Origin of the sequence: Mesotoga sp. Brook.08.YT.4.2.5.2., from assembly GCF_003351125.1 — a bacterium.
Classification (GTDB): Bacteria; Thermotogota; Thermotogae; order Petrotogales; family Kosmotogaceae; genus Mesotoga.
Genome location: NZ_JPGZ01000040.1, coordinates 1 through 57671 on the forward strand (window position 1 = coordinate 1; position 57671 = coordinate 57671).

The window sequence follows — 57671 nt, forward strand, 5'->3', positions numbered from 1 at the left end:
GCACTAAGGGTATACCGAAATAAGGATACGATCGAGAAGTCTTTTGATGACTTGAAGAATCAGCTGGACATGAAACGCCTGCGCATTCACAGTGCTGCTTCTATGGATGGCAGACTCTTTGTTCAGTTCATTGCCTTGATCCTTATGAGTGCTTTGAGAAAGAAAATGCGTGATACAAAACTCATAGAGAAATACACCGTCCGAGAACTCCTTCTCGAGATGGAAACATTAACTCTGGTACGATATTCAGGCAAGTACGGTCATATCCTTACCGAGATTACCAAACCACAACGTGAAATACTCCAGAGTCTGAAGATTCAACCAAAGTCATAGGTATAATTTGTCCGGGAAATTAGGAGAACAAAGGAACGAGATGATCGAACAATAAAGAAGATATGTGGTCAATGATGAGCTCTTTCTCATATCGATAGTTGGCTTCATCGATTGATTTCACATTCCTTCCACTTATTGATTTCTATAATTGTTTTAGTTTCATATGGAGGTGACAAGAATGAAAAAGATACTAGTTGTTTCGGTATTGGTGTTGATCTTCGGGGTCGTCGCTACTGCAGCTCCAAATTTCGGAAACAGAGTAGATAAAGATATTCTGAAACTGCAGCGCCAGATTCAGATAGCAAATGTGCTAAACGCAGTTGAACTTTCTCCTGAGCAGCTTCAGGAGATTTACGATCTTGCGAAATCCACTCGCGAGGAACTCGAAGGCCTCAAAGAGAGGATTACTAATACTCTTGAGAGCACTCTCGAGGAGGCAATTTCAGGTGAAATTGCTCCTCTTCCAGAAAGAGAAGCTTTTGCGACTAGAACGCAATCCATAATGGAGAATTATCTAGCCGGTCTGAAATCAATAATTACTATCGAGCAAGGTGAAAATCTTGCCGCGTACTTGCAGCAACGGGTAGCTTCGAACCGCATAGGCACAAGCAGAGTAAATGAAATGAGAGAAAGAATTGAAGAGAAGCTTCCCGATGTAGCGGAACAGATGAGACATCGTCTGGAGAATCTCCCGCCCGAAGCTCAGAAGCGATTGAAGAATCTTGATGTTCAGGAAAGAATGAAAGTTGTCAAAGAGCAAGTTTCTGAAAGAATTACCGACAGGAGACCTGAGACACTGCAGAATAATTTGCAGAACAGAATCACACCTCAAAGATTGGCCATGATTCTACTATCTGACGAGGCACTTGAAGTAATGGAGAAGATGTTAGCCAAGTAGTTGTCTTCGAAAACCGCTTACTTAAGCCGGAGAGTGAACTTGACTCCGGCTTCTTGCTTTCTTGCAAATGAATGAGAAGGATAACAGCAGTTGGGCTCCAGTAACACTTACAGTAGTCGGGTTCATTGCGATTAAGGCCGGCGTAGTGATTACTAGTTATCGGAGGCGAACATATTTGTAGTGAGACTACCGGCTCTTTGTAAACACCATAGCGCTCGTCAAGTATGCGAGGCCCTTCTGTCTGTTAAGAGTGAACGAAGAAAAGGTATCGACCTCAAGCAAGAGATATTCTTCGGCTTGGACTATCATTGCAGTTCAATAATGTCAAGCTAATGAGTCTTCCCGTAATGATCCCTCTGTTCCTGAAATGCATCAGTTGTACTGTTTTGTCTTTGGAAGTAGGCGAACCATCTGATTTCGGTTCTGTTATTCGTCCGACCATAGGAGCTGGTCAACTGATTGCGATGAATTTCACCTTGTCTCTTCGCGAAAGTCTTTTCTTGCTTCAGAATACTCAAGTCATAGTTGTTGACAACAACATTTCTCTCGGTAAAGATGGAATTCGTTTTCTTAGATAATCCCCTGCAAATAAACCTAACGAAACGCAGGCAGCTATAGTACGTCTGAAGTATTCAATGGTTGAGGTAATAAAATATGATTAATAACTTGTCTGGTGAGTAGACAACAAATCAAGTTGAGGTAGGTCAATTGGCTATGAAAGCAAGAAGACGAACCGCGACAGATGTAGTAAACAAGCTCAAGAAAATGATAGTCCTCGAGGATCTAGAGAGACTTCCAGGGGAACTCGAACTTACTGAACGATTGGGCGTAAGTCGAACCGTTGTGCGTGAAGCGCTCAGGGTTCTCGAATATGAAGGCATAACCAGAACCGTTCACGGAAGCGGAACTTTTGTTCTAAAGAGAACGAAGTTAAGAATTCAGTTCAATGTCAATTTTGAGATTGAGACAGACAGCGCAAGAGATATATTTGACTTGATAGAAGTCCGAAGCACTTTAGAGAAATCTGCGATAGCTCTCGCAATATCCAATTCAAGTCAGAGTGATATTGAAGAGTTTTCTCGCTGTATGGAAAAACTTCTAGAGGCTATAAGAGACAAGCATGACCTCGCAAATACAGACGCTGCCTTCCACAAGAAGATATTTGAGATCTCTCACAATCGATTCCTCAAGGAGGTTTTCGACGTGGTCTTTGATGGACTTGAGATCTTGTGGAAGTCGCCACTTGGATTGGATACTTTCGGAGATGCCGGACTGCCTCTTCATGAGGACCTCTATGAGGCAATAGCATCCAGAGACGTTAAGGGCGCACTGAGAGTCTACGATCAGATCATCGAGATTGACAAGAAGGACATAGTTGACCTAACTGGTTATGGTCGGGAACTGCTTCATAACTGCCAGGGAGTTGATAGGAGTGACTCATATGAAGATTGATGTACTGAAGATTCTTGAAAGAGATGACAAATGGTACTTAGGAGGGGGGAACAGGCTCCTATGGGCTCCTCCATTTCCGTTGTTTCTCGATAGTCCGGGAGCATGGGATTTTCTGAGTTACTTTGACATGAGAATTGATCCAGGTTATGCGATCAGCACAATGAAGAATGGAATCCCAATCGATTTCAGGTGCGTAGACAGGACATGGAACCCGGCGGTTCTTAAGAGCAGGTTTTCGGCTGAGAATATTGAGTTGATCGAAGAGAAAGCTTTGCTAGAAGAGGACTTTCTTCTCTCAAAAGTAACGCTCAAGAACATGGGCGAGGAACCGATCGAGTTGGATGTTGTGGTTTGGACAGCCCAGCAGTGCTCTGAGAGTGATCTAGAGACAGATATAACGCATGCAGAACCTGCGAAAAACGGAATTCTCTTCGGAAAGAAACTCATCAAACCAAACAGAAGACCAATCGAGTCAGAGGTGATGTTAGCACTTGAAGCCATGGAGAACTACAACATTACCTTTTCGGAGAGAACGGCCAACATCCCGAATTTCAGATTGACTCCATTCTACGAGAAACTTAGCAAGAAAGGGCTCTTGGCCGGAATCGTCAATAATGGCATTAACAGAAACGGACTACTCTACATGGGCGTTCACAGAAGAATCACTATCGATCCGATGGACGAGTCTGTATTTGTCTGTGGTCTTGGTGCCGCGCAAAGTGGAGAAGAGGTTATTGAGAGAGGAGAAAGGCTGCTCAGTATAGATCCTGTTAAAAAGAGCACGGAAACCTGGGAACGGTATTTTGCATCGTTGCCTCAGTTTCGCGTTAGTGATCCATTCATGCAGACATATTACTACTACAGGTGGTATGGACTAAAACTGTTCACAAGCGAGGTTAGCGAGTCATTTATGAAGCATCCGGCAATTGCCGAAGGCCTCGACTACTTCAGAGCACTGATCACTTACAGCGCACAATGCCATATCCTGGAAACTCGCTGGTCCAACAGTCCGAGTATTGGTCAAGGGAGTCTGCTGAACTTCTTGGAGAATCAGAAAGAAGATGGGGCGTTCGTAGGTCATATCTATGTTAACCAGATTCAGGAGAACGGTTTCTACCACGCCGACTGGGGGAGGGCGATTCGGGATCTACATAGTGTTCACCCAGATATTGATTTCATAAGCAGGATTTATGAACCACTAAAGAAGTATCTAGCCTACTTCGATTCATCTAGAGATCAGGAGAACTCCGGACTCTATGATGTAGTCGATCAGTTCGAGACAGGACAGGAGTTTATGAGCAGATACACTGCCGTTGATCCAATGTCTGATAGGTACGGCTGGACAAATAATATAAGGCTTAAAGGCGTAGATGCAACAGTCTATGTATACAACCTCAAGAAGGCGCTCTCCTGGATGGCGGGAATTCTCGGTCTTGATGAAGAAAGCAGCCGTTTCAAATTGAGCGCCGAGAAGACGAAGAAGGCCGTTCTTGAAACAATGTGGGATCCGGATTACGAAATCTTCTCAGATGTCAATCCAGCCAATTTCAAGAGAACGGGAGTGAAGGCAGCAGTATGCTTCTATCCCTATCTAACGGATATCGTAGATGAGTCTCACATTCCTGGTCTCAAGAAGCATCTGCTCAATCCAGCAGAGTTCTGGACCGAGTTCCCAGTACCAGCAACAAGTCTAGATGATCACTCCTTCAGTCAATGGGCCGAATGGAAAGGCAAAAGACACAACTGCCCCTGGAACGGAAGAGTATGGCCAATGACAAACAGCCATATCGTAGACGTTCTAGGAATATGTGCAAGAAGATTCAAAGACCCACTCCTTCGCGAAAAGACTGTTGAGATTATCGAGAAGTTCATCAAAATGATGTTCTTTGACGGTGATCCAAGAAGACCGAATTGCTTTGAACACTATAACCCTTTCAACGGAAGGCCGAGTATCTACAGAGGTGTCGATGATTACCAGCATTCATGGGTAATCGATCTTCTGATCAGATACGTTGTAGGCATTGATATCTCTGAGAATGGAATCGAATTTGATCCATTTCCCTTCGACCTTGATTTCGAGATCGATAATCTGGAGGTTGCAGGAAGGCAAGTTAGAGTTGTTTCGAATAATGGCGCGGTTGAAGTTCAGCTTGGCGGGAAAACAACTGTAATCAATTAATCACCCGCATTCTAGCGGACAGGTAATCAAAATGGAGGTGGGAGTATGCAAAAGGTAAGATATCTGAAGGGTTCTCTTGTGATTGCTCTGATTTTGCTTTCTTCACTTGTACTGGGAGCAACCAAGCTCAGAGTCACGACCTGGGCAGGCGCTGAAGAAGCAGCTCTTGACGAAGCAATCATTGCCGAATTCATGAGGCTGAATCCGGAGTATGAGGTAGTCTACGAACCGGTTCCAGGCGACTATTACCAGAAAATCCTGACCGACATCGGAGCGGGAACTCCACCCGATGTCATTCTGCTTGATGCCGAGATGATTCCTGCATTTGTCGAAGGCAACTACTTGACAGACATCAATCCTTTCATCAGCAGGCTGAGCAGAGAAGGTGCAAGCGGCACCAACTTGGACGAGTATTTCCCAGTACTTGTCGACATCTTCAGATCGGGTAGGAGTCTGTACGCCCTTCCAAAGGACACGAGCCCAATTGGTATATTCTACAACAAGAAGGTCTTTGATGAACTTGGCGTGCCTTATCCTCCTCAAGATGGCTGGACAATGGAGGAATTTGCAGAGACCGCTCGTCTCTTGAGCAAGGACACTACTGGTGATGGAAAGAACGACGTTTGGGGCTTCGCTTTCCCGTCATGGGTCGGTGTTGTTGTACCACTCCTTTGGGCAGGCGGCGGAGAGGTCTTCAGCCCGGACTTCACTCAGACATCTGGTTATCTCAACAGCGATCTGAACGTGAATAATTACGGCTTCTTCATCGACCTCCTCTCAAAGGGATATGCACCTTCTCCTCAAGAGGCTAGCTCTTTGGGCGGAACTTCTGCACTCTTCTATACAGGGAAAGTGGGGATGGTAATCACAGGTAGATGGTTCAACGTGTCAATCAGAGGTCAGATTGCCAAGGGGGCTGACCTGGTTGTTGGAGCTGCACCAATACCTTACGCAAGTCCTGAAAGCAAAGCAACCGTAACCTACGCTTCCGGTTGGGCGGTCCCTGTCAACGCTCCCGACAAAGCAGGCGCAACAAAGCTTGCTGCATTTCTCTCAAGCGAATTTGCTCAAACAAAACGTTGTTTAGAAGGCGGACTGGCAATATCTGCAATAAAGAACATCGCAGAGCTACAGGCAGCTCAGGACGAACTCGACGCAGCTTTCATCAAGATGCTTGATTTTGCAAGAGTCCCGGTTGGTTCTCAGACGAAATACTATAGACCGCAGTTCGAAGACACATGGGCAGAGGCATTTGACAGGATGAACGTAGGTGGAGAGACCGTCAAGCAGGCAATGGATTGGGCTGCAACAACAATGGACACGTATATCGAAAAGGGTGAAAACTGATTTCTTCATCTGAGGGGCAGTCTGCACTGCCCCTCGTTTTCCGGGAGGGATGGCTTTGAGGCACTACAAGATCATTGTCGGGTTACTGGTGTTTGTTGGCCTTCTGATGATATCGGCATTTGCCATTTTGGGTTTCTATGCCAGAAATGGCCTCAATGACTTCTTGGTTGAGAGTGAGGCTTCTTTGCTAAGAAGCTTCAAACTCAACTACCAAAACCTGACGGCCTACATCGACCTGGAGATGGATCCTTTGATTGAGAGGCCAGAATTAGTCACTGCCGTACTCGAGAGTTTTTCAGATGACATTGTCTTTGCTGGCTTGTTCGATTACTCAGGCAACCTGATTGATGACTTTGGTTATTTTGCGCCGGATAGTCTATCTTCCTCCCTGTTTTTCGAAAATCTTACCTTTTCGATTGGATATCCGAAGACTGAGCTCGTCGTTTATGGTGATGAAACATACATTCAGACTGGGATACGCCTACTTGACGACAATATCCTTCTGGTTGTTCTCGACAGATTTGACGATCTTCTCGACAAAGCAAGTGAAACGTATGAAAGAGATTTCGTCGTTTACTTCGGTGACGAAAATGATTTCGCTGTTCCCAGAGATTCGCCCAGAATAGAAGACGACTTGATTCGTAGTCTCTTCAGAAAAACGATAAATAGCCAAAGACCAGAATCTGCGGAGATCTCATTTGAAGGAAGCAAAGCGTTGATAAACGCAATTGCGGTCTATGATTCCGACAACTGGGATGTAATTGGATTCTTCTCAACTCTCACAACCGATGCGGATTGGGAAGACAAATACACCTCTTTGTCGCTTTTTCTGTGGATCTCTGCTCTTGCTTCATTCGTTTTTGCCGTTTTCGTCTTGCTCTCATTCTACAAGAAGGCAGCATCCCACGCCGCTCTGAATAAGCGTACTCGTATGATATTTGGGCTGACAGCATATCTGCCTGCGATCGTACTGATCGCTTCATTCGCCTTCTTTGTCTTTGGTGAAGCTCTTGGAGAGATTAGCGAAGGCGTTGGGTTGAAGAGAGCAAAGGCCTGGTTCAATGATGTTGAACATTTAGTATTGAAGGGGGACCAAGGATTCTTCGTTGATTTCGTTGACACATCGAGACGAAGTACGGGAGCAAACTTCATTGTCCAGCACGAAGGCGAAGTGGTCGCCTCTAATCTGACTGCCAGAAGAATCTCGAATCTCGAGATAGTCACATCTTCTCAAGTAAATGGAATAGAAACCGGTTCTGCGAAAGTCAATGATGTGATTCACACATATGCAAGCCGGAATATTGGGGGATACGATTTCACTGTGTTGTTCGAGGAGACTCTTAGAGAAAACTCTATCTTGTCTATTCAGTTCTTCTCCATAGGGGCAATTCTAGTACTTCTGGTAATGGTAATAGTAAGCGTCTTTATAGTGACAAACATTGAGTCTCACAAACTTATAACACGAACTTTCATTGGTTATGGTTTTCTACTGCCGGCTCTTGTCCACCTTGTCTGGTGGGCGGTCGGTCCTATGGGTTTTGCGCTGTTCCTCGCGTTCAGAAGATGGAGTATCGTTGATGCAGCTAAGCCGTTTGTTGGACTCGAGAACTTCATTGAGCTTTTCGGAGATCTGAAGTTCTGGAATGCAATGAAGAATACGGCAGTTTATTCGATTTACGTTCCAATAGGGATGTTCATTTCTCTCCTCCTGGCAATTGCCGTAAACAAGCTGGGGAAGCTATCTATTGTCTTGAGAGTTCTCTACTATCTTCCCGTTGTAACTGCAGGGGTCGCAACTACAATCGTGTGGCGCTGGATTTTCAATCGAGACTTCGGGGTCCTGAATTTCATTCTTGGCCTTGTCGGAATAAAGCCAATAGCCTGGCTTGAATCACCTCAGTTCGCACTGATATCAATGATGATAATCGGTATTTGGTCTGCTATTGGCAGTCAACTACTCATATTCCTGGCTGGGCTCCAGGGCATTCCGAAGGACTTCTATGACGCGGCTGCAGTTGATGGAGCGAGCAAATCAAGAATTTTTTGGAAGATAACGCTCCCACTGCTCAAACCGACGAGTCTCTTCGTTCTTGTCACCAGCGTCATTGGGTCATTCCAGGTCTTCACTCCAATTTATGTCTTGACCCAGGGAGGACCTCTTAGGTCAACAGATGTCGTCTTCTATCATATCTGGCAGTCTGCCTGGGTGGATATGAGAATGGGGTACGCCGCAGCACAATCGTGGATCTTGTTCCTGTTGCTGGCCGCACTGACTCTGGTGGAGTTCAAGCTCTTTGGCAAAGAGAGCTGGCAGGCTTACTTCTAGAGAGGAGATGATGAGATGAATAACAGGTTCTTCTCGATTTTCGTCAAAGTAGTAATTATGGCTTTGCTAATTCTTCTCGGACTATCCACACTACTTCCTTATATTCTCATGATCTCTTTCTCATTCATGGCAGAGTTTGAAATGTACAGACTTCCACCAAAGCTGATCCCGGATGTTCTTCGTTGGGAGAACTACGTGGAAATGTGGCAATCGCAACCATGGGGAAGATATATCTTCAACACTTTATTCATAACAATTGCAGTGCTTATTGGCCAGATAATCCTGGTAGCGATGGGCGGTTACGCTCTCTCTCGCTTACACTTCCCGGGTCGAGATTTCATGTTTAAACTATTCATTACTTTCATGCTTCTCCCTGGAGTTGTTACTCTCATTCCGGGATTCATCATCCTGCACTCGATGAACTGGGTTGATACCTATTGGGCGATGATAGTTCCAGCGCTTGGAAATATCTGGGGAATGTTCCTCATGAGACAGTATATGCTTAGCCTTCCAAGCAGCATAGAAGATGCCGCGAGAATAGATGGAGCGTCTTCCTGGCAGATATTCTGGAAAGTAATCATGCCTCTTTGCAAACCGGTGATTGCAACAGTTGGGACCTTCACTTTTCTTTCACAGTGGAGATCTTTCTTCTGGCCATTGATAGTTACGAGAAGCAAAGAGATGCGAGTTATTGAAGTCGGCGTAGCGATGTTCTCCTCTCAATACGTAACAAACTACCCTGCACAGATGGCCGCTGCAGCTCTTTCGTCTATTCCGATGATATTGGTCTATATTTTCGCCCAGAAATGGATCGTTCAGGGAATAAGACTTACATCGGGCTACGACAAGTAGCCAGTCGCTGGCAGAATAGAAGAAAGGGGTGATCAACTTGTCATTCTTTGGTGACATATGTGAGATCAAAAACGAATGCTCACGATCGATTTCTGCGGAGAATCCCGACGGAAGTGTTTCCGGAGGAGCTCTTGAACGTCCTGAAGGGAAGGGGCCTGCAAGAAAGCTGGGACAGGGGTGGAAAGTCAGACCTTGTATCGAGCTTCCAGCAACGGGAAGAGTCGAACTGGCAAGAATTGAGGGACCCGGTACTATAAGGCACATCTGGATAACCGTTGACAGTAACGCATACAGAAGCTGCCTGATAAGGTTCTACTGGGATGGGGAACAATCTCCTTCAGTTGAAGCTCCGCTAGGAGACTTCTTTGGTTGTACTCACGGATTGAGATACAATATTAACTCGCTTCCTGTGGCGGTAAATCCATCGGGCGGATTCAACTGCTACTGGCCGATGCCTTTCGAAAACTGTGCGAGAATTGAAGTCGAGAACCTCTCTCCAAAGCCTTTTCAAAACTTCTTCTATCAGATTGACTACTCACTGGGGAGTATACCTGAATCAGCCGCATACTTCCATGCAGAATGGAGAAGATCGATGACCACTCGAGAGTGTCCGGAACACGTAATCCTGGACTGTGTTAGCGGCATAGGTCATTATGTGGGCACGGTTGCCTCCTGGACTCAGTTCTCAAATGGCTGGTGGGGAGAGGGAGAAGTCAAGTTCTTCATTGACGGTGAAGAAGACCCAAGTATCTGTACAACGGGAACCGAAGATTACTTTGGAGGTGCATGGTGTTTTGGTGAGTCCTTCTCCGCTCCTTTCTGCGGTTACCCCCTATGGAAAAGAGATGAGGGACAGGTTCCCAGGCACGGCCTCTATCGCTGGCATATTCCTGATCCCATACGGTTCAACAACTCAATCAGAGTAACAGTGCAAGCGCTTGGCTGGTATCCCGACGGGGCATTCCAGCCCTTGACGGACGATATTGCCACAGTAGCTTACTGGTATCAAAGGGAGCCTCACTTGGACTTTTCAAAGAGATATTCTCAGGATGAACTGTGGTCGAGGTAAGAAACTGCAGATGATCTGTGTCATTGAAGAGAAAGGGAACCACCTCGCTGAGATTATTCAGAAAGCTGGATACCAAACCAGTGCGAGAGTTGATTGCGATAAGAATGAACTGATAATACTGAACAACATCGTACCGGATCTGAAATCTCTATTGCCCTCAATAGGCGCCAAACCCATAATTCTGATAGGAAAGGCCGTCAGAATGATTGAAACGCTTGGGGTAGAGGATGCCGGCACTATTGAAGAGCGAAGAGTGTTTATGGACAGCTCCCCGTGGGACAAAAGGGGATTTCAATGCTATAAGAACCACCCTCTATTTGAAGGATTGTTTGGAGGCTTCTACAGCATCCATCTCAACGGCCTTGAAAAGATACCGAATGTCTTCTACTATCTTGGCAGTAGAGCAAAGGTAGTGGCCGTTGAGAAAAGATATATAAGCTATATTAGGGAGAGAAAACTGATTTGGCTTCATGATATTGGAGGCTTTCCAGTTCTCTCTATAGGAGGCTATCTTTCATTTGAGGAACCCGATAATCCGTATAATGCCGAAGCACGAAGGTTCATCGAGAACAGCATCCTCTGGATGCTTTCTCCTAACAGACAAGGCAAATACTGGATAGAATCGGACTCGGTATTTGTTCAGACTTCAGAGACTTCAGATCAAAGACTTCCATCAGTCTTGTCAGTGACTAACTGGCCAGTTCCGTCTATGGAAATCGAAAACGCAAGAGGTTACATCAATTCCACAGGCCGACGTATTCTTGCAAATCTCTCTGTCCATAGAATTGAAGAAGTGTGGGTGCATCCCTTCCGAATCTTTAGATCCATGGAGTTCTCTATAGATGGAGAACACTTGTCAGAAGCGCTCAATAGGGTTCTCTACACACCCGAAAGAGTCGTATATAAGCTTTGCTGCGGAGAGATAACTGTCTTCTGTAGTCTAGAGAACCCCTATCTGTTCTTGCAGTTCGATTTCTACGACTACATAGAACACAGCATTGATATTCGTATCGAATCTGATCTCAGGATAATGTGGCCAATGGATGATGCTTTCAACGGAGAAAAACGGTTCACCAAACTTGATAACGGGTTCATTCTTAAGACCGAGGACGGCCAGATCAAGAGTCTGTTCATCTTCTCGAGTCCATCATCACTATCTCTGGATAGGATTGACAAAGAGATCTCAGTGACGATTGGTAGCAAAGTGACAGGAACGGCCGTGCTCTCGGTGATCTCATGTATCGAAGACGAAGAGCTCCCGAAGCAAATCGATATGCAAGATGAGATAATCAAGGCCAACGAATTCTACCTGAAGTACCTCGAGAAGGGGCGGATCATAACAGATGACTCAAGACTCAATGAGGCTCTTGACATGGCAAGAATTGGAGCAATCAAGTTCAGAGTGACCGTACCGAATCTTGGAACTGGCCTTGTAGCTGGATATGCTTCAAGTAGACCGGGCTGGTTCAGTGCGAGGCCCGGCTACGCCTGGTACTTCGGCCGAGACAGCCTCTGGTGCTCACTGGCATTTCTCGACAGTGGAGACTTCACCACCGTCAAAGAGAATCTAGAACTTCTAATGAAATTCCAGAGAATCGATGGAAAGATCTATCATGAACTCACTACCAGCAATGTTGTTCACTATGACGCTGCCGACTCCACTCCCCTCTATCTTTACGCGATGTATAGGTACTGCTTGCAGAGCGGCGACATAGAATTCGCAAGGAAAAACTGGGGCAGAATAGAGAAAGCTCTAGACTACTGCTCAGAAACCGATTCAGATGGTGACGGTCTTATTGAAAACACTATTGCTGGCCACGGCTGGGTCGAAGGGGGAAAACTGTACGGCGCAAAGGCCTCATTCTATTTGAACTGCATATGGATTGCAGCTCTCAGGGGCATAGAAATGCTTTCCAGTTATCTTGGAGAGGAAAGGGTTAAGTCTCATTTGTCAAATCTACAAGAACGATGCTTGATTGGCCTCGAAAAACTATACGATCCTGAGACGGGTTTTGTCCTGGGAATAGATGAAGCGGGAAAGCAAATGAAATTCAGAACGATTATGTCTTCAATGGGTTTGATCTTCAACTGTGTGCCTCACGAAAGAATCTCCGCCCAGATCGAAGATCTGGCTAGTGATGACTTTTCCACCGACTGGGGGGTAAGAATAATAGGGAAGAGCTCAGGGATATTCAATCCCAAAGGCTATCATGAGGGAAGCGTCTGGCCTCTATTTACCGGTTGGGCTGCTTTGGCTCAGTTCAGACTTGGGGCGGATCTTGACGCTCACAATCACATGCTTGCCAATCTATACACAAATAAGGACTTCTCATCAGGGTATATCCCGGAAGTTCTACACGGAAATACCTATGAACTCTCCGGGATATGTCCTCATCAGGCGTGGTCTGAAACGATGGGATTTCAACCCTTCTACGAAGGTGTGCTTGGCTTCGCTCCAAACATGATCGAGGGTATCATTGACTTTCAGCCCTCAATACCGTTGAACCTCAGGAGAGTGGAAGCTCCCTGTCTAGCGTTGGGGAGCAACTGTCTGGCATTGTCATATGAATGTACGACACTGATTAGTGACTGGATAGAAGTGACACAGCACTTTAGAATACATATGGAGAAGGAATTCTCTGTACGTTTCACACCGTGGATACCCAAACAATCAAGTGATGTTGGGATTTCTGTCAACAACGAACCGCTTCCCGTAAGAACCGTCGACGGAATCACATCAAAGAGAGTTGAACTTGACACAAGTATATCGGGAAAGAAGCTGGACATTTTTATTACTTATACAGCCCCGTTCTTGATCTTTCCAGTTGAACCACAGCTCACCAAAGGCAAAAAGAGTTCACAACCCAGGATAATATCAATTAGGAGAATATCGGAATCTGACTACTGGCAGCTGATTGTTAGATCGCCGGGAAAGATTACTTCCATTCCCATTATGGCATCCAGGAAAATTGAAGCCGAGAACGCCAATATTGTGGGCAACGAACTCATCGTGAAGGGTAATAAGAGCAATTCATACAAAACGGTGACTGTTCTTCTTAAGGCTCATTCACGAAATGCTTAGACAGTATCGCGAAAAGGCGACAACTGTAGATTCACCTCTGCTGAGGAAGAGAAGTCTGATAGTATGTAGTTGTGGCGTTGACGAGAAATCGACTATTTGTTGAAGTCTGCAGTGTTTTCGCTTCAATGAATTCCCCACTAGATTCTCTTTTGGCGCATAGCCAGATGCAATTTGTTTGATCATTAGTTCTGAGATCTACTCGACAAGACGTTCTCGAATAGATGAACTCACTTATTTGGCTTTGTTGTGCTCAGCATTTGGCCTGTGAAGTGAAGAGGGGCACTTCATGAGTTGGCACCTGCCTCCTTCTGCAATTTCGACCTATCTCAGCACCAGCGCTTCATGGAGGTGGAAACACAATGAAACTCAAACTGTTTTTCTTTGCTCTTTTCCTATCAATTGTACTGTTCTTGACGCCCTCATGCATATTCAGGAGTAATCAACCACCTGGTTTCATCGATAGCTGTCAGTCCTTTCGTCAGATCTTATCTCGACTCTGGCCCTAATAATGTGCCGCTTACAAGAGACAACCGTATAATTAGCTATGCATCTGAATTATAGCTTACCACAATGATGCCGATAACGACCGTTCCGAAAATCAGGGTCTTTCACGACAGATCAGGAAGTGCCAGTTCAGTTGACCTGAGTCTTGGAGAGAATATCTGCAACTCAATGCGTCTAAACGCGAAAATGAGCACAAGAAATAACTCTGGACTATTTGGAAAAAACTGCGAGTCCCAATTTCAGGACCTGTTCTAGGAAATCGCGCGATGTATGTTTGGAACCTGAGGATACTCCAATAGTCTTCGGCCTCAAAGTCATCTAGTCTGAGTTTCTATTGCTCTCGACCACTTTCAAGGCGCCGATCGGCGAATCTCTGCATTGCCCTGGAAAGAAACTCTGAAAGGCCGTCACCGAACTTATCTATGTTCACTTTGAACCGCTCATCTATCACGTACATCTGTACCAAGGCGGCAACCGACTCAATGGTGTAGTAATGTTCAAAGCTTTCGTTGAACGTATTATACATCTTCTCGATTGCTTCCTGGGCGCGCGGGCTAAATCGGGATCTTCGTCCCTAATCTCCGCTAGCCCTCTAAATAGCTCATCTAGTGTCTTCTCCATGTCATTCCTCTCCCGATCGCTCTTCGATGCGATAAAATCGTTGCTTCTTCCGACTGTCTCGTCACCCCAAAGTTGTCTAGCTTCTTCTTCATATGGGTTGTAAGAGAAATCAAATCCTTTGAACTTCTCTCTTTGACTCATCGAATCTTCCCCTCTCATAGTTTTGAGCGTCCTTTCAAGAGTGTTGAGCAAAGCTTCAATTCTCTCTTTCTCAAGAATCAAGTTCTTCTTCTGAAGTTCTAAGGCCTTCTCTCTATCGAACCTTGGATTGCTAGAAGCTTCTCGATCCTCTCCAGAGAAAAGCAACACTGTTTGAAAAAGAGAATCTGCTGAAGTTTATCTAGATCTCCTTCGGAATACTCCCTGTATCCATTTGCCAAATTGCGCTTGGGACTTAGAAGTCCTATCTTGTCATTGTGCTGAAGCGCCCGAACGGAGAGACCGGTGAGCTCTGCAACTCCCTTCACATTCATGTGATCCTTCCAACATTCATCAAATATTATTACGATGCGTTACAGTCAAGGGCGCATCTTCTGATCAGTGTAGAACGATGTAAGCTCAGCCAGAGCGAATGCTTCCCCTATCTCATTCGAGTCAAACCACACAGTTATGGACATCACTTGTATCACTTTCAGGGGGTAAAGCCAAAGCAATTAACAGTTGATTACTCCGATCTGTTACTTGCCCAAACAATTTCGTCCAATATACAGTCAGATAAGTGGGAGAATCTATGTCCCGTTTTCTGTATCTTATACAGGTATAATTTGATTGGCATAAAGTGATGTGAAAACAGACCATTCATAGAGCTCATAATCGTACTTGGTATGACCACTTCCATTTGCAACACCAAGTAGTTCACATGGGGGATTCGAAGATGGATCTTAAGAAGTTACTTACCCTGCTGTCTGTGGTTGTGTTCTTGTTCGCTTTCTTAGGCGCAGGATCGACTCCGGCAACGAACAACTGCGACGAAGCAAGGGAAATCGCACGACAGGCGTATATTTTCGCTTATCCAATGCTTGAGAATTTCCGAACAATGACTCTGCAGGCCGTGATACCAGATGCCTTCAACCGGTTCAAGCATAGCAAAGGTTTGCTTGGGCCTGAATTCAGAGAGATTGTCCGCCCGAACAACGATACAGTGTTCTCGGCTGCATGGCTTGATTTGAGAGCTGAACCAATCATAATTCAGATACCTGCTATTTGCGAAAGATACTACTCCTTACAGTTTGTCGACATGTATACTCACAACTTCGCATATGCAGGAACGAGAACCACCGGTTGCGGGGCAAGGACTTTCTTGATCACCGGTCCGAAGTCATTAGTAGAAGTTCCCGAGAGCATTGATGAAGTATTCACCAGCGAAGGAAACTTTGTCTTGTGTCTAGCAAGGATTTCAATAAACCCAGAGATATCCGGTGAGCTTGATGCGATACGCAAAATTCAAAAAAGCTTTCTAATCCAGCCCCTGAGTTCCTTTCTTGGTTATGAAGCCCCTAAATCTGTAAGAACAGACACTTTTCCGGTCTTCAGACAGGAACGAGCCGAGTCGGCCGGTTTTATCTACTATCTGAACTTCCTTCTAGGCCAGCTAGAAATTCATCCATCTGAGAAAGCCTTGATCGAAAGATTCAGCCTTATTGGAATCGGACCGAATCTTCCGTTTGACGAAGCAGATCTTAATTCCGAAATACGGGCTGCAATTGAGCAAGGGATTGAAGATGCCATGGAAGTTATTCTCAGACCGGGTGAACTGCTGGGAACTACTAAGAATGGCTGGAGTCTCACAAAGCGAGTCTTCGGTAATCGAAACCAGATGCAGGGTAAGTATGAGATTCGAGCTTCGGCCGCTTACATGGGTCTCTATGGGAGCGATCTTGAGGAAACCTACTATACAATAAGTTATGCAGATGCCGATGGAGAATCTTATGATGGCTCAGGGTACAATTACCTGATCCATTTTGAAAGCAACGAAATTCCACCCGTTGGACCGGGTGGATTCTGGTCCATCACAATCTACGATGAAGACCAGTTCATGGTGCCTAATCCAATTAACAGATACTCAATAGGCGATCGGTCGAGATTGTCATACAACGATGACGAGTCTCTTGACATCTATATACAACACGACTCGCCTGGCGTTGATCTCGAAAGCAACTGGCTCCCCGCGCCCAATGGACCTTTTTCTTTGTCCTTGAGAATGTACCTGCCTTCACCAAGAGCCCTTGATCCTCTATACTGTCCTCCTGGAGTAATAAAGTCAGAATATAGGGAATGAATGCCAGCCCGACTATCATAATTAGCTTTTGCTATTAAGTGAGCCAATCGCTGAGTTGAGACCGTACAAACGCAGTAATGATTTTTCGGAGCGTTAAACTAAATAGAATTTTACGTGCTATCATTAATCAGTATGCTTCTAACATCTTATGTAGCGTTTTCAAAGCCCCGGGGCGAGTCAATTGGATAGAGCTGGACTTTGCATAGGCTCAAGCACTATTTCCTGGTATGATGGTCAAACTCCCAGAAGGCTTTTGCATGAAGGAAATCCACTAAGAGTACTCAAAAGCTTTCTTCCGGAAATCCTTGAAAGAGGAGTAGTCGTAGTAACTGGAAAGAAAGGAAGAAGGCTGTTGAATCTTCCGCAAATCCCCGAAGTTGAAGCCACTGAATTTGCCTACAAAGAACTGAAAAGCAAGTACGGAGATCATGAGGCAATTGTGAGCGTGGGCGGAGAGAATTTCACGCTGTATAAGCTAAACGATAAGGGAAACATCACAGCCGTCTTCACAGGAAGCAAATGCGCTTCAGGAACTGGAGAGTTCTTTCTCCAGCAACTAAAGCGAATGGATGTCGAACTGGATACAGCAAACGCAGTGGAAACAAACGAGATTTACGAGCTTTCTTCCAGGTGTACCGTGTTTTGCAAGAGCGATTGTACTCATGCTCTTAACAAGGGAACACCTAAAGAATCGGTTCTCAATGGTCTTGGAAAGGTCATGTCCGACAAGATCGGTGAGCTCATGCACAGGGCTGGTGTAAAGAAGATACTTCTAGTTGGTGGAGTAACAAAAAACCGGCTTGTGCTGAATCACTTGAAAGAAATCGCGGAAATTACCATACCTGATGAGGCTCTCTTCTTTGAGGCCTTCGGCGCTTATCTACATGCCAGTGCTCTCGAAGAAATCGAGATAGATAAAGAGACTGTCTTCAAGGAAGGTATAATGACTTTCCCCAAGAATGAGCCCCTTTCAAAGTTTGTAGACATGGTCGATTTCAAGGAGATGCCTTTCGAGACAGCTGAAGACGGTGATTCTTGCATTCTCGGTATAGACGTTGGTTCAACTACAACCAAGGCGGTTGTTATGAGAACCAAGGACAATACCATTCTTGCTAGTTCATATCTCAGGACTATGGGAGATCCAATAAAAGCTACACGCCAGTGTCTTGAAGAGATTCGTGCTTCGCTCGATGTTCCTGTCGAAATAATTGGTCTCGGGGTTACAGGTTCTGGAAGAAAGATAGTTGGCCTTTTCTGCGAGACGAGTGCCGTTTACAATGAGATCATGGCTCACGCAAGGGCTGCCTCATTCTTTGATAGAGAAGTCGACACGATATTTGAGATTGGCGGCCAGGATGCCAAATACACTTTCTTATCCAATGGCGTTGCCCTGGATTATGCAATGAACGAAGCCTGTTCTGCTGGTACAGGCTCATTTCTCGAAGAATCCGCAAAGGAATCTCTGAACATAGATTACAGAGAGATTGGAGACTATGCGCTTAAAGGGCAATCTCCACCAAACTTCAGCGATCAGTGTGCGGCCTTTATCAGCAGCGATATAAAGACTGCGATCAACGAAGGCATCTCCAGAGAAGATATCTGCGCCGGCCTGGTTTACTCTATCTGTCTGAACTACACAAACAGAGTGAAAGCTATGAGACCGGTTGGGAAAAAGGTCTTTATGCAGGGAGGAGTATGTCTCAATCGTGCTGTCCCCGTGGCAATGGCGGCAGTTACTGGAAAGGAGATAATCGTCCCACCTCATCCCGGACTCATGGGCGCATTTGGTGTATCACTCATGGTTAAGGAAAAGCTTGAACAAGGCCAATTGGAAGAAGAACGCTTTGAGCTGGTTGACTTGATCTCAAGAGAAGTGCGCTATCTCAATACCTTCATTTGTGACGGTGGAGCAGAAAAATGCGACAGAAAGTGTCCGATCCGCATAATTGAAGTTGGAGGGAAGAAGTTTCCCTTCGGCGGTGCTTGCAACAAGTATGAAAATGTTCGTCTTAACCTTCCAATAAACAGAAACGAATACATATATACTACCGAAAGAGAGAAGATAGTCTTTGAACGGTCAGACGAAAAGGGCATCGAGACTATAGGAATCAGCAAGTCTCTCTCTATGAATACTCTCTTCCCTCTCTTCTCAAATTTCTTCAGAAGTCTAGGGTTTAAAATCGTCGTACCGGAAAAGTCCGACCCCAGAGGCTGGGATAGAAAGAAATCGGAATTCTGTTTTCCAGTCGAACTGTCACATGGTTATATGTATGATCTTTTGGAGATGAATCCCGACTATTTCTTCATTCCAGCAGTCAAGGGTTTAGAGGTTGCGAACTCCGTTGAAAACTCGGTGTTCTGCCCATTTGTGCAGAGCGAACCGGACTGGCTAATGGGGAGTTTTGAGGAGCTCGGGTCGAAAAGAATTTTGACAGATTTCTTCGATTTTTCGCAGGGCTTCGAAAAAGAGAAAGAGAAGTTCGTCTTACTTGCGAAGTCACTGGGAAGGAACCGCGAAGAAGCTTTGACCGCTTTTTCCAATGGAGTAAAATCCTACGAAGATAGCGTTATAAGGATAAAGGAGATCGGGAACAGGTTTCTTGAAAACGTCGCGAGATCGGATTTCGGTGTCGTGATCTTCGGCCGATCATACAATGCCTTTTCCAGTGACGCCAACATGGGAATCCCGGAAAAACTTGCTTCACGCGGAATTCCTGTAGTGACTTTTGACGCTCTCCCTTACGAAAACGAAAGGTCACATGAGAAGATGTACTGGGCATGGGGTGAGATGAACCTAAAGGCGGCCAGATATGTAAAAAATAATCCAAAGCTCTTCGCACTCTACATAACCAACTTCAGCTGCGGACCTGACTCATTTTTGATCTCCTTCTTTAGAGACATTATGGGGAAAAAGCCATCCTTGATTCTGGAACTGGATAGTCATACATCGGATGCCGGAGTGGAGACCAGGATCGAAGCCTTCGCCGATGTAGTTAGAAGCTCCATAGAAAGGAACGCGGAGCCAGTAGAAAGCAAACGGGCGAAGAGACCGAAACTGATAACGAATAACGGGACATTCAGCATAGAGCTGCAGGACGGAAGACACATTCCCATTACAGATCCTTCGGTCAAAGTAATCGTCCCTACCATGGGCGAGTTTGCAGCTCAGCTCATGGCTGCTGCCTTCGAAAAGGTCGGAATCAACACTCACGTTCTCCCGAGACCGACAGAATTAGAGTTTCAGCTGGGAAAATCCAACTCATTATCCAAGGAATGTTTGCCTTTTCACCTGACTCTAGGAAGCCTTATTCGCTACCTTGAGGAAAACAAGGACGACAAAAGCATAATAATGTACTTCATGCCTGATACTCGCGGCCCCTGCCGATTTGGTCAGTACAGTACTTACATAGATCTTTGGCTGGACAAGAACAATGCGAGCAATGTTCTACTGTTCTCCCTCAATTCTGAGAACGGTTATGCGGGCATGGGCCTTCAAACTAAACTGAGAATATGGACAAGCATGATCATGGCTGACGAGTTCTGTAATGTTGAAAATGCCCTTCTTACGCTAGCCTCAAATAGAGACGAGGCTATCGAAGCATCCAGAGAAGCTCGCGAGATTCTTCGTGAGAGCTTGAGACGCGATTCATATGGTGAAGTAATCAGAAAATTGGAGACAATCTGCGAGAAGATCTCAAGGATCCCTCTAAAGAGCGATTTCGAAACGACACCAAAAGTTCTGCTTTCAGGGGAGATATACGTTAGAAACGACGAGTTCTCCAGAAAATCACTCGAGTTGTTCTTTGCAGATAATGGAATAATTATGCATGCTTCACCAATTGAAGAGTGGATCTACTATCTGGACTACATATTGCTGAAGAAATATGTACCAACAGAGCTTGGACCGTTGAAGAGAGGGTTGAAACATGTTGAAATTGTTGTAAAGCGATCTATAGAAAAGCGAGTCAAAAAAGTCCTCGAAAAAAGTGGGCTTTACAGAGCGCACTTAGTTGATATTGAAGGTATGGTAGATGTCTCAAAGGACTTTCTGAACCCCAAGCTTACAGGAGAAGCAGTCCTCACTCTAGGAGCCGTCTTGTTCGAATCGATAGACAGATATGACGGAGTCATTTCTATAGGCCCATTTGGATGTATGCCGACCAGGATTGCAGAAGCCATTGCAGAAAGAGGACTAGATCACCAAAGGAGAAACTCGAACAAGCTCAAAAGAGAGGTCTTTGATCTTGCCGGCAATATCCCGACACTCTTCTTTGAGTCTGACGGAAACCCATTCACTCCGACCGTCGAAAGCAGACTTGAATCCTTCGTGGTTCAAGTGAAGAGGGTGAAATCGTTATTGCTTCGACTGAGGGAAGAAAAAGCCTTAGCCCCAGATTAGACAGAGGATTCTTGGAGCAAGCAACTGCGATAAACGAAGACCTGTGAAGTACACAGAATCCGGCTCCCAAAATCCTTTCAAAGATCAGGGTAGCTCTCAGTGAAGACTTGTTTTCAGAAACAGTCATGGTAAATAGGTGGCGTTTCTCAGCGTTTATCTGTGGATTTGATCCAAACTATGTCGATTTTCCGAGTTCCACCTCCTTTTGTATTCTATCTATAACGAACAGAACGTGAAGTAAGTACAGAAGCACAGCTCCATTAGCCGCCAAGACCACGCCAATAACCAATCCCGGCAAGAGATGAGAAATCAGCATTGATAATCCAAATGTGATTGCAAGAACATTAAGAGTGAGCTGGGCGACGGTCAGCTTAACAAGTATACCGGGTATCTTACTGCCTCCTCCACCCGTTCCGCTCGCCTGCCGACCAAGGAACTTGCCTATTGAAATCGCCCCTCCCAAAATATTCAGGACACCGACAAGCAGGGTGAGCGGATAGACCAAGATCTCCGGGATAATGCACGATACAGTTCCAAGGGATGCAAATAAAAACCCGATCAAGATCACAGGCAGCGATCTTGGAAAGACTCCTATCGGGGTGCTTCCCGAGGCAATCATCTGGATAGCGAAAATCATCATCAGCAAACCAAGCTGGGCACTTCCCGAAAAAGGCAGAAGTCCGAGATTTACCGGAATCAACAGAACACCAAGAATTATCATGAAGACACTTGTGAATAGAATCATTGCCCTGTCAATTGGGAGTTCTACTTCTTTGTCTTTCCTTTTCTGTTCTTGTGGGTAAGTGCTGTATATCTTTCTCAGAACAAAAGAAAGATATACAATGGCGGCTCCATAGATCAGAACCAAGATCGCCGTCATCTGAACACTTAGAAGACTCTGGTTCCACAGGAGTATCGATATGAGAATCGATGAAACGTATGCCACCGTACATCCGGCTATCAAATGTCGGAAGATCCCCCCATATTCGGACCATGCTCTGAGCTTATCCTTTGACAGAACCATCTGAACAAGCAGAAAAGCTCCTCCGGGGCCAAAGAAAAGGAATAGCAGAAGCCTGGGAATATCGTTGAAGGCATCTGGAATGAAACAAGTTATCGTTCCAATTCCACCAATGATAATTCCTGCAGCCACGACGAGCTTTGATCGTTTCAAGTCACCAAAGGGCGTTTTCCCCATTGAAATTATCTGCAGCGAGAACATCACCAACAGAAGACCGTAAAGACCATTCTCATAGTAGGGTAGGCCGCCTGTAGCAACAGGGAAGAGCAGCATGCCAGTAATAAGAAGAATGAGCCCGGCTATCATCAATATTACAACTTCCAGAGAAAGCTCCGATTCGCTAAATACTTTTGTCAGTTTCATGGGCATTCATTCCAATCAATAGTAGGTTCCTTTGGTTCTGTAGTTCTCAAGGCGTTCTGCGGCCATATCAAACGCGAGCTTGTCGAACTTCTCTCGGTCTGTTCTGTAGGCCAGTTCGGCATCTCGGATGCTCTGCGGGAAGACAATCAGCAAATCTCCCTCTTCCATCTTCTCAAATATGTAGTTCACCGCGTCTTCAACGGACACTGAATCCGGCGGGGGAGTCAGCTCGCCAAATATAGCCGTACGCACATTTCCCGGGCATACAACACTGAATTTAAGACCCTCGTAAGAGAGCTCGTAATAAAGGCTTTCCGTCATGGTTTTCACTGCGCTCTTTGTACTTGCATACAGTGCTTGATATGGAAGCGGAACCAACCCTGCTATAGAAGCTGTGTTTACAATATGGCCGGATTTTTGCTCTCTCATGATCGGTATGGCATGGTAGGTCCCGTAGATCACTCCCCAGAGATTGATATCCACAACCTTTTTCCAGATTTCGAAAGTCACCATCTCGGTCGGGATTGTCATTCCGATCCCTGCGTTGTTGAAGACGAAGTCAAGATGTCCTGCATTCTTCTTGGCAGACATGATTAGCTTCTCAACCTGATCTTCCTTTGTGACGTCAGTAAGAAAAGGTACAGCTTCACCGGCGTATTTCGAATTCAATCTCTTAGCTTCTCTATCGAGATTGTCCTGATTAACGTCGGCCATAAAAACAGTCGTTGCCCCCCTGGAAAGCATCTCTTCGGTCATACCAAGCCCTATTCCTGAAGCCGCTCCGGTAACCACAGCCACTTTCTTCTCAAAGTATCCGTTCATTTCCTCCTCCTCCTCTCATATCCTATGGAAGTATCCTGGAATCGCCAACATTCAACTTAATTATTCCTTTTGCCATTGCCGCGGATGTAACCTTTTTGATCGGCAAAGCCTTCAGTGACCTTATGATTCTTGACTGCAATGGGTGCTGCTCATATGTTAGGCCGATCCATTCGACCGTGCCGGTACCATTCCACATCTGTTTGTAAACGGCCTCCTGAGGATAGAGAGTTGCATGACTCAAGGTAGCTCCGCCCTTTCCGAGATTAGGCAAATACCTCCACCCAAAGAGATTGATCTTAGGATTCTTGTTCAACTCCGCCAAATCTTCTTCACTTACCTCATCGCCTCTCTGGAGGTCTATTTTCAGGAATGTAAACTGCTCGTAGCTGGCCGCCACAAACCAATGATTTTCCAGATGGCGCTCAGACGAGATATCTGCGAACACCTTCGGTACTCCGTCCTCTTCACGGCCCCCGATTATCGGGCAGGTCTTGTTCTCCCATACGACAAGCGCATAGACTCCTTCGAGACCATCTGAGTTTCCCACATACTTTACAGGTGCCGTTACCTGAATTAGCCTGTATTCTCCCCCAATCATCCAGTCTACATCCCGGCAATTGGTGTACTGAACGGTAACGATAGGTTCTTTGAGCTCGAAATCTTCAGGGATGTGGTTCAGTAGAGCTTCTTCGTCCGTCTCATACTCCACCGTAATAACGGTATTGTCTCCGTAGACAACCCTTACCGGGTAGAAAGGATCGCCACCAAAGTGCACAGGCATCTTGTAGATAAAGTCATGGTTGAAAACGAATTTCCCTTTTTTCCCAGACACTTCATTTCCTCCTCTCTGCATCATGATGATTTAATTGGGGATTTTGATTAACGCCAAATCCTCCAGACTCGTAAAACTTTGTGTATGATTCTTGCAACTCTGCTTCCTTATTGATGTTTGAATGAATCTATAATCATCCAAAAAAGTCGGTAAGTCTCTTGAAGAAGTCAGGATGAATGAAGACTGTACGAGAAACCCGGCCTCTACTTCAAGATTATTAGAACACAAACCCTCATGAACTTCCAAGTAAAAATGAATCAGCAAGAACAGAAGGAATAAGCTTCATTTCTGCGCAGTATTTCCGTAAACTCTGTCGCCATACTCAACGCTGGGCTTGATTCTAGAGATGATCTCTTCCAAGTTCTATTCTTCTGAATTGACCTGGCCTGCAATTCTCTTATCGGTACGGCTTGGTTTATGTTATCCTGGAGCTCTTACTATTCAGAAACTGTCGAAAGACGCTCTTCAAAAGCATCCAATCCCTGTATAATTGGAATAAATTCTCGCTTCTGAGGAGATTCCGTAACCGACTTGCCAAAAGGCATGATGCTCTTGACGCGGAGTGGATAGAGAATGGCTAAACGCTTTCTAATTGTACTCTTGACAATCTCGATTGTTTTTCTTGCATCCGGATGCCTCTTTTTTGGACTACCCAACTTAAATGGCAGCTGGGATGTCATCATAATTTATTCCGGCGGGGCTTCTGAAACCGCAACTTTTCATATCGAGCAACACATAGTATACAACTACAGGGGAAGTTTCTGTCTTGATTCATCTTGCAGAGAACTTTTCGGAATGATCTCAAACGATCGCGAAGTACATATAAACACCTGGACTTCTGAAAGAAGAATAGATTTCGCTGGATCGGTAACCAAGGACACGATGTCGGGAACGTTCACGATTTTCGATCTGGACGAAGGAACCTGGGAGGCGACGAAACGTTAGTTCGTGACCTCTCCGATAATCCGAGAATCTTTCAGATTTATCAGTTGTAACTTGCTGAGAGTTAGGATCTAGATCCCTTGCATAGGCTGTAGAAGATTGTGTTCATTCAGGTAAGACAGAATAGATATTCTCTACAGGCGCAAAGGATCAGATTACAATAGATCATCGGATTCATCAAACACTATCTCTTGAAAGCACGTTTTTGGAGGGCGGAATGACAACAATATATCTAATGCGGCATGGACAGAGTAAGGCAAATGTAGAGGGGATATTTGCAAATGGCGATAATGGTTTTCCCCTAACCGATGAGGGAAGGATACAGGCGAAAATGGCCGCGCGCTATTTGAAGCTTAGGAACATTCGCAAGATCTACACCTCACCGATTCTGAGAGCAAGGGAGACCTCACGCATAGTCTCATCTGATCTTGAAATCGAACCTCAACTACTTGATGAGATCCGTGAATTTCACGTTGGCGAACTTGAGGGCCAGCTCATTCAGGGAGAAGCAGAAAGAGCGTTTCTTGAACTTGTAAGAAGTTGGATTGATGGCAAGATAGATAAGAGAATCCCCAACGGAGAGAGTCACAGAGAAGTTATCGATCGATTTTGGAAGGCTATGAATACAGTTGTTAGTGAATGTCCCGAAGGAGAAGTCCTTGCGGTAAGTCACGGAGGCTTTCTGTCAATGACCCTTCCCTTCGTTTGCAACGGAATCGACCCGAAGAGATTCTTCTCGAGATCAGGCATTTCGATAAACAACTGCGCTATAACCACCGTGAAAGCCCACAGAAGAAACGACTCTTTTTCGCTCGAGCTTGTGGACTGGGCGAATACTTCGCATATGGAACTGGATTTCGAAAAGGAACCAGTAGAGACTATCTGGAACTCAGAAGATTGATGGAAAGATGATTTAGGAAGGAGGCAACAGTCGTGAAGATTGGAATAATCGCCTATTCGAAGACCGGAAATACACTGTACGTTGCCGAAAAACTGAGAGATGAGTTGATCTCCGCGGGAAAAGAAGCATCTGTGGTAAGGCTGAGATCGGAGACTCCCGATCTCGAAAGATATGGGGGACTGGTCTTCTGCACTCCGGTGAATGGCGGAGCACCCGCCGATACTATGAAGAGCTACCTTGCCAAAATGAAGTCCCTTGAAGGCAAGAAGGTTGCCCTTATGGCTACGGGTCTCTTTCCAGCCGCTTTGGGAAGGAGACAGACGCTTGCCTACATGAAGAAGATCTGTAGAGAGAAAGGGGCAGAGATCTGCGGGGAGGCCAGCGTTGGATGGTGGAGTTTTGGACGAGAGAGAAAGATAGAGAGGTTGGTAGATGATCTCGCTTCTTGTTTCAAGTGACGGATGATTACAGTCCGTGTGTGCAAATCAGAATTACAACTACCGGCCAAATTCACCTTCATATCATTCACTAATGAGTTCAACGAGATTTCTACAGGCCGCTTTTTGAAGATATTCCTTGTTGCAGAGGCAGAAGGCATTGGCTTTGAGAAAATGATAATCTCCCGCTAAACTGGGACAAAGTCTGCCGAAAACGCATCAATTTCCACGTACGATACCCGACAGTGCTAAGAGCTCGGGCCTTTCGGAAAGCTCTTCGCGTCTTCTCGACTGATATACTTGTTGCGAAAGCGAAATCATCGCTGATCTCGACAGTGATTTGTTTTTAGAGACTATCATCAAAGGAGGACTTTTCAATGCGCAAATTGCTTTCACTGACTGCAATAGTTCTTCTAGTTTCTTCACTCTTTGCTTCAACATCGGAAGAGATTCTCGTCGAAAGTGGGACTTTTCTTATGGGAACCACCTGGAGAGAGGAAGGCGTGGATAATGAAGCGGTTCGACGGATCCATCTGAATTACGATTACTACATCGGAAAGTACGAAGTTACCTTCGACGAGTACGGTTTTTTCACTGCGGAGACTGGAAGGAGCCTTCCAGACGATGCGGGTTGGGGAAGAGGGTCTAGACCTGTAATCAACGTGAGCTGGTGGGACGCAATTGATTACTGCAACTGGCTTAGCCTTAAAGAAGGGTTGCCCCTTGCCTACGACATTGAAGGCAATCTGCTTGACGCATTGGGCAACAAAACCACAGACCCCTCAGAAGTTGAAGGTTACCGGCTTCCGACAGACGCAGAGTGGGAATTTGCAGCGAGGGGCGGTAACTTGAGCAAGGGCTATACAAGATCAGGTGGAAACTCGGTTGACTCAATAGCCTGGTATAAGTCGAACTCCGAAAACATGACCCATCCTGTGGGAACTAAAGCACCGAACGAACTGGGAATATACGATATGTCTGGAAACGTCTGGGAATGGGTAAGCGACTATCACATCAACTACTCTTCGTTAGAAGAAACGAATCCCTATGTTGATGTTTTGTCAGCTTACAGAGTTAAGAGAGGTGGCAGCTGGATAGACTGTCCCGTTGGTGTAAGTATCGATGTGAGATCGAAAGGTTTGCCAGGTCACACCATTACAAATCTCGGCTTCAGAATCTGTAGATCAGCAAAGTAAAGGCTTCTGCAATAATCTTAATTCCATCATAGAACCGTGTCTGGAATCATCTGGTGTCAAAGCTAACCCAGAACTTAATCATCTCCTGCAGTAGAAAGCAACGGAAATTAACAGTAGAACAACTTTATTGGCCCAATCGCCGAAACCGATTTTCACTCCTATTCCTAATTGCTCACCCAAAAATCAAACTGCCAAATCATTTGCTTCAGTTTTGTTTTTCGGAAAGAATGTACTATAATCTAGGCACATATGTTCTGAACAAATGATAGGAGAGATGTTATGACGGGAAAATCGATTAGAATGAACCGGATACTTAAAGAAGACGGAAAGACGGTAATCGTAGCGATGGACCACGGACAGTTTCAGGGTCCGATAGAAGGCATCAGGGATATCAGGGAGACTCTGAGTAACATAATTATCGGCCGGCCCGATGCAATAATCCTTAATCCGGGCGTTATCGAAAAGAACGGAGATCTGCTTGGAGGAAAAGTTTCGATTCTATGCAGAATAACGGGTGCATCTACTAACTACTCCACTATGTTTGACTACCACAGAATTACTACTTCCGTCGAACATGCGCTATCAATAGGAGCAGACGGAGTCGTTGTTATGGGATTCATAGGAGGCGATGGCGAAAATGCGTCACTGGAGATTATTGGCAGGGTGGCTGAGCAATGCAGCAGACTGGGAATGCCACTGATTGCTGAAATGCTTCCGCAAGCCATGGATCACTTCACTGACCCCGAATATATTGCTCTCGGAGCCAGGGTCGCATATGAACTTGGCGCCGATCTGATAAAGGTGTATTACACTGGCTTAGAATCTTTTTCAAAGGTTCTGGAATCGGTCCCTGTGCCGGTTGTGATTGCCGGCGGGCCGAAGGGAAAGGATGCCTTTGAAATGGCGAGAGAGGCTCTTGAACTTGGCGCGATGGGAGTTGCTTATGGAAGAAATGTATTCCAGGCCGACAACCAGACCGAATACGTAAGAAAGCTGCTGAAAACGGTCCACGGCTAGTCCGAAATGAGGTGGCGTCTATGAAAAAAACACTCTTGTTGGTTTTCGTATTGCTTGTTATTAGCTTGGTTATCGGAATTGAAGGGCGAGTCTTTGTCGACCTTAATTCAAACGGAATACTCGAGGCAGAGGATCAGGTTGTTCAGGGTTGTCTTATTTCGAACGGAATTGAGATAGTATCTTCAGACAATGGCGGGTTCTACAACATCTCTGATTCAAATGGCTTCGTATTCCTGATCAAACCAGATGGTTATGTATGCAGCGAGTGGTATGCTAGAGGAGTCGAGAATCACGACTTCTTGCTGACGCCGATTGTGGAGAACGGCGTCTTCGCGGTTGTCAACGACATTCACTATGCCGATGATCCTGATCTCTTCTATGAGTCCCTGGGCGACAGAGAGATGATCGACAACCCAGATGAATACATGACTAAACTAGTTTCGATTCTTGAGACAATTAGTCCCGATTTCATTGTCTGCAACGGCGACATGGGAGCAAGCATCAAGGACATCGACGACGAGACTGCAACCAGATGGGCTACTAAGGTGAGAGACTATCTCACAGTCGGAGACATCCCAGTTTACTACTCAGTCGGAAATCATGAGACAAACAAAAAGAAGGAAGATCCGTACGACATTTTCCACAACGTCTACGGACCCGAGTATTACTCTTTCAACAGCTGCGGAACGCACTACATTGTACTCAATACCCACAATGTTGTAGATGGCAGTTTCATCTACGAGATCGACTCCGTGCAGCTCGAATGGCTAAGAAGAGATATAGAATCTGTCGCTCTCAATACCAGAATAATTGTTTTCTCTCATGAACCGATATTCAATCTGGCAAAGACCGACAATTATTATGAGATGATGCAGATCTTTGCAGACGAGTGCTCATATCACATCAGCGGCCATAGACATACTATGATAGAGTACTTCGATGCCCCGTTTGTTGAGCTAACCTGCGGCGCCATATCGGGAGCGTGGTGGGAAGGCCCTTCCCCAACGGGTGACGAATATGGATTCACGCTTTTCGAAATGAAGAGAAATGATCTCAACTATTGTTTCGTTACTCTTACAGAAGATTATTCCGGGTGGTTCGACATGAGCAGAGAGACTCCCTATTCCGGTGTCGAGTATATCCGATTCTGCACATTTCCTTCAACAGAAGATATCGAAGTACTTCTCAATGATCGTGTCTTCGAATGCGATGTTTTGAAGAGAGAGATGAGATTCTGGAGCGAGTACTATTTCAACATCAATCTTTCTTCCTGTGACGACGGCCTGAATGAGATAGTTGTTCGCACTGAAGACAGAGAGTTCAGAAAGAAGCTCTTCGTCAGAAGCGCTCCGGTAGATATCAAATCTATGAAAGCAAACCCAGAATACTTCGAGGGAGCTCTTGTGCTCGTCTCAAATTGTTCCAATACCGGTCAGTGGGGTACAACCTACACATTTAACGATGGCAGCGATACTTTCATGGTTCAAATAACCAATCTGGACATTCCATTTGCCATTTCCAAAGATGAGAAGTACTCTCTCTACGGAATCTTTAGAAACAACGAGAGAGTAGTCGATCCACTGAAGCTGTTGGTGGCCGAGGGAATTGTTCAGGAAGAATAAGGAGGGGAAATACGTATGAAGAAAACCTTAGTGGTTGTTCTTGCGGCAATGCTTCTGTTTTCTGCTGCGGTAATCGCGAATCCCGTACTAAAGATCAGTGGTGTGATCGCGTTGAGAAACGAGGAAGGCGTCTGGCAACTCACACTTGACGAGTTCAAAGAACTGCCCCAAACAGAGTTCTTTGTCACCGATCCCTGGATGGGTGACAAAACATATGTAGGAGTGACTCTCGCCGATCTGCTGAAGTTCGTAGGGGTTCCTTCGGGCGCGAAAAAAGTCGTGATGGTCTGCTCCGATGAGAAAGAATTCGCAGTAACTTATGAAGATGCGTTGAAGTATCCGATAATGCTGACTCACTCAACCAGATCGGGCGAAAGCTTGAGGGCTCTTCCAGCAAGCCAGGGCGGTCCTATAAAGCTTGCATATCCGATCAACGACTTCCCTGAAATCACCGACAAGTATCCATCAGATAACTGGGCATGGTACGTTGTCGAAGTCAGGGTTGAGATGTGATTTTCGTAATGGGGGAGGCCAACTCCCCCTTTATCTGTGAGAAGAGGTGGCTGATTTGAAAGCAGCAATTTACAAGGGCATTGGGAAGATCGAAATCGAAGATATTGATACTCCCACAATTCAGGTAAACGAGGGCCTTGTCAAGATAGGGATGGTCGGTGTTTGCGGCACAGATATCAAGACATTCAACAAAGGTCACCACATGTTCAAACCGCCTTGCATTCTAGGGCATGAATTCACGGGAAGGATTGTTGAAAAAGGCGCATCGGTAGATCGCGATTTCGGTGATTCTAGATATGTTATTGCCCCCTACATAGAGTGCGGTAAATGTGAGATGTGTCAAAAGGGAGTTCCCGAGCTCTGCTCAAAGAAATTCTGGGTCGAAGGGGCCTTTACCGAGTATGTGAAAGTGCCGTCGGAGATCCTGGAAAGGGCGACTCTGAAAATACCCGATGATGTTCCTGAAAGTACCGCGACCCTTACAGAACCGCTTGCCTGTGCGATTCATGGCATTGATAAGGCAAGAATAAAACCTGAAGACAGGGTCCTGGTTGTTGGAAGCGGGCCAATGGGGCTGCTTCTTGGAAACGCTCTGAAGAACATGAGATGCGAGACATACATTTCCGATGTTGATAAGAACAGGCTGTCCATGGCAGCAAACTGCGGTCTCAAAACTATAGACTTCAGTGATTCGAGTTTCGAAAGCTTCAAGAAGAGTCAATCTCGTTTCGATTCAATTATCCTTGCAAATGATAAAAAGGAACTTGTCAATCAGCTTCTACCTTTTGTTTGTCCGGGCGGAACATTTGAACTGTTTGGTGGAATGTCGAGAGACACGATCCTGGAGATAAATCCTTACTTTATTCACTATAAAGAGGTAGATCTCGTCGGCACTTTTGGTTTCTCCGAGAAGGATTTCAAGAAGGCTTTCGGCTTCATCACTAGCGATCCAGATTCTTTCTCGAGATTGATTTCCAGAGTTTGGGATCTGGAGAATATTGACGAAGCCTTTAAGGATGCTATTGACAAGACCAAAATCAAGATTGTCGTCAAGGTCTCCCACTAGGAGGGATTTAAGTGAAGAAGGTATTTCTCTTTTCGTTACTTCTCATAGTCAGCACGGTTGTATACGCTGTTACTCTCGATTTCTACTGTCTTGCCTGGCAACCTGCAGCGGTCGACAAAATATACGATCTGGTCGATATCTGGAACATGGAGAATCCGGACATTCAGGTCAATATCATCTGGGGTACATGGGAGTCTTCAGATCAGTACCTGTTGACGAGTTTTCAGGGCGGAAATGCACCGGACGTCTTTCATACTGATGCAGAGAAGTTCCGAGAGTATGGGATGATGGGATACGCTGCACCGCTGAACAGCTACGTCACAGACGACATGATTGCTGACATTCCCGCCCACATATTCGAAGATTGCTACGATTTCACTGGCAATCTATATGGTATTCCGTGGTGTCAGGAAACGCAGGTGATCTTCTACAACAAAGACATATTCGAAGAAAGCGGAATCAGATTACCTCTCGACAGAATGATTTCGTGGGAACAGCTCCTCGATATTGCTCAAAGCGTTACAAAGAAAGATGAAAACGGGAATGTAATAACCTGGGGAATCCTCGCTCCGCTAATGGAGAGGTTTCACTGGACGTTGATCGCTCAGAAAGACGGAACGACACTTACGAAGGACAGCAATCATAAATGGAAGGTCGAGATCAATGAGGGGGCAAGAGAGGCTATTGAATTCTACCTTTCGCTAATAACGGAGCACAGGGTGATGCCGAGAGATGTTATAAGCATAGACTACACCTCTCTAATGCAGGGATTCATAAACGGAAAGTACGCAATGGTTACCTTCGGCTGCTGGAACAGACGGTTCTTGCTTCAGAACAAGAACTTCAACTGGGGTATGCTTCTTGTCAAGAACGGTGACAACAAGATCAATGCGTCCGACCCCCAGGCTTTCGGTATCTCAAAGCTGTCCAAGCACAAGGATGAGGCCTTTGCCTTTATAGAATTCATGACAAATACTGAAAACTCAGCCGAGATAAGCTACAGCGACTATCTCTTCCCTGTCAGAGAGTCATCTCTCGAGGATCCGAGATTCAGCTCTCCGGAAAACGAATGGGACATCGCAAAAGCCTGGCTCCAATACTCGGACAACGTGAAGCCGGGGATGCCCGGATTCTACTCCTTCGAATGGAAGCTGTTTGTTCCGAATCTCGAAAAAGTCATCCTCGGAAGCGTGAGCCTCGATGCCGCCCTTAAGGATACTGTCACTGAAGGAAACAAGATGCTGAAGAAACTCGGGCTTCAATAATCAGTTATAGCTTGAGGAGAGTGAAAGGACTCTGCAGAGGTTGTGTGTACTGTTTGATCTAAGCTCTTTTGAGAGACTCCTTTCATTATTTCCTTATTAAGAGCTTGTATTCGCCAGTACTAAGGTGATACTGGCAGTCTGTGAAAAACATGCTACCGATTAACTCGGTAACTGTCGGGAGTGATGATAAATCAGAAAAAGCGAAACGGCCAAGGCGCTGCCGTATATTCTACCGGTATTGATCGTAGTAGCGCTCATAAGTGTATACCCATTTGTTAACGGGATATACAACAGTTTCTTTTCCGATGCTGTCTTCGGAGGTGGAAAGTACTTTTCAGGCCTTGAGAATTTTAGAGACCTGATGTCTGACAGCCTCTTCTGGACCGGACTGAAGAACAACTTTATATGGTCGGCCGCATGTGTGGGATTTGAGCTTGCAATAGGTATGCTGATAGCGCTGTTGCTCAATCTTCCGTACATAAAGCTCAGAGGGCTATACAGAGCACTCATCCTTCTTCCCTGGGCAACAACTCCCGTTGTCGCGGCGTTGATCTGGAGATACATCTTTGGGGTAATGGGACCGCTGAATTCCTTTCTGAATGCTGTGGGATTTGCAAATCCTCCCAACTGGTTGGTAACCCCCGGCTATTCTCTCTTCGCCTGTATAGTCGCAAACATCTGGATAGGCCTCCCATTCGTTATTGTGACTCTTCTGGCGGGACTGCAGTCCCTTCCGTCTGATGTATACGAGGCCGCTGAAATAGATGGTGCCGGTGTATTGAAGAGGTTCTTTCATCTCACTCTGCCTCTAATGAAGAGCTTGATTCTGATCCTTGTTACCTTGAACACTATCTGGACTTTCAACATGTTCGATATCGTCTACTCAATGACAAACGGTGGACCTGGAAACTCTTCTATGTTGCTGTCGCTGTACTCCTATCAGAACGCTTTCGCCTACTTTCAGCAGGGTTATGCTTCTGCAATCGGCGTAATCTGTCTGCTTATTCTCCTTCTACCAGTAACCTTTTACATTAGGGAGGTAAGAAATGAGGCCTAAGAGAAGCGTAGTAATTACAATGAACATCGTTGCCTTTGTAGTAGTTCTCCTAATCCTCTCTCCTCTCTTGATGCTAGTACTAAACTCTTTCAGAGAGACTATGGATATTTATCAGAATCCCCTAAAGCTTCCCGAGAAGTTATATACTGGAAATTACTCAAAGATCTTCCAGGACACCAGTTTTCGCAGGAACTTTGCGAACAGCATGACAGTTACCCTCGTCACCGTTCTGCTTTGCATAGTCATAACAACGCTGGCAGGTTACGCCATGTCTAGATTCAAGTTCAAGGGCAAGAATCCCTTGATACTTTGGTTGCTAGCTTCCCAGGCTTTTCCGGGAATTCTTATGATTATTGGCCTCTTTTCTCTTTTGAACCGATATTCTCTTCAGAACAATCCTCTGGGCCTGATTATTCTATACACTACCTTTACTATCCCTTTCTGCAGCTGGCTTCTTAAGGGGTACTTCGATGAGATTCCTCAGGCACTTGAAGAAGCTGCAATGATAGACGGCTGCACTCGCTTTCAGGCAATGAGGAAGATAATCGTACCGATGGCCGTTCCGGGGATTGTTGCTGTCGGAACGTTTGCCTTTCTTCTCTCGTGGAATGAGTTCTTTTTCGCACTTGTAATCATGAGAGAGAATGCGAATTACACCCTTCCAGTATTTCTCTCAAGGTTTGTTGGAACTGGAGGCGCCGTTGAGTGGGGTGCGCTTTCGGCCGGAGCTCTCATCACTGCTCTTCCTCCTATCCTTCTATTTCTTCTCTCGCAGAAGTATTTGATCGGAGGCTTAACGAGAGGTGCTGTCAAATGAGAGCTGCGGTTATTGGTGCGGCCTCAATCGACAGATACTTGATTCTCGATTCATATCCTGAAAGAGATTCCATGGTATTTGCAAAAGGCACACACAATTTCATCGGGGGATCGGGAGCAAATATCGCGCTGAATCTCTCGAAATATGTTGAGACGGACTTCTACTTCGGTACGGGAAATGATTTAACTTCGGAGTGGATTCTCAAGAGGCTTTCTTCTTCGAAACTGAACCTAAGCTACAAAATCGAGGATGGACCTGGTGCTGAGACGATAGTGATGTTGGATTCTCACGGAGAGAGAAGAATCATATCGCTTGGAGGCCACGCTCTCTTTAGCGGCGTAATCGATGAAAAGAGATACGATGCGATTTGCGTAGCCGACAGTTTCAAGGAAGTAGCTGTCGATGCTTTCCGAAAGTCCTCTGAATCTCTGAAGGTCTATGTGCCTGGTGGTTGTGGTCTGTATTTCGGCGTAGATGACGTTATTGAGGTATCCTGTCTGTCGGATTTCACTATACTCTCGGAGGGTGAAGCGCAGACCATTCAAGACAGGATAAGTGAGATAACCTCAAACGTAATCATAACCAGAGGATCATCCGAGACGATCTGGATAGACGGAAACAAGAGCCGTCGTTCATTTGAAGTCGAGAACACTGGAGGAAAGCTCGCGGACACTACAGGTGCCGGCGACGCTTTTGCCGCAGGATTCATTGAGAAGTTCATGAAGTGCGGGGATCCGGTCCAAAGCATCCACCATGCTCACAGGAAGGCTGCGGAAGTGATCTCGGTAATTGGGCCAAACCTCGTGGAAGGGAGGAAAGACCTACGATGAAAGGACTGATGGCCGATAGAGACACAATGATAAAGGTGTGCAAACTCTATTATCTTGAAGACCTGACACAGAGTGAAATAGCAAAACTGGTCGGAATATCCAGGCCTCAAGTGAGCAGGTTACTCACAAAAGCCAAGAACGAGGGGATCGTGAGGATCGAAATCGATTCGGGAAGCCTGGGAAATTCTGAAGAGATCTCAATGGAGATGAAAGAGAGATTCGGCCTGAAGAACGTTATCGTTGCGGATGAAGGAACGGAGGTAGGAACAATAACCTCGATCGCTATATCTGCAGCTAAATTTCTTCCCGATTACGTGAAGAATGGACAGCTTGTGGGGATCTCCTGGGGTCGAACTCTGTACGAGACAGTTGAAAGAGTCGTGTTCAACGGGGAGCTTCCAAACACAACATTCATACCCTTAATCGGCGGCGTTGGCCAGTTGCGCCATGAGTATCAAATGAATTCAATAGTTGAGAAGATCGCAAATTCCTTTCACAGTAATCGTTACTACCTTTTCGCTCCGGCCTTCATAGAGAACTCGAAGACTCTGAATATGATGCTCGAAGACGGCTCAATAAGATTCATGTCGGAGATGTGGAAGAGGCTGGATCTGGCAATTGTAGGGATAGGTGAACCCATATCTTTATCCAACGCCTTCAAGAACATCTACGACAAGGAGTTCCTTGCTAATCTTATGAAACACGCAGCGGTTGGCGACATAGCAGCGAGGTTCTTTGATGCCAGCGGAATACCTTGTGTTTCCGGAAACGAAAACATTCTGGGGATTTCTCTTGAGCAGCTGAAGGAAGTTCCCGAGGTAATTGGAATTGCCGGTGGAAAGGAAAAGGCTCTGGCGATTCACGCGGCAATTAAGGCCGGATACATCAATTCAATCGTCACGGATCGGAGTACCGCTCTCCAGATACTCCGGATGGAGAGGTAATATGAGAATCGGATTAGTTTACAATCCAAACTCCGGTAAGCGAGAGAATGATCGAGGTCTCATGAAGGCTCTCGCCTCAAAGCTTCAGGGCACGCATCTCTGCTGCACCGGATCAACTCATTTCCACCTGAAAGAGTATTTCGATCTGGAAGTAATAGGATCGGAGCCAATACTCAGCGACTACAGGGACACCGTAAACGCCGGCAAAGTCCTTTCAGAGACAGATCTAGTGATCTCAATCGGGGGAGACGGAACTGCATCCGATATCGTTGCGGGTATGCGCAAGATCGGAAGGCTTGTGCCTGTTGTAGGCGTAGCTCTAGGAACGTCAAATTGCGGACCCTTCATAGTTCTGAGATCGGTCAGCGATATACATGAATTCGACTTCCTGAATATTGAGCCCATATGGGTAACGGGACTGGATGTCTTTGAAGAAAGGTACGTGGGTTCGGCATTCAACGATGTCGTCATTTCCCAGACACTAATTTCGACAGTTGAGGGAGAGACCTGCACTATCGATGCCTCAGACTTCTTCTATAAAAACAAGAGAACACCTCGAGAACCTAAATCAATTGCTTCAGCCGCAAGCAGATTGGAGATCAATGGCGAAGAGATCACGCCGCAGTTTCAACCCTCTCAGATAATCATCTCTCCATTCTCTGAAGACATGAAGTCTCTATATGTATACAGGGCAGTTAATGGGCTCCTTTGCTGGCTGCCGTATTCACTATGCAACTCGGCAATGATTGTCTCTTCGAGGCCGATAATAACTATGGTGGAACCGGGCGAGACCGTTTCCGCGGACCTCAAGCAGTTTATCCTTACCAGCACTGATACAGTGCGGCTATCAGGCTTCAATGCCTTCTGCGTAATAGATGGCAATCCAAGAGTGGATCTTTCAGTGAGTGTCGGGATTGAAGTGGTAACAAATGCCAGAGCAGGACTCTGTGTACAAAGAAGTGATGGAAAGTGAGCAGGATTCTCCGGGCACTTGAAGCATTCGCAGTTGGCGATGCGATGGGAATGGTAACGGAATTCATGACCCGCCGGCAAATCTCTACCAGGTTCGACTTCGTAAGTGATTTGCTAGAACCAGAACACTCGCCTATCCACAAAAATCTAACAAAAGGTCAGATAACTGATGACACAGAGCAGGTGCTTTACTTGATAAAGCTCTACAATGAGAAAAGAAACTTCTCACAGGAGACGGTCAAAGAAGCTCTTTGCAGGTGGGAGGACGCGTGCGACCCTGTCGCGAAAGGCTACATAGGACCGAGCACTAAGAGAGCTATCGAAGCCTTCAAGAATAGGCAGGACTTCGAAAGCCTTGGTACAACCAGCGGGGCACCAATGAGAGTGCTAGCTCCAGTGTTATGTAATCTAGACAAAAGCGAGAAACATCTTGTCGAAGCAATAAGAAACTGTACTGTCCCTACTCACAACACAAATCTTGCTCTTGAAGCTTCTCTGGCAGTCGGATTTGCCTATTACTACGCTGCGAGGGGGTTGAATGCCGACGGGATTGCCGAGGCCGCAATAAGAGGCTCAAAAGTATGCGAAAAACTCACCTGTGCAGAATTTGTAGGACCTTCGGCCGGCGAAAGACTTGCTGCTATCAAAGGTCTCATCGGTGGGCAACATCCTGACGATTTCTTGGACAGGCTTTACTATGTATTCGGAACAACTATGGAGGCCGTGGATGTCGCCGTGGCAGCGATTGCCATAGGCCTTTTCTGCAGAGATGATGTCTGGCTGGCAATAAGAATGGGCGCTTCGATAGGTGGTGATACCGATACTATAGCCGCAATAGCTGGAGCACTGTCTTCTCTTCAGGGCGATGCAAACAACATCCCTCACTTCATAACCCAGAGAGTCCTGAAGGCAAATGAAGATCTTGATCTTGAGAAGCATGCGAGATACATCGAAAAGATGAGTGATATAGATGATTAAACTCCTCTCCGGAAGCGCCTCCGTTGGAATTATCTACGGAATCTTCAATTTCGTTCTCATACCCTATCTCAACGGCAAGTTTCACTCAACTGCTCTGGCTGGGAACCTGGTTTCAGCAGGCATGATTATAACGATCTTCACAGGGATGCTTATCGGCTATCTTGGTGACCGAAGCAAAAAGTATCTTGCCTTCATTAAAGGACTCTTCATCATTACGATTATCAGTATGTTCATACTCAGCACTAACAACAAGATCCTGTTGGGTATTGCGGCTGTAGTTTTCACCATGTCGATTTTCAGTTTGCTTACACCTTACTCTGCCCTTGTCAGCAACGTAAGTAAACCGGGCAGAAAGGACAGAAACTATGGATTCATGATGGGTATTATGAACATCGCCACCTTTCTCTCCTCTCTCTTTATAGGAGTAACACTTTCAAGAAGCGGGGAGACAGCCTTTGTGGTCTTCTCAATAGCCGCTGCAGTTCTCGTTGTTCCGCTTTTCTTCTATAGAGCCGAGTCCCACATAGTTGATTCTGCTGTGGGCATCAAAGAAGAAGATTTGAGGTTCAGAGTTGACAGGAAGATAGTGTGTGTGATGATCTCACAGTTTGGCCTGTGGTTTTCAATGGGCGGGATACTTCCCTACCTGACATCTTTCATAAGCAGTGATATTGGTGTGTCTCTTGGCACTGCATCATCGATAATGGGAATATCAACTCTTGTGAGTGGCGTGACTTCTCTCATGACTGGTACTCTGAGCAAAACGCTCGGGCAGAAAAGGCTGCACATTACAGCGCTTTCTATCCTGGCCGGCGTTTTCTTGTCAGTTAGTATCTTCTACTCTGGATTCCTGGGTCTTGACCCATTTCTGATGCTTATCGTGTTGATTCTCTTTAGCTTTGCTTTAGGAATAGTTCTCGCTCTAAACGTAACAATTGTCTCAGATACAGTCTCCCTTGCAAATCAGGGGAAAATCTTCGGTCTCAATAACATAGTTATGGTCCTATCTCAATCGCTCGCTCTGAGTCTTATCGGCTCTCTGATATCGTTGAGTGGTTACAACCTTGCCTTCGTTTTCGTCGCAGCAGGGTTCGCGGTAGCAATCGTGTTTTTCGTCATGAGTAGCTATGTTGTCGAAAAACCGACTCATAACATGAGACGAGCAAAACATAGGGAGTGATTATCAACTGAAAAACAAATCGAATGAAAAGGAAGACATTCAATCAAGGCATCTTCGTTTAGATTTGAGCTCTTCGTGAAGACGTTCGCATCTTTCGTACCAGAGTACTCTGTAATCTTCGTGGTTGATTATTCTGCCAACAAGGTCATACGGAGTGAAAACTCCTTCCTCTACACACCACTTCACACATTCCTCATACGCCTCTAGGTCTAGCTTCTCGTCTGTTATCTCGATGAAGATCGAATCATGACCTTCTAGAATCGCTGCTACGGCTCGTGTATGCCCATCGGCCATAACGAGCTTACCGTCAAAATCGATTACCGGAACCGGAACGCTCTTGAGAGTCTCCTTATTCCGAATCGCTCTGAGTTTGTCCTTTGATATATATAGCTGGCTTGGCTGGAGATACTCAATTCGGACTTCGAATCTTTCTGACATCTACTTCGCTCCTCCAAGAACCTTGACTACAGATTCTCAAATGCACATCGAATCAATAAACGTCTGAGTGAACGATCCACTTCTCGTAGACTAACCTACCATACATTATGAAGAACGCAAGTGCTATTATTTCACTGTTGAAGGGCTTTCCCTACTTAGTCTTGCCAAACATTATGAACAGGCGGGCCTTGATTTAGTCCCAGAGACAGCAAAGGGTTAAGGCCAGAAAAGTGCCGATGATTATCTTCAAAGAATGGAACGAAGTTCTCATAAACCTAGTATAAAGGAGGAAAAAATGATGAAGAGAAGTCTGATTTGGACTACAAGTCTTCTTTTAGTCGTGTTTGCCATCACCAGCTGTATACCCTTTCCGAAAGCGAAAACCTACCGCGCATGGGTAGTGGGGCAGACAGACACAAACGGAATCGCAATGCTTTACTTCTCGGACGATTCCGGTGAAACCTGGACGCGCCAGGCCATGGACATCCTGCCTGAAGGTAAGAGTTTGGAGGATGTTCTTTCCGTAGATCAGAATAGAGTCTGGGCTTGCGGTTCAGACGGGCTCTTAATGAAAACGGTCAATGGTGGCTCCGACTGGGAGATAATTGAAGTATCGGAAACTGCCACTGATTCCTTTTTTGCTTTCCTTTCGATTTTTGAAGACAGAATTTGGGTCAGCGGCGACAGCGGACTTGTCATCTTCTCTGAGGACAATGGCGATAGCTGGACGGTTTGCGACCTTCCCGAAAACGGAGCAGATTACTTGATTCAGGGAATCCACGCAATAAACCAGAATGTGATCTATGCGGTTGGAAACAAATCAACACCCAGAGCCGGAATAGTACTGAAAAGTGAAAATGGTGGCCAAAACTGGGACGAGATTGATCTCCCCAACAACTACAACGATAATGGGTGGATTGGCGTTAAGGCTACGGATGAAAATCATATAGTCATCTACGGTGGCCAAGGCCACTATGCCGTGACTGCCAATGGTGGGAAACAATGGGTTACAGGAGGCCCGCTCTTTCCAAAAGACCTGAACTCTCTGGTAATGATGGACGGTTCAACTTACTGGGCAGCCTGCGATTTTGATACGATAATCCTTACTGAGAACAGTGGAATAAGCTGGGAGGAGCAACCGTCAGCAGGAACAAGCAACTCCTTTTTGTTAGGGATAGATGCGCTCGACAGAAATAACGCATTAGTTATCGGTTCTTCGGCGGGATACCCGCCATTCGGTAAAATCTTGCGCACAACAGACGGAGGGAATAACTGGGAAGTAGTCCTTAGTGCAGAGGAATGTCCGGTTACCCTCAGTCATGTTTCGATAGCTGAGAAGAGTATGTGAAACCGGGGTCGGGGATTGTGTAGATTGGGGTTTGGAAAGAGCAGAATAAGACGCAAGGCGCCGGAATGCATCGGCGGAAGTGATGCCACCTTCGGTGGGACGCATTGCACTGAAAAGCATCAGTGGACGCAAGGCTGGCGAAGACCACGCCAGGTCGCAATGCCCGGAGAAGCATACGGGGACGCAAGGCCCGCTTCGCGGGGATGAAAACTCTTGGAGAGCAAAAGAGACTATTTCGCCGTTGAATGGTTCTCCGTTCTCCGAAAAAACCTGTTCTTCGTTCCAGAGCGAGGATCTGTTCTTCGTTCTTGGAATTCGCTGATCGCTTGTAAAAGCTCAGCTGCAAGTGACAAGTTGCGATTTGTATGTTGTTAGAGCATAAGCTAGGAAGGCAGTTCTCGAGTTTAATTCCAACGAAGGACGCCTCTTTAAAGCGGAAGTGGTTCTTCACAGCGCTCAGCATGTTTTCGGAAACGTTTTTCAAAGAACTAGATCCCGATCAGTTTCATATCGGGATGACAGTCTTTTCTTGATTCGTGTCATCTGGCGTGCTTCTGGCCAGAGCAGCTTTCATATCCTATCGGTGAACGGGTCTCTGTCGGTCCCGGAGGACGGCGGAGCGGTGCCGGTCAACGTTCTACTCAGCAGCGTTCAGAGATTAGTGGCTCTTAGCGCGCGAAGCGGAACTGGCCTCGCCGAAGGCGAGACTGGCCAGGCGAAGCCTGACTGGCCTGCGTAAGCAGACTGGCTTCTCTTATTTTCTCGAAGAACAAGCCCGCATTCATGAAGTCTTAACCGACACCATAGTATATCGTTATACTAATACTGGGTATCATACAGTACAATAATATCAACATAGTACCGAGGTGATGTTATGGATATAGGGAAACTGGCAACGGAAATGAACAGAGGCTTCATTCAACTATTGATAATGGTGATGCTGGATGAACCTATGTACGGGTACGATATCGTTAAGACGCTGGGAGAGAAGAGTTTCTCAATTGATGAAAACACTTTGTACCCTCTTTTGAGAAGACTTGAAGAAAGAGAGATTCTTTCGAGCGAGTGGAGGGTCGAACAGAACAAACCCAGGAAGTACTATTTCGTATCGGAGACTGGGAGACAGGTGAGAAAGGAATTACTGAGAATCTGGAAGGAACAGGAACTACTTCTAAAGAGCTTTGTTGGGGAGGTATGAAAATGGTAAGACTGAAGAAGTATCTCGATGATGTAAGAACCTTTCTGCCTGGAACTGATCCGGATAAGGTAGATGAGATTCTAAAAGAAATCGAAAGCCACCTTCTTGAAAGAGCAGAGCGAGAACACGGCGAAATCAACGACACCACGGTCGCTATGTCCATAAAGGAATACGGTTCACCCGAAGAGGTTGCAGCAAGGTATTACGAGGGCGGTCCGATAATTGCCCCTCATCTTAAGAACTATCTCTTCATGTACACGGGAATCCTATTCGCGATTCACCTCGGACTGCATCTAATTGCCTTTGTCTTTGGTGAAAATGGAGCGATCTTTAGCTTCAGAGGTACAGATCTGATAAGTCTTGTCTCACAGCTGCCGGTAACTTTTATCTTTGATTTCGGCCTTGTGAGCTTGATTCTTTACTTCGTGACGCAGGCAAAGGGTACTGCAAAGCTCCCCCATTTCACATATTTCATCAGAGAAGAAAAGACGCCTTCCATTGGCAAGAGGATTGGATCTCTTATAGGAACCTCTGCTGGCGCCGTGATTACCTTCCTTGCCTTCACATACGGACCGTTCTATCTTGGAAACGGTGAGTTGACAGAGATCGCGATTGTTGCACTTGACTCCTTCAAATTCGGTCTCTTCCTGGCTTTTGGATTGCTGATAATAGATTCAGTATCAAATCTGATCAACATTTTCAATTACTCGAGGTTCAGCAAAATCGTTTCAAATACTCTTGGCCTTGTCTTTCTCTTTCTTGCAGTCTCGCCCGATTACAAACCAGATATCGCATCTTATCTGAGTCTTAACCCTTCAAGTATCGATCATCCCATGCTTGTCGCAATACTATTCTTAATGGCTATAGTATTGATCGTTGATCTGGTGTTCGAAACGATAAAGTTCTGGGCTAGCAGGATTGTAAGAACCAACTGAGACTATCCGATGGGAATCCGGAGGGGCGTTGCCCCTCTTTTCTTTTTTGCAGAGAAGACCTTCAACAAAACAGTAAAGTTGAGAACTTCAGATTAATTGGGTTTTCTTTTAATAACTGTTTGTTGCAGTAACTAGCTTGCTCCGTTGATTAGTCAAGGGGGTAGAGTAAATCGACAATCTCTATCGCATTTTCACTGGCCAATCTCTCACCCGGAATCTACTTGGTGATACAATTCATTAGGCAGTCTTCATAAGGTCTTGAAGAACTCCCTTTTTTGGAGTCTGACTTTGGAATTCTGCTTCCGGGTGAGTCATTTTCCTTAGCTGCAGGAGGTACAATTTGGCCGCTTACATTATTAGAAGACTTCTTTTCTTGCCACTTGTTGCCTTCGTTGTCACGTTGGTTGTGTTCGCAGTCATCTGGTCAATGGGGCCGGACGTACTGCTTAGAGTATACATGACGGGAAACGCTTCGAAGTCCCCGAATGCTGAACAGAGGATAATCGAAAAATACGGGCTCGATAAACCTGCGGTTGTCATGTACTTCAAGTGGCTTGGTAATACTATTAAAGGCGACTTGGGATACTCATTGACTGCAAACTCATCGGTTTCCGAAGCGATTATCTCAAGACTTCCGGCAAGCCTAGAACTGCTGATACTAGCGATTATACCTATAATCATTATTGGTTCAAGGCTTGGTATTAGAGCGGCGATGCATCCGGATGGGCTTGCAGATTCTGTCTTTGGATTTTTATCGATAGTAGGCTGGGCAACCCCAGATTATGTAATGGCTCTGCTCATTCTCGTGGGCAGCTTCACCATATTCGGCTGGCTTCCTATCGGCAGCCTGACCACCGGGTTAATTACGAATTGGACCTCCTACACTAACTCCCTAATAATCGATTCAGTTCTCAATCTGCGCTTCGATATCCTTTTGTCTCAACTAATCAATCTTGTGCAACCTGTATTGACCCTCTTCATCGTGCATTCGGCTTACGTTTTCCAGATAAGCAGGGCAACTGCTCTCGATGTCAAGAAAAGAGATTATGTTAGGGCAGCAAGATCAAGAGGTGTGAGCGAAAGAACGATAATGCTAAAACATGTTAGAAAGAATGCTCTGATCCCTGTCGCAACTGTTGGAGGCGAGCTCTTTGCATCGCTTTTCGCAGGACTTGCCTTTGTTGAAACCATCTTTGCGAGACCGGGTATAGGAAGGCTGCTAACTGACGCAGCAATAAGCGTTGAAGTGCTGACACTCTCAGGCTGTGTGCTTCTGATAGCCGCCATGATGATTATCGTGAATATCGTTGTAGATATTATCTATTCCTTAATCGACTCACGAATCCTTCTCTGGGATAATGGGAAGGGATCTAGAGCAGATTAACGTTTTCTGGCCGCTCACATAATTCAATTGACGATTGAGCAGACAGTCTGGAAAGAAGATCGCTTTTGGATGTTGCGGACGTACAATGAACGTTAGGGGGTGAAACCCATGAAGAAGTCCGTTCTAGTACTTTTCATTCTGCTTGTTGCTTCGCTCTCATTCAGCAGCCTTTCTCTGGGACTGATCAATGTAGCTGCAAAAACCGAGTCTCTTTCGAACACTCCACTTTCCGGCTTCGTTGGAATAGACGTGCTGGGCATAGATCTGCGGTACGATCTTGGACCTTTATCGTTGGGAGTAGCAACTCCATTTCTAATGTTTACTCTCTCAGAAGACACCGGCGTTAAGACCTCTTTTGTGATTCCTGGAGTTGCGTGGTTAGTATATGCGGGGCTGAAGCTTGATATGGGCGTCTTCTATTTCAGGGGAGACATCGGTCACACATTCGCTTTCGGAGAGCAGTTGCAGCTTGGTTTTTCACCTCTAAGACTGGGAGTTGGAATGAATATCATTCCCAATTACTACATAGAGTTCAACACAGCTGTAATTCTCCAGAAATTCAGCGAGACTATCGGCAAGATCTACGACTTCAAGATCGGCTATAGATTCTGATAGAAAAAAGAGGTGGTAAAGATGAAGAAATTGCTTGCAACGGCCATTGTGGCAACAGTGCTGGCAATGTCTTGTCTTTCGAGGAATCCCACGATTGAGGTTTACAGAGATCGTTTCCAATCGGTCACCTACTACGATATCGAGAAATTCAGCGAGAATTTGAAAACAGAGAGTATCAATATTTCGCGTAATGAGAAGCGTATGCTGGAAGACGGAGACATTCTTGTTTATCTCACTGATCAGGAAAGGCTTGGAAAGATGTTGATACTCGAGCTCGACAAGGGTGAAAGCGGATTCGTGTTTTTTGACTTTGTTACGTATGACGAGAACGGCCTAGTATTCATCGAGAAGAAGTATGTGAAGCTTCAGGCTTCGTATATTTTCGACTTCGATAAAGGAATCATCCCTGAAAAGACCGAAGGTGTCGAACTGTGGTGGCACAATCTGGATGATGTCGAGATGTATCTCGTTCCATGGAATCCAGCGAAGCTCGGAAAATACCCGACCGCAGGGCTGAATTGACAAGCAGCGAACTCGTTCCAAGAAGCAGAGTTTTCACTGAAGGGATCTCAGAACAACCTTGAATCAAAGATTGCTCTCTGTTAACTAACCGGAACTTGAAATGCGACTCTAGAAGCGAAATCCATTCTCTAGAACTCAAGCTGAACGAGAAATGTGGGAACTATCTTCAGGCTAGTATCGACAAAAAACTCCCCAGGCAGATTAACGGGAAATCCCAGTTCTGCACCGATAAAAAGCTCTCCAAAATCAGTGGCGAACCCGTAGCTCGCACCTGCTCGTGCAAGAAGGAGGCCTTCCATTTCACCGAGGTGAAAAAGGATCTCAGTTCCACCGTGAACTCTCCAGGAGGCGATATCTTTGTAAAGATACAGACCCGGAACCAATACGATTGAATCTGTATCAAAGATTACTCCCGCCTTGGCCTGAAATCCAAGAAGCCACGTATCAAAATTGATTGCGGCAAAGGGCTCGAAATGACCGTGTATCTTGACGCCAACACCGAAACCAATTCCAATGGCAGATGCAGAAATAACAAGTACCAAAGCAATACAGACAAACCTCATGAAAGCATACACCTCCTCGAATAGTCCAATTCTATCTCAAGTCGAGTCAATAATCCCTAGAAAGTGCTCAATAGTCTAGTACAAAACTCGCTTAGCGAACAGACACATTCAAGAGTGATAGAATTAACTCGAAATTACCACTTCTCTCATCTGTTCTCTGTTACATTCGGCAGGAGTACTTTCCAATCGTCCAATGAAGAGTTTAAGGAGGCTAAGATGGCAAAGATTGTTATCATCGGAGGTGGAATCGGCGGACTGGCCACGGGGTGTTTTGCCAGAATGAACGGATTCGACCCGATAATACTTGAGAAGTCAAGCAAATTGGGCGGTCTATGCACCTCATAGGATAGAGGCGGATATGTTTTCGATGGCTGTATTCGCCATCTTGCTGGGCTACCTCCGGAACCCCTCTCTACAACATGCGGAAGGATTTGGGCGCCATGCCTTCAGAAGTTCACTTCCCCGAAGAGTTGGTGAAAGCAGAAGATCAATCGGGCAATAAGTTCACGGTTTACTACTATCTCGAAAGACTTGAAACCGAAATGAAGAGAATCGCTCCTGAAGACTCTCATACAATAGAGGACTATATCAACGGAATCCGCAGACTTTCCGATATGGATCTTATGGAAGTGGGATTCTGGGAATTCAGAGACTGGATCAAGAACATCTTTGTTCTCATAAAGAACAGAAAGGTCACGAAGTACACGATGATTGCTTTTTCTCAGAGATTCAAGAATCCTGCCTTAAGGATGTTCTTTCCAGTCATTCAATGCGGTTGGGCAAATATCCCCATGACTCTCAATCTTTGAGTAATGGCAGGCTCCAACGCAAAGAGATACGGAAGGTATTCCGGAGGTTCCGGCAAGTTCATCGAGTCAATCGTGAAGAGATACGCTTTCCTCGGGGGCGAGATACTGTACGATTCGTCAGCAGTTAAGGTCATTGAAAGGGAGGGAAGGGCAGTCGGGGTAAGGCTCGAAAGTGGTCAGGAGCTTAACGCCGACTATGTGGTTTCAGATGTTTACGGCTATGATACTTTTAAGAAACTGATAGATGAGAGACACCTCACCGATCGGCTGCGCTCGATGTATTCAAAGCCCATCGACAGAATGATGATGACTCTGCACGTGTCTTTTGGCATTAACATGGACCTGTCACAATTGCCGAATGCAATGTCCCTCTTTCTGGATAAACCGATTGAGATTGCAGGTGACGGTGTGCCAAGTGAATCTTCTGAATTACAGTTATGATGGAACAATGGCGCCAAAGGAAAAGATTGCCAGTAACACTATCAATGCAATCGAGAGAGTTAATCCCGGCATCACAGATGAAGTTGAAGTAACTGATGTTGCAACGCCAATGACTACAGAGAAGTTCACGTCAAATGGACGTGGCTACGGGAGCAAAGAGGACTTTCGAATGAAAGACACTCTCAGGAGATTCCTCAACAAGCCGTTGGTATTGAAGACTCTGAAAAACCTCTACGTGATCGAGCACTCCATAGGAGGAACCAACCTCTACGGCTGTGCCGCGATGGGCAGGAACACCGTCAAAAAGATCTGCAAGAAAGAGAAGAAGAGTTTTGTGGGTTCCTGAGATATAGATTCAATACGATTACTCTCTGAAGTAGCATGGAGAGGAATACTTCAAGATCCCTCTCCCAAATAAGCATTGCCTCTACTCTGTCAACTTCAAAGAGCCCGCTCCTATCTTATTCTTTGTAGCTTTGTCGAAAAGCAAGTAGTTGACTGAAGGAAAGGAGATCTCCATCTTCGAATCAACTACGAAATCGACTCTTCCAAAGACGACTATTGAGAACATCGTGTTCTTGATCTTTGCCCTCACCACTGTCTCCATTCCAGAAGGAAGCGTTGAGTAGATAACACAACTATTTGCTCCGCTGTACGGGTTTAGCGTGATGTCCTCCGGTCTTAAACCAATTATTACTTCGTCACCGTTCTTAACTTCTGCCTCTTTGCTCTTGAAAATCATCTCCATGGTGAGTTCGGCGGTTTCAAGAGAGACTCTATCTTTCTCAGCGCCCTTAACTGTGGCATCTAGGAAATTCATTGAAGGATTCCCGATGAAATCTCCGACGAAGATATTGGACGGCTGATCGTATATTACGAGCGGCGGCGCATATTGCTGGAGAACGCCCTCTTCAAGAAGACAGACCTTGGTTGCCAGAGTCATCGCTTCCAGCTGGTCGTGGGTAACGTATACGACAGTCGATTCGATTTCTCTGTGGAGCCGTTTCAACTCGGCTCTCATTTCCATTCTCAGTTTGGCATCCAGGTTAGAAAGCGGCTCATCCATCAAGAGCACCATAGGATTTGGAGCGAGGGTTCTTGCAATTGCTACTCTCTGTTGCTGACCGCCCGAAAGTTCTGAAGGATACCTGTCAAGAAGATCGCTTATCTTGACGAGATCGCCCATTTCCTTTACGCGTTTTCTGATCTCTTCTTTGCTCCACTTCATGTTTTCAAGACCGAAAGCAATGTTCTGATAGACGGTCATATGTGGCCAAAACGCATAATTCTGAAACAAAAGGCCGACATCTCGCTTATCCGGAGATAGGTTAATCTGCTTCTCACCTAAAATACCTCCAAAATTAGCAAGAATATGGATCAGGAGTTCTCTTTATGTATTCTTTGCTCTCTGTGATCAAGCGAAAGCCTTACACTATCTATCTTGAGCGCTTCGTACAGACGTTCGGCGATATACACAGACCTATGCTTGCCCCCGGTACAGCCAACAGCTATCTTGATGAAGTTTCTTCCGCTTCCCGCGAATCCCTCTATCGTTATCCTGCATAGTCTCAGAACAGTGTCGAAATAGCTTTCGATCTCCGGATAGGTTTCCAAATAATCCTTAACTTGCTTGTCCATTCCTGTAAGCTCTATGAGATCCTCGTAATAATAAGGGTTGGGCAGGAATCTCACATCGAAAATCAGGTTGGCATCATGAGGCACTCCTTCATTATAAGAGAAGCTCTCTATTTCTATTCTCATAGGTGGAATCGAATATCCCTTGCCGCTAATTATCGAAACAATTGCCTCTTTCATCTCTTTCATATCCATTCTTGAAGTATCGATAACATGACCACAGTGCAGTTTCAGCGGCTCCATGATACTTCTTTCCTTCTGAATCGCTTCTTCAAGTCCTATCTCTTCCTGGAGAGGATGTGCTCTTCGCGTCTTCTGATATCTGTAGTATAGAACCTCGTCCTCAGCATCGAGAAAAACCGACAAGATACTTAATCCTCTTTTCTTAAGCGATTCAAGACTTCCAATTAATTTCTCTATTCCACCAAACTTTTTTGCAGTTCGGATATCAATAACAACGGCGCTCTTATCGATTTCCTGCTCGCCGATTATTCTTACAAGCTCTTCGATAATCGAAGGAGGAACGTTGTCCATGCAGAAGAAGCCAAAATCCTCAAGAACATCGATTGCCGAAGACTTTCCGGCGCCGGACATTCCGGTTACAACGATAATAGATGAAGACATTCGTAGCATCACCGCCCAAATGGAAAACATAATTAGAAAACAAGAAATAGAAGATTCTATATTTAATTATACAACAGTTTGTAATAACTCCAATTAGTAGCACGACGCCAGACCGGATTCATGTCTTTCGACATTGTTTTCTCAACTACTGATTCATCCTAACCCCGTGAGACTTCCCAAGATCAATAGATGCGAGTTTTCAGCCTACATTCGTTGTTATAGATAACCTCAATTGCCGTAGAAGAGTTCTAAATCCTTCTTCAGCTCTTCCAGAGCCTCGGGATTAACATAGATCATATGGCCGCCCTCGTAGACTCTGTGAATGATGTTGGCACGAAGAGAATCCGAGATCTTGATATGATCAATGCTATAGGCAACCGATTCAAAGGGGTACTCAAGATCAACCTTCCTCCAGCGACAAAGACTCATAGATAGGGCGCTCTGGTCAAAGCATGTGAAAGAGCATCACTTGCATCGGGAAATCCCAGGTCAAGTGAGTCAAGCATTTCCGGCTCAACTTTGCCGCTCTCCCAATTCCTGTTCAGATACACTTCTGCGTTCCCGCTCTTGTAAGGCAGATTTGTTTCATATCCTATCTCTCTCTTGATGTAATCATTTGCGCATGTTTTCAGCTGCCCCGAAAGATTGAACATTGTGCCATTATTTTAGGCCCCAATACATGGTCCGATTGCCGTTGTTCTTGAGTCATACACGCTCAGGGAGCGGTCGCTCTCTTCTAGCAGTAGCGTACAGAAGTCCACCTGGTTCATCCTTAGATTTCGTTGATAGAATGAGGCCGAGCTGATCCCTGTGAGCATTTCCAGAATCTCTGCTATACTCCGTTTTCTATCGTCGGCAAGCTTGTTTCCCTCCCAGAGCGCGCTTACATACTCCTCCTTTACCCATCTACTTGCCTCTTCAACAAGAGTCTCCAGCTCACCTTAGACCTTGCCGTGAAACCAGGCAGAAGCGACATAGGCAGGAATTGAGAGAGCAAATGCCTTGTCCTCCGTTGAACTCCACTGGATAGTTCCGAGATCGAAGACCGGGGAGATGAAAATCAGTCCTGAAGGACAAACTCGAGCGAGGATCTGTTCTTCGTTCCCAGATCCGCTGTACGCCGAAAGATCAGTTGCAAGTTCTCAGTTCCGAGTTGCAAGCATAAGAACCGTAGTGCGCTTAAAAGCGGAGAACCCGCTGATCGCTGTGAGATTAAGTTCCCCCATCAACTTTTAGTGGCAAACGGATTTTGGTCTTCCGAGCGTTCAGCGCTCAGCGAAAAGCGGCTCTTTCCCTGCGAAGCAGGCATTGCTATCACTGATGCTCTTCAGTGCCTTGCGTCTAATGTTTTGTTCTTCTTAACGCCTATAGCTTGCAACTTGGAACTGACAACTTGCAACTGTTCTTTCGAAAGACGGGTCCATGATCCGGGACGAAGGACCAAGGACGTCTCCTCACAGCGCACAGATCTTCTGCTGCCATGCATCTCGGAGTCTTTTTACTCAGTCAAGATTGAAATCGTGTCCACAATTCTTGCAGAAACGATTCTCTTTTTTGTTCAACATATAGCAAAGGCTACATTTCTTGTAACCAGTGAGAGAGGTTCCGCAACTGGAACACTTGCTTGCCTTGTCGTCATTCTCTGTGCCGCACTCCGGACACCTAGAATAACTCTTACTCTTCTTCTTCTCGATTCTTGCCTCTCTATCGGAAACAAAGGTGTAGTCGTAGGTCATTTCCTCCTGAACTTCGCTCCTGCTAACGGGTTCCTGTTCACTAACAGGACCGGAGAAGCTCTTCGTCTTCGCCATGCCTAGAAGCATTCTCCCGAGGGTTGTTGCGATGAAGCCCAACACTATAAAAACGAATACACTTCCAAAAACAAGGCTTAGATACGGAGCCAGAAAGAAACTAGCAAAGCTAAGTATTATCAAGCCTATGCCGACACCGTAGACTATTCCACCGATAACTTTGATTACTGTTCTCACTGGATCACCAGAGCGGATGTACATTTTACCACCGTCCTTTCAATTCAATTGTACAATGTCTTTCAATATGATCAACTTAGATTACTCACAGTTCCTTTTGAGATGGGAAAGAAAAATGTAGAATTGATTGACAGGAGTTTGAAGGGAGAGAAGATTGATGGAGATTTCTACGGTTCTGCTGCTACTGGCCCTTTTCTTCGGAATAGTTTCCGTTCTAGTGATAATTTTCAAAATCTAATTGCCAAGCGTAGCCCGGAACTCTCAGTGTTTCTCTTTGGAGAACGAAGCGACATTACCTTTCGTAGCGACAACCAGATCCGTCGGCCTTAACCATATCTGAAGGCCCCGCTTGCCAGCGCTCATAGAAATCCTCTCTTCACTCAAGACTTCTCCATCTATATAGACTTTGAAGCTCTTGTTCATCCCCAGAGGGGAGACCCCTCCCCTGACGTAACCTGTAATAGCTAGAAGCCGGTCTGAGGAGACCGTTTCGATATTTCTATCACCAGTTATCTCCGGAAGCTTCTTCATGTCGATTTCCCGATGCCCACCGAGACAGCACACGAAGACACCGCTTCGATCACCTTTGAGTACGATTGTCTTCATCGTTTTAGAAGCTGAAAATCCAAGTTCGGAAGCGACCTTAACAGCGCCCAGATCACTTTCGTCAACTTCGTACTCAAGAACCTCATACTCTATGCCGAGACCGTCCAGAATCCTTGTTGCGTTTGTTCTTAGAGGCTTCTCATTCTTCATGCTCTGTCTCCGTAGAAGAGGCTCTAGACTAACCGATAAGTTTCCTGTGGAGCAGTTCCAAACGCTTGTTTATATCTGCAGCGGAAAGCTCTGTTACCAGTTCGTCGAGGTCGCCGTCCATTATATAAAGAAGTCTGTAGCTGGTGAAGTTAATCCTGTGGTCAGTGACCCTGTTTTGAGGGAAGTTGTATGTTCTTATCTTCTCACTTCGCTCTCCAGTTCCTATTTGCGTTCTTCTGGTCTCGACAATTTCATTTTCCGCCTTAGAGCTATACATCTCGTAGAGTTTAGCACGAAGTATCTCGAGGGCCCTGGCCTTGTTCTGGTGCTGAGATCTCTCCTTCTGTACCGCAACAACGATTCCCGTTGGTTCATGAACTATCCTGACCGCTGAATCTGTCTTGTTAACATGCTGACCGCCTGCTCCTGAAGCTCTGTACGTATCGATTCTTAGGTCGGCAGGATCGATTTTGACTTCCGTCTCGCTGACTTCAGGAAGAACCGCCACTGTGGCGGTCGAAGTATGGATCCTTCCGCCGGATTCTGTAGAGGGAACTCTCTGGACCCTGTGGACTCCGCTTTCATACTTCAGTTTGCTGAATACGCTCCGACCTCTTATCTGAAATACGATTTCTTTTAATCCGCCGATGTCTGTTTCATTGGAATCAATGATCTCTGATTTCCAGTTGTTTCGCTCGGCATATCTGCTGTACATGCGGAATAGATCCGCAGCGAAGAGAGCCGCTTCTTCGCCGCCAGTTCCCGCTCTTATCTCGATAATTATGTTTCTATTGTCTGATAGATCGGGAACCAGTAGTCCCTTTAGATTCAGTTCCTGTTTCCCAATGCTATTCTCAAGGTCTGATATTGTCTGGGCTATCTCTTCCTGTTCGCTCTCACCGACAGAATTCTTCATCTCATACCATTCGTCAAGCTCGCTTTTCATCGATTCTATGTCATTGTAGAGATTTATGATCTCGGAAAGCTCGGAATGTTTCTTGCCGTACTCCATAAGTTTCTCGGGATCGGAGGCAACTTCTGGTCTGGAGAGCTCCCTTTCAACTTCCTTGAATCTCTCCCTGAATACTTCCATTATCTTTTCTAGATCCATTAGAAGGCCCTCCTGGCCATGGCGTTCGCATCTCTCGCATAGTTCTGAAGCTGATCCTTGTCGATAATGCCCTTCTTGAAAGCATCCATCAACGCATCATCAAAGGTAACCATTCCAAACTTAATGCCGGCTTGCATCATAGATTCTATCTGATGAAACTTCTGTTCCCTGATAAGGTTCCTTATCGCCTGGTTCACAACTAGAATCTCAAGAATTGCAATCCTCCCTTTGCCGTCTCTTCTTCTCAGCAGCCTTTGGTAAATGACAGCCAGCAAGGTATTTGCAAGCTGCATTGCTATTTGGTTCTGCTGATGAGGTGGGAAGACTCCGACTATCCTTTCGGGAGTGGTGGCGGCAGAATTCGTATGAATCGTTGAGAAAACAAGGTGACCGGTCTCCGCAGCGGTCATCGCAAGTTCCATAGTCTCGCTATCTCTCATCTCGCCAACGAGAATTACGTCCGGGTCCTGCCTCAAGGCATACTTAAGGCCGTTGTAGAAGGACTTGGTATCGGGTCCAAGCTCCCTCTGGTGAATCAAAGCGGTCTTTTGCTCAAAAACATACTCTACAGGATCCTCTATAGTTATGAGGTGTGCATTCCTTGTTCTGTTTATGTTTTCCAGCATTGCTGCAAGAGTGGTTGATTTACCGCTGCCTGTAGGCCCCGCAACTAACACGAGTCCCTTGTCCGGCTTGCAGAAGTCTTTGAAAATGGCGGGGTACCCCAGGTCATCTATAGTCTTAACTGTTTTCGGAATGAGCCTCAGAGCTATCACAGGAAGCTTATTTGAGTAGAAGAAATTTCCTCTTACTCTCGATGAGCTGAAGCCAAAAGAGAAATCGATTTCCTTACTGCCCGAGTCCTCAAAATCCATCCCCGTAACTTCCTTAAGCTCAGCAATGATCTTTTTCATCATTATCGCATCGGTAAGAAGCTTGTCCTGAATCAACTCGCCATCGACCCTGTACATCACATAACCCCCGGAAGTCACATGAACGTCGCTCGCATTCATCTGTTCACCCTTGCTCAGAGTCTCCATTATTAGCATCTTCCACACCTCCCAGAACAGACAAGATTTTAACACAATGCGCTATTGGATAACTATGATAAGATGTAAGATTCTAGGGACAGTGATAGTTCTCATGAATCGGTCCGATTTTGGACTGCCACAGTCGGGAGGGATGTGCGTGTTCTACGAGCTGTATATAAGATCATTTTGCGATGGTAACGGAGACGGAATAGGAGATCTAGTAGGAGCCGAACAGAAACTTGATTATCTTGCAGGTCTCGGTATCGAAGGAATATGGCTCCTACCGATACTTCAGTCGCCGGCATACCACGGTTACAGTGTCACTGACTTTTTCAGCATTAATCCCATATATGGAAATCTCAAAGAGCTGAGAAGCTTTCTTGCTTCAGCACATAGGAGAGATCTGAAAGTGATCCTCGACCTTCCGATCAACCACACTTCTCCTGGTCATGAATGGTTTCTCAGGGCTCTCGACGGCGAAAGACCGTACAGGGACTGGTACCTCTTTCTGCAGAACGAAGACTGGCTAAAGGCAAGGAGACACTGGGACGGGGAGAAGGTATGGACTAATTACTCCGGCCAGTGGGCATACACACTTTTCGGCCCGGGAAGCCCCGATCTCAATTACGAATCAACTTCTCTATGGCAACAGATGAAAGAGGTTCTCACATTTTGGCTTTCGGTGGGATTTGACGGCTTCAGATTCGACGCCGCAAAACACATCTTCGATTTCTCTATAGAGAAGGGAATATGCGAGTATCAGCACAGCAGAAATATCGCGTTCTGGAAAGAGATGACCTCGCACTGCCGATCAATTTCTCCCGATTCAATCTTTGTGAGCGAAGTTTGGGACGATGCAAGAATTGTGGATCTTTATTCTGCGATCTTCGGAATCGGATTCAACTTCCCGCTGGCCGAAGACTTGAAGTCAGCAATTGCCAAGAAGGATCCTGAGCTTCTGGTAATATCATTGAAGACAGATTTGAACAGGTGCTTCAGGGCCAAACGCAGCTATGAATCTGGACTCTTCCTTACGAATCATGATATGAGTCGTTTGGTATCGTCAATGAACGGCGACCGCGAACTCTCGCTCCTTTCAATGTCTGTATTGCTCTCTCTTCCAGGAGTACCCTTTTTCTACTATGGCGAGGAACTGGGCATGGAAGGTGTCTACAATATGTACTTCAACGAAGAACAGCTGGAACCCTTTCTCTGGTATGAGAACGGCTACGGTCCGGGACAGACGGAATGGAAGGCTCTCGGCAAAAACCATCCTCACAGCGGTGTGTCCTATGAAGCGCAAGAAGCTGTCGATGACAGCTACTATATGAGATTCAGGGCTATACTTGAATTCAGAAAGAGTAATCCCTGGCTAAGGTTTGCCACAATCAAGAGCGTGAAGCGCAAGGAGACTTTGATAATGTTAAAGGTGACTGGAGAGAGCAAGAGCGCAAACATACTCCACAATCTTGGAACGAAGAAGATTGCTGTCGATTTGAACGCTGATGTTCAAGTGATCAACGGCACCGTATCGAAGTACAGGAACAAGAGATATCTTGGCGCCCTATCCAGTGCGATGGAGGTTACTGAATGAACGAAGATAGAGCTTCAGTCGCCAGAATGGGTTCGATAATAGGCGTAGCTGGAAATGCTTTGCTTGCGGTGATCAAAGTATTTACCGGCTTCTTCACTGGAAGCATGGCTATTCTTGCCGACGGAGTGGATTCAACTACCGACATATTGACATCTATCATAACGTGGATCTCAACATCTGTTTCAAGCAAACCGCCGGATGCTCAACACCCTTATGGTCATGAAAGAGCCGACGCCGTTGCATCCAAAATTGTGTCCATGATTATCTTTTTTGCCGGCGCCCAGCTTGCTATGAGTTCTGTTCAGAAGCTGTTTACCGGAGAGTCTTCCGTCGAGAATCTTGAGCTGGTAATTGTGGTTGCGGCAATCTCATCCGTCACGAAATACTTCCTCTATCGCTACAAGATGAGCATTGGAAAGAAGATTGACTCTTCTGTTTTTGTCGCAGACGCGATGAATATGAAGCTTGACATAGTAATCTCGCTATCCGTTTTGGGAGGTTCGATTTTCGTTGGAGTTACCGGACTGCAGATAATCGACTCGATTGTCGGACTGGTTGTATCAGCGC

The 57671-nt window shown here is 45.8% G+C and carries 54 protein-coding genes and 1 pseudogene (1 of these 55 running past the window's edge); 39 read left to right on the forward strand and 16 right to left on the reverse strand.

What is annotated here, in order from left to right; translation table 11 throughout:
* From Q502_RS10265 to Q502_RS10310, 9 genes and pseudogenes are all read left to right on the forward strand, one after another.
* A pseudogene (locus Q502_RS10265) lies at positions 1-333 on the forward strand (transposase); the annotation flags it as partial.
* 178 nt (positions 334-511) lie between these two features.
* Complete coding sequence (locus Q502_RS10270) at positions 512-1231, forward strand: hypothetical protein (protein ID WP_102818718.1); 720 nt, start codon at positions 512-514, stop codon at positions 1229-1231.
* Between the two features lie 714 nt (positions 1232-1945).
* Positions 1946-2683 carry a FadR/GntR family transcriptional regulator gene (locus Q502_RS10280; protein ID WP_181815882.1) on the forward strand — a complete coding sequence of 246 codons (738 nt, stop codon included), beginning with the start codon at positions 1946-1948 and terminating at the stop codon, positions 2681-2683.
* The gene (locus tag Q502_RS10285; protein WP_112109459.1) at positions 2673-4862 is read left to right on the forward strand and encodes an MGH1-like glycoside hydrolase domain-containing protein; all 2190 of its coding nucleotides are present in this window, start codon (positions 2673-2675) and stop codon (positions 4860-4862) included. Before Q502_RS10280 ends, Q502_RS10285 begins: the two co-directional genes overlap by 11 nt.
* A 45-nt stretch (positions 4863-4907) precedes the next feature.
* Positions 4908-6209: a sugar ABC transporter substrate-binding protein gene (locus Q502_RS10290; protein WP_102818723.1), complete on the forward strand. Its 1302-nt coding sequence runs from the start codon at positions 4908-4910 to the stop codon at positions 6207-6209.
* Between the two features lie 55 nt (positions 6210-6264).
* On the forward strand, positions 6265-8535 hold the full coding sequence (locus Q502_RS10295) for a carbohydrate ABC transporter permease (protein WP_181456412.1): 2271 nt from the start codon (positions 6265-6267) through the stop codon (positions 8533-8535).
* Positions 8536-8550: 15 nt separating this feature from the next.
* Positions 8551-9387 carry a carbohydrate ABC transporter permease gene (locus Q502_RS10300; protein ID WP_102818726.1) on the forward strand — a complete coding sequence of 279 codons (837 nt, stop codon included), beginning with the start codon at positions 8551-8553 and terminating at the stop codon, positions 9385-9387.
* A gap of 37 nt (positions 9388-9424) precedes the next feature.
* Positions 9425-10456, forward strand: a complete 1032-nt coding sequence (locus Q502_RS10305; protein WP_207759723.1) for a glycoside hydrolase family 172 protein — start codon at positions 9425-9427, stop codon at positions 10454-10456.
* Between the two features lie 10 nt (positions 10457-10466).
* Positions 10467-13538, forward strand: coding sequence for an amylo-alpha-1,6-glucosidase (locus Q502_RS10310; protein ID WP_181456413.1), 3072 nt, complete (start codon positions 10467-10469; stop codon positions 13536-13538).
* Between the two features lie 835 nt (positions 13539-14373).
* Here the strand turns inward: Q502_RS10310 and Q502_RS14420 are convergent.
* The 3 genes from Q502_RS14420 to Q502_RS14430 all read right to left on the reverse strand — a co-directional run bounded on the left by Q502_RS14420 (position 14374) and on the right by Q502_RS14430 (position 15136).
* Entirely contained in the window at positions 14374-14568 is a 195-nt protein-coding gene (locus Q502_RS14420) for a TipAS antibiotic-recognition domain-containing protein (protein WP_219724920.1), read from the reverse strand.
* Complete coding sequence (locus tag Q502_RS15115; RefSeq protein WP_375614299.1) at positions 14490-14822, reverse strand: TipAS antibiotic-recognition domain-containing protein; 333 nt, start codon at positions 14820-14822, stop codon at positions 14490-14492. Before Q502_RS15115 ends, Q502_RS14420 begins: the two co-directional genes overlap by 79 nt.
* 80 nt (positions 14823-14902) lie before the next feature.
* Positions 14903-15136, reverse strand: a complete 234-nt coding sequence (locus Q502_RS14430) for a MerR family transcriptional regulator (RefSeq protein ID WP_219724922.1) — start codon at positions 15134-15136, stop codon at positions 14903-14905.
* A gap of 401 nt (positions 15137-15537) precedes the next feature.
* On the opposite strand from Q502_RS14430, the gene Q502_RS10320 reads away from it, so the two are divergent.
* Complete coding sequence (locus Q502_RS10320) at positions 15538-16941, forward strand: DUF1254 domain-containing protein (RefSeq protein ID WP_112109462.1); 1404 nt, start codon at positions 15538-15540, stop codon at positions 16939-16941.
* 181 nt (positions 16942-17122) lie between these two features.
* Positions 17123-21340, forward strand: coding sequence for an acyl-CoA dehydratase activase (locus Q502_RS10325; RefSeq protein WP_102818729.1), 4218 nt, complete (start codon positions 17123-17125; stop codon positions 21338-21340).
* A 175-nt stretch (positions 21341-21515) separates the two neighbouring features.
* Here the strand turns inward: Q502_RS10325 and Q502_RS10330 are convergent, their stop codons facing one another.
* Genes Q502_RS10330 through Q502_RS10340 form a run of 3 tightly spaced genes read right to left on the reverse strand, consistent with a single transcriptional unit; the run spans position 21516 to position 24378 of the window.
* Positions 21516-22724, reverse strand: coding sequence for a hypothetical protein (locus tag Q502_RS10330; protein WP_258001617.1), 1209 nt, complete (start codon positions 22722-22724; stop codon positions 21516-21518).
* A 15-nt stretch (positions 22725-22739) separates the two neighbouring features.
* Positions 22740-23546 carry an SDR family oxidoreductase gene (locus Q502_RS10335; protein ID WP_102818731.1) on the reverse strand — a complete coding sequence of 269 codons (807 nt, stop codon included), beginning with the start codon at positions 23544-23546 and terminating at the stop codon, positions 22740-22742.
* A gap of 22 nt (positions 23547-23568) precedes the next feature.
* Positions 23569-24378: an acetoacetate decarboxylase family protein gene (locus Q502_RS10340; protein ID WP_102818777.1), complete on the reverse strand. Its 810-nt coding sequence runs from the start codon at positions 24376-24378 to the stop codon at positions 23569-23571.
* A gap of 573 nt (positions 24379-24951) precedes the next feature.
* On the opposite strand from Q502_RS10340, the gene Q502_RS10345 reads away from it, so the two are divergent.
* From Q502_RS10345 to Q502_RS10420, 16 genes are all read left to right on the forward strand, one after another.
* Positions 24952-25323, forward strand: coding sequence for a hypothetical protein (locus Q502_RS10345; RefSeq protein ID WP_102818732.1), 372 nt, complete (start codon positions 24952-24954; stop codon positions 25321-25323).
* A gap of 214 nt (positions 25324-25537) precedes the next feature.
* Positions 25538-26221: a histidine phosphatase family protein gene (locus Q502_RS10350; RefSeq protein ID WP_102818733.1), complete on the forward strand. Its 684-nt coding sequence runs from the start codon at positions 25538-25540 to the stop codon at positions 26219-26221.
* Between the two features lie 32 nt (positions 26222-26253).
* Positions 26254-26679, forward strand: coding sequence for a flavodoxin domain-containing protein (locus Q502_RS10355; protein ID WP_102818734.1), 426 nt, complete (start codon positions 26254-26256; stop codon positions 26677-26679).
* Positions 26680-27035: 356 nt separating this feature from the next.
* On the forward strand, positions 27036-27854 hold the full coding sequence (locus Q502_RS10360) for an SUMF1/EgtB/PvdO family nonheme iron enzyme (protein WP_102818735.1): 819 nt from the start codon (positions 27036-27038) through the stop codon (positions 27852-27854).
* A 279-nt stretch (positions 27855-28133) separates the two neighbouring features.
* The gene (locus tag Q502_RS10365; protein ID WP_102818736.1) at positions 28134-28871 is read left to right on the forward strand and encodes a class I fructose-bisphosphate aldolase; all 738 of its coding nucleotides are present in this window, start codon (positions 28134-28136) and stop codon (positions 28869-28871) included.
* Positions 28872-28891: 20 nt separating this feature from the next.
* Positions 28892-30493 (forward strand): metallophosphoesterase, encoded by a 1602-nt coding sequence (locus Q502_RS10370; protein WP_102818737.1) that lies wholly within the window; start codon positions 28892-28894, stop codon positions 30491-30493.
* 15 nt (positions 30494-30508) lie between these two features.
* Positions 30509-31006, forward strand: coding sequence for a molybdopterin-dependent oxidoreductase (locus Q502_RS10375; RefSeq protein WP_102818738.1), 498 nt, complete (start codon positions 30509-30511; stop codon positions 31004-31006).
* A gap of 55 nt (positions 31007-31061) precedes the next feature.
* Positions 31062-32072 carry an alcohol dehydrogenase catalytic domain-containing protein gene (locus Q502_RS10380; RefSeq protein WP_102818739.1) on the forward strand — a complete coding sequence of 337 codons (1011 nt, stop codon included), beginning with the start codon at positions 31062-31064 and terminating at the stop codon, positions 32070-32072.
* Positions 32073-32083: 11 nt separating this feature from the next.
* The gene (locus tag Q502_RS10385) at positions 32084-33337 is read left to right on the forward strand and encodes a sugar ABC transporter substrate-binding protein (RefSeq protein WP_102818740.1); all 1254 of its coding nucleotides are present in this window, start codon (positions 32084-32086) and stop codon (positions 33335-33337) included.
* Between the two features lie 238 nt (positions 33338-33575).
* Entirely contained in the window at positions 33576-34394 is an 819-nt protein-coding gene (locus Q502_RS10390; RefSeq protein ID WP_112109463.1) for a carbohydrate ABC transporter permease, read from the forward strand.
* Entirely contained in the window at positions 34384-35211 is an 828-nt protein-coding gene (locus Q502_RS10395; RefSeq protein ID WP_102818742.1) for a carbohydrate ABC transporter permease, read from the forward strand. Before Q502_RS10390 ends, Q502_RS10395 begins: the two co-directional genes overlap by 11 nt.
* Positions 35208-36041, forward strand: coding sequence for a PfkB family carbohydrate kinase (locus Q502_RS10400; protein WP_102818743.1), 834 nt, complete (start codon positions 35208-35210; stop codon positions 36039-36041). The genes Q502_RS10395 and Q502_RS10400 overlap by 4 nt, the downstream gene beginning before the upstream one ends.
* Positions 36038-36985, forward strand: coding sequence for a sugar-binding transcriptional regulator (locus Q502_RS10405; protein WP_099828461.1), 948 nt, complete (start codon positions 36038-36040; stop codon positions 36983-36985). Before Q502_RS10400 ends, Q502_RS10405 begins: the two co-directional genes overlap by 4 nt.
* 1 nt (position 36986) lies before the next feature.
* A complete protein-coding gene (locus Q502_RS10410; protein WP_102818745.1) occupies positions 36987-37958 on the forward strand; it encodes a diacylglycerol kinase family protein in 972 nt (323 codons plus the stop codon).
* A complete protein-coding gene (locus Q502_RS10415) occupies positions 37955-38935 on the forward strand; it encodes an ADP-ribosylglycohydrolase family protein (protein WP_102818746.1) in 981 nt (326 codons plus the stop codon). Before Q502_RS10410 ends, Q502_RS10415 begins: the two co-directional genes overlap by 4 nt.
* Positions 38928-40115, forward strand: a complete 1188-nt coding sequence (locus Q502_RS10420) for an MFS transporter (RefSeq protein ID WP_102818747.1) — start codon at positions 38928-38930, stop codon at positions 40113-40115. The genes Q502_RS10415 and Q502_RS10420 overlap by 8 nt, the downstream gene beginning before the upstream one ends.
* 39 nt (positions 40116-40154) lie before the next feature.
* Here the strand turns inward: Q502_RS10420 and Q502_RS10425 are convergent, their stop codons facing one another.
* Positions 40155-40553 carry a hypothetical protein gene (locus Q502_RS10425; RefSeq protein ID WP_102818748.1) on the reverse strand — a complete coding sequence of 133 codons (399 nt, stop codon included), beginning with the start codon at positions 40551-40553 and terminating at the stop codon, positions 40155-40157.
* 298 nt (positions 40554-40851) lie between these two features.
* On the opposite strand from Q502_RS10425, the gene Q502_RS10430 reads away from it, so the two are divergent.
* From Q502_RS10430 to Q502_RS10465, 6 genes are all read left to right on the forward strand, one after another.
* Complete coding sequence (locus Q502_RS10430) at positions 40852-41901, forward strand: YCF48-related protein (protein WP_258001618.1); 1050 nt, start codon at positions 40852-40854, stop codon at positions 41899-41901.
* An 874-nt stretch (positions 41902-42775) separates the two neighbouring features.
* Positions 42776-43099: a PadR family transcriptional regulator gene (locus Q502_RS10445; RefSeq protein WP_102818751.1), complete on the forward strand. Its 324-nt coding sequence runs from the start codon at positions 42776-42778 to the stop codon at positions 43097-43099.
* Between the two features lie 2 nt (positions 43100-43101).
* Positions 43102-44034: an HAAS signaling domain-containing protein gene (locus tag Q502_RS10450; RefSeq protein ID WP_258001619.1), complete on the forward strand. Its 933-nt coding sequence runs from the start codon at positions 43102-43104 to the stop codon at positions 44032-44034.
* A 340-nt stretch (positions 44035-44374) separates the two neighbouring features.
* Positions 44375-45418, forward strand: a complete 1044-nt coding sequence (locus Q502_RS10455; protein WP_102818753.1) for an ABC transporter permease — start codon at positions 44375-44377, stop codon at positions 45416-45418.
* A gap of 108 nt (positions 45419-45526) precedes the next feature.
* Positions 45527-46030: a hypothetical protein gene (locus Q502_RS10460; protein WP_102818754.1), complete on the forward strand. Its 504-nt coding sequence runs from the start codon at positions 45527-45529 to the stop codon at positions 46028-46030.
* Positions 46031-46051: 21 nt separating this feature from the next.
* A complete protein-coding gene (locus Q502_RS10465; RefSeq protein WP_102818755.1) occupies positions 46052-46552 on the forward strand; it encodes a hypothetical protein in 501 nt (166 codons plus the stop codon).
* 128 nt (positions 46553-46680) lie between these two features.
* On the opposite strand, the gene Q502_RS10470 is transcribed toward Q502_RS10465, so the two are convergent.
* Positions 46681-47115 carry a hypothetical protein gene (locus Q502_RS10470; protein WP_112109464.1) on the reverse strand — a complete coding sequence of 145 codons (435 nt, stop codon included), beginning with the start codon at positions 47113-47115 and terminating at the stop codon, positions 46681-46683.
* 216 nt (positions 47116-47331) lie between these two features.
* On the opposite strand from Q502_RS10470, the gene Q502_RS14790 reads away from it, so the two are divergent.
* The 4 genes from Q502_RS14790 (at position 47332) to Q502_RS14805 (ending at position 48711) form a co-directional block, all read left to right on the forward strand.
* The gene (locus Q502_RS14790; protein WP_258001621.1) at positions 47332-47460 is read left to right on the forward strand and encodes an NAD(P)-binding protein; all 129 of its coding nucleotides are present in this window, start codon (positions 47332-47334) and stop codon (positions 47458-47460) included.
* A gap of 95 nt (positions 47461-47555) precedes the next feature.
* Entirely contained in the window at positions 47556-47924 is a 369-nt protein-coding gene (locus Q502_RS14795) for a hypothetical protein (protein WP_258001622.1), read from the forward strand.
* A gap of 3 nt (positions 47925-47927) precedes the next feature.
* Positions 47928-48365, forward strand: a complete 438-nt coding sequence (locus tag Q502_RS14800; protein WP_258001623.1) for a hypothetical protein — start codon at positions 47928-47930, stop codon at positions 48363-48365.
* Positions 48340-48711, forward strand: a complete 372-nt coding sequence (locus Q502_RS14805) for a hypothetical protein (protein ID WP_258001624.1) — start codon at positions 48340-48342, stop codon at positions 48709-48711. Before Q502_RS14800 ends, Q502_RS14805 begins: the two co-directional genes overlap by 26 nt.
* A gap of 81 nt (positions 48712-48792) precedes the next feature.
* On the opposite strand, the gene Q502_RS10480 is transcribed toward Q502_RS14805, so the two are convergent.
* The 8 genes from Q502_RS10480 to Q502_RS10520 all read right to left on the reverse strand — a co-directional run bounded on the left by Q502_RS10480 (position 48793) and on the right by Q502_RS10520 (position 55528).
* On the reverse strand, positions 48793-49746 hold the full coding sequence (locus Q502_RS10480) for an ABC transporter ATP-binding protein (protein ID WP_308410392.1): 954 nt from the start codon (positions 49744-49746) through the stop codon (positions 48793-48795).
* Positions 49743-50624, reverse strand: coding sequence for an RNase adapter RapZ (rapZ, locus tag Q502_RS10485; RefSeq protein ID WP_102818756.1), 882 nt, complete (start codon positions 50622-50624; stop codon positions 49743-49745). Before rapZ ends, Q502_RS10480 begins: the two co-directional genes overlap by 4 nt.
* 228 nt (positions 50625-50852) lie before the next feature.
* A complete protein-coding gene (locus tag Q502_RS10490; RefSeq protein ID WP_102818757.1) occupies positions 50853-51053 on the reverse strand; it encodes a hypothetical protein in 201 nt (66 codons plus the stop codon).
* On the reverse strand, positions 51050-51277 hold the full coding sequence (locus Q502_RS10495) for a hypothetical protein (protein WP_102818758.1): 228 nt from the start codon (positions 51275-51277) through the stop codon (positions 51050-51052). The genes Q502_RS10490 and Q502_RS10495 overlap by 4 nt, the downstream gene beginning before the upstream one ends.
* A gap of 849 nt (positions 51278-52126) precedes the next feature.
* Positions 52127-52636: a zinc ribbon domain-containing protein gene (locus Q502_RS10505; protein WP_112109465.1), complete on the reverse strand. Its 510-nt coding sequence runs from the start codon at positions 52634-52636 to the stop codon at positions 52127-52129.
* 237 nt (positions 52637-52873) lie between these two features.
* Entirely contained in the window at positions 52874-53368 is a 495-nt protein-coding gene (locus Q502_RS10510; RefSeq protein WP_102818760.1) for an aminoacyl-tRNA deacylase, read from the reverse strand.
* A gap of 28 nt (positions 53369-53396) precedes the next feature.
* Positions 53397-54479: a peptide chain release factor 1 gene (gene prfA, locus Q502_RS10515; RefSeq protein WP_102818761.1), complete on the reverse strand. Its 1083-nt coding sequence runs from the start codon at positions 54477-54479 to the stop codon at positions 53397-53399.
* On the reverse strand, positions 54479-55528 hold the full coding sequence (locus tag Q502_RS10520; RefSeq protein WP_102818762.1) for a type IV pilus twitching motility protein PilT: 1050 nt from the start codon (positions 55526-55528) through the stop codon (positions 54479-54481). Before Q502_RS10520 ends, prfA begins: the two co-directional genes overlap by 1 nt.
* A gap of 133 nt (positions 55529-55661) precedes the next feature.
* On the opposite strand from Q502_RS10520, the gene Q502_RS10525 reads away from it, so the two are divergent.
* Both Q502_RS10525 and Q502_RS10530 read left to right on the forward strand, forming a co-directional pair.
* Positions 55662-57104, forward strand: a complete 1443-nt coding sequence (locus tag Q502_RS10525) for an alpha-amylase family glycosyl hydrolase (RefSeq protein ID WP_258001636.1) — start codon at positions 55662-55664, stop codon at positions 57102-57104.
* Positions 57101-57671, forward strand: the 5' portion of a protein-coding gene (locus Q502_RS10530; protein ID WP_112109466.1) for a cation diffusion facilitator family transporter. It continues 377 nt past the right edge of the window; 571 of the gene's 948 nt are visible here — the first part of the coding sequence; it begins with the start codon at positions 57101-57103; its stop codon lies off the right edge, out of view. The genes Q502_RS10525 and Q502_RS10530 overlap by 4 nt, the downstream gene beginning before the upstream one ends.

What these genes read in the sequence shown, in the direction of transcription:
- Q502_RS14430 (WP_219724922.1), bottom strand. Translation starts at nt 15,136, where the DNA reads ATGAATGTGAAGGGAGTTGCAGAGCTCACCGGTCTCTCCGTTCGGGCG.
- Q502_RS10335 (WP_102818731.1), bottom strand. Translation starts at nt 23,546, where the DNA reads ATGAACGGATACTTTGAGAAGAAAGTGGCTGTGGTTACCGGAGCGGCT.
- Q502_RS10410 (WP_102818745.1), top strand. Translation starts at nt 36,987, where the DNA reads ATGAGAATCGGATTAGTTTACAATCCAAACTCCGGTAAGCGAGAGAAT.
- Q502_RS10505 (WP_112109465.1), bottom strand. Translation starts at nt 52,636, where the DNA reads ATGTACATCCGCTCTGGTGATCCAGTGAGAACAGTAATCAAAGTTATC.
- Q502_RS10290 (WP_102818723.1), top strand. Translation starts at nt 4,908, where the DNA reads ATGCAAAAGGTAAGATATCTGAAGGGTTCTCTTGTGATTGCTCTGATT.
- Q502_RS10350 (WP_102818733.1), top strand. Translation starts at nt 25,538, where the DNA reads ATGACAACAATATATCTAATGCGGCATGGACAGAGTAAGGCAAATGTA.
- Q502_RS10280 (WP_181815882.1), top strand. Translation starts at nt 1,946, where the DNA reads ATGAAAGCAAGAAGACGAACCGCGACAGATGTAGTAAACAAGCTCAAG.
- Q502_RS10425 (WP_102818748.1), bottom strand. Translation starts at nt 40,553, where the DNA reads ATGTCAGAAAGATTCGAAGTCCGAATTGAGTATCTCCAGCCAAGCCAG.
- Q502_RS14800 (WP_258001623.1), top strand. Translation starts at nt 47,928, where the DNA reads ATGGCAGGCTCCAACGCAAAGAGATACGGAAGGTATTCCGGAGGTTCC.
- Q502_RS10445 (WP_102818751.1), top strand. Translation starts at nt 42,776, where the DNA reads ATGGATATAGGGAAACTGGCAACGGAAATGAACAGAGGCTTCATTCAA.
- Q502_RS10430 (WP_258001618.1), top strand. Translation starts at nt 40,852, where the DNA reads ATGAAGAGAAGTCTGATTTGGACTACAAGTCTTCTTTTAGTCGTGTTT.
- Q502_RS10400 (WP_102818743.1), top strand. Translation starts at nt 35,208, where the DNA reads ATGAGAGCTGCGGTTATTGGTGCGGCCTCAATCGACAGATACTTGATT.
- Q502_RS14790 (WP_258001621.1), top strand. Translation starts at nt 47,332, where the DNA reads ATGGCAAAGATTGTTATCATCGGAGGTGGAATCGGCGGACTGGCCACG.
- Q502_RS10520 (WP_102818762.1), bottom strand. Translation starts at nt 55,528, where the DNA reads ATGCTAATAATGGAGACTCTGAGCAAGGGTGAACAGATGAATGCGAGC.
- Q502_RS10320 (WP_112109462.1), top strand. Translation starts at nt 15,538, where the DNA reads ATGGATCTTAAGAAGTTACTTACCCTGCTGTCTGTGGTTGTGTTCTTG.
- Q502_RS10345 (WP_102818732.1), top strand. Translation starts at nt 24,952, where the DNA reads ATGGCTAAACGCTTTCTAATTGTACTCTTGACAATCTCGATTGTTTTT.
- Q502_RS10375 (WP_102818738.1), top strand. Translation starts at nt 30,509, where the DNA reads ATGAAGAAAACCTTAGTGGTTGTTCTTGCGGCAATGCTTCTGTTTTCT.
- Q502_RS10330 (WP_258001617.1), bottom strand. Translation starts at nt 22,724, where the DNA reads ATGAAACTGACAAAAGTATTTAGCGAATCGGAGCTTTCTCTGGAAGTT.
- Q502_RS14795 (WP_258001622.1), top strand. Translation starts at nt 47,556, where the DNA reads ATGCCTTCAGAAGTTCACTTCCCCGAAGAGTTGGTGAAAGCAGAAGAT.
- Q502_RS10460 (WP_102818754.1), top strand. Translation starts at nt 45,527, where the DNA reads ATGAAGAAGTCCGTTCTAGTACTTTTCATTCTGCTTGTTGCTTCGCTC.
- Q502_RS10370 (WP_102818737.1), top strand. Translation starts at nt 28,892, where the DNA reads ATGAAAAAAACACTCTTGTTGGTTTTCGTATTGCTTGTTATTAGCTTG.
- Q502_RS10420 (WP_102818747.1), top strand. Translation starts at nt 38,928, where the DNA reads ATGATTAAACTCCTCTCCGGAAGCGCCTCCGTTGGAATTATCTACGGA.
- Q502_RS10525 (WP_258001636.1), top strand. Translation starts at nt 55,662, where the DNA reads ATGTGCGTGTTCTACGAGCTGTATATAAGATCATTTTGCGATGGTAAC.
- prfA (WP_102818761.1), bottom strand. Translation starts at nt 54,479, where the DNA reads ATGGATCTAGAAAAGATAATGGAAGTATTCAGGGAGAGATTCAAGGAA.
- rapZ (WP_102818756.1), bottom strand. Translation starts at nt 50,624, where the DNA reads ATGTCTTCATCTATTATCGTTGTAACCGGAATGTCCGGCGCCGGAAAG.
- Q502_RS10395 (WP_102818742.1), top strand. Translation starts at nt 34,384, where the DNA reads ATGAGGCCTAAGAGAAGCGTAGTAATTACAATGAACATCGTTGCCTTT.
- Q502_RS10495 (WP_102818758.1), bottom strand. Translation starts at nt 51,277, where the DNA reads ATGTTCAATCTTTCGGGGCAGCTGAAAACATGCGCAAATGATTACATC.
- Q502_RS10450 (WP_258001619.1), top strand. Translation starts at nt 43,102, where the DNA reads ATGGTAAGACTGAAGAAGTATCTCGATGATGTAAGAACCTTTCTGCCT.
- Q502_RS10470 (WP_112109464.1), bottom strand. Translation starts at nt 47,115, where the DNA reads ATGAGGTTTGTCTGTATTGCTTTGGTACTTGTTATTTCTGCATCTGCC.
- Q502_RS10365 (WP_102818736.1), top strand. Translation starts at nt 28,134, where the DNA reads ATGACGGGAAAATCGATTAGAATGAACCGGATACTTAAAGAAGACGGA.
- Q502_RS10270 (WP_102818718.1), top strand. Translation starts at nt 512, where the DNA reads ATGAAAAAGATACTAGTTGTTTCGGTATTGGTGTTGATCTTCGGGGTC.
- Q502_RS10360 (WP_102818735.1), top strand. Translation starts at nt 27,036, where the DNA reads ATGCGCAAATTGCTTTCACTGACTGCAATAGTTCTTCTAGTTTCTTCA.
- Q502_RS10490 (WP_102818757.1), bottom strand. Translation starts at nt 51,053, where the DNA reads ATGAGTCTTTGTCGCTGGAGGAAGGTTGATCTTGAGTACCCCTTTGAA.
- Q502_RS10405 (WP_099828461.1), top strand. Translation starts at nt 36,038, where the DNA reads ATGAAAGGACTGATGGCCGATAGAGACACAATGATAAAGGTGTGCAAA.
- Q502_RS10510 (WP_102818760.1), bottom strand. Translation starts at nt 53,368, where the DNA reads ATGAAGAATGAGAAGCCTCTAAGAACAAACGCAACAAGGATTCTGGAC.
- Q502_RS10310 (WP_181456413.1), top strand. Translation starts at nt 10,467, where the DNA reads ATGATCTGTGTCATTGAAGAGAAAGGGAACCACCTCGCTGAGATTATT.
- Q502_RS10285 (WP_112109459.1), top strand. Translation starts at nt 2,673, where the DNA reads ATGAAGATTGATGTACTGAAGATTCTTGAAAGAGATGACAAATGGTAC.
- Q502_RS10300 (WP_102818726.1), top strand. Translation starts at nt 8,551, where the DNA reads ATGAATAACAGGTTCTTCTCGATTTTCGTCAAAGTAGTAATTATGGCT.
- Q502_RS15115 (WP_375614299.1), bottom strand. Translation starts at nt 14,822, where the DNA reads ATGAGAGGGGAAGATTCGATGAGTCAAAGAGAGAAGTTCAAAGGATTT.
- Q502_RS10465 (WP_102818755.1), top strand. Translation starts at nt 46,052, where the DNA reads ATGAAGAAATTGCTTGCAACGGCCATTGTGGCAACAGTGCTGGCAATG.
- Q502_RS14420 (WP_219724920.1), bottom strand. Translation starts at nt 14,568, where the DNA reads ATGTATAATACGTTCAACGAAAGCTTTGAACATTACTACACCATTGAG.